The 55,592-nt window shown below is 63.2% G+C and carries 55 protein-coding genes (1 of these 55 cut by a window edge); 35 read left to right on the top strand and 20 right to left on the bottom strand.

Going from position 1 to position 55,592, the window contains the following annotated elements:
- Positions 1-61 precede the first annotated feature (61 nt).
- Entirely contained in the window at positions 62-382 is a 321-nt protein-coding gene (locus tag ACWGS9_RS13820) for a hypothetical protein (protein WP_454505776.1), read from the bottom strand.
- Positions 383-840: 458 nt separating this feature from the next.
- Here ACWGS9_RS13820 and ACWGS9_RS13815 point away from each other — a divergent pair, with 458 nt between their 5' ends.
- Entirely contained in the window at positions 841-1,086 is a 246-nt protein-coding gene (locus ACWGS9_RS13815) for a hypothetical protein (RefSeq protein ID WP_454505775.1), read from the top strand.
- A 23-nt stretch (positions 1,087-1,109) separates the two neighbouring features.
- Here ACWGS9_RS13815 and ACWGS9_RS13810 read toward each other — a convergent pair whose 3' ends face one another.
- The 5 genes from ACWGS9_RS13810 to ACWGS9_RS13790 form a co-directional block, all read right to left on the bottom strand.
- Entirely contained in the window at positions 1,110-1,352 is a 243-nt protein-coding gene (locus tag ACWGS9_RS13810; RefSeq protein ID WP_454505774.1) for a hypothetical protein, read from the bottom strand.
- Positions 1,353-1,586: 234 nt separating this feature from the next.
- The gene (locus ACWGS9_RS13805; RefSeq protein ID WP_454505773.1) at positions 1,587-2,081 is read right to left on the bottom strand and encodes a hypothetical protein; all 495 of its coding nucleotides are present in this window, start codon (positions 2,079-2,081) and stop codon (positions 1,587-1,589) included.
- A gap of 497 nt (positions 2,082-2,578) precedes the next feature.
- Positions 2,579-2,794, bottom strand: coding sequence for a hypothetical protein (locus ACWGS9_RS13800; protein ID WP_454505772.1), 216 nt, complete (start codon positions 2,792-2,794; stop codon positions 2,579-2,581).
- A gap of 347 nt (positions 2,795-3,141) precedes the next feature.
- The gene (locus ACWGS9_RS13795; protein WP_454505771.1) at positions 3,142-3,900 is read right to left on the bottom strand and encodes a hypothetical protein; all 759 of its coding nucleotides are present in this window, start codon (positions 3,898-3,900) and stop codon (positions 3,142-3,144) included.
- A gap of 92 nt (positions 3,901-3,992) precedes the next feature.
- The gene (locus tag ACWGS9_RS13790; RefSeq protein WP_454505770.1) at positions 3,993-5,333 is read right to left on the bottom strand and encodes a tyrosine-type recombinase/integrase; all 1,341 of its coding nucleotides are present in this window, start codon (positions 5,331-5,333) and stop codon (positions 3,993-3,995) included.
- Positions 5,334-5,680: 347 nt separating this feature from the next.
- On the opposite strand from ACWGS9_RS13790, the gene ACWGS9_RS13785 reads away from it, so the two are divergent.
- On the top strand, positions 5,681-6,037 hold the full coding sequence (locus tag ACWGS9_RS13785; RefSeq protein WP_454505769.1) for a hypothetical protein: 357 nt from the start codon (positions 5,681-5,683) through the stop codon (positions 6,035-6,037).
- Between the two features lie 116 nt (positions 6,038-6,153).
- On the opposite strand, the gene ACWGS9_RS13780 is transcribed toward ACWGS9_RS13785, so the two are convergent.
- Positions 6,154-6,441, bottom strand: a complete 288-nt coding sequence (locus tag ACWGS9_RS13780) for a lactonase family protein (RefSeq protein ID WP_454505768.1) — start codon at positions 6,439-6,441, stop codon at positions 6,154-6,156.
- Positions 6,442-6,663: 222 nt separating this feature from the next.
- On the opposite strand from ACWGS9_RS13780, the gene ACWGS9_RS13775 reads away from it, so the two are divergent.
- From ACWGS9_RS13775 to ACWGS9_RS13765, 3 genes are read left to right on the top strand one after another with little or no spacing between them, the layout of a single operon-like run.
- On the top strand, positions 6,664-7,215 hold the full coding sequence (locus ACWGS9_RS13775; RefSeq protein ID WP_454505767.1) for a MaoC family dehydratase: 552 nt from the start codon (positions 6,664-6,666) through the stop codon (positions 7,213-7,215).
- Positions 7,216-7,218: 3 nt separating this feature from the next.
- Positions 7,219-8,379 (top strand): CaiB/BaiF CoA transferase family protein, encoded by a 1,161-nt coding sequence (locus ACWGS9_RS13770; RefSeq protein ID WP_454505766.1) that lies wholly within the window; start codon positions 7,219-7,221, stop codon positions 8,377-8,379.
- Between the two features lie 20 nt (positions 8,380-8,399).
- A complete protein-coding gene (locus tag ACWGS9_RS13765) occupies positions 8,400-9,527 on the top strand; it encodes an extracellular solute-binding protein (protein ID WP_454505779.1) in 1,128 nt (375 codons plus the stop codon).
- A gap of 75 nt (positions 9,528-9,602) precedes the next feature.
- Here ACWGS9_RS13765 and ACWGS9_RS13760 read toward each other — a convergent pair whose 3' ends face one another.
- The gene (locus ACWGS9_RS13760) at positions 9,603-10,442 is read right to left on the bottom strand and encodes an amidohydrolase family protein (protein ID WP_454505765.1); all 840 of its coding nucleotides are present in this window, start codon (positions 10,440-10,442) and stop codon (positions 9,603-9,605) included.
- Positions 10,443-10,611: 169 nt separating this feature from the next.
- Positions 10,612-11,400, bottom strand: coding sequence for an IclR family transcriptional regulator (locus tag ACWGS9_RS13755; RefSeq protein WP_320234474.1), 789 nt, complete (start codon positions 11,398-11,400; stop codon positions 10,612-10,614).
- A 167-nt stretch (positions 11,401-11,567) separates the two neighbouring features.
- On the opposite strand from ACWGS9_RS13755, the gene ACWGS9_RS13750 reads away from it, so the two are divergent.
- The 20 genes from ACWGS9_RS13750 to ACWGS9_RS13655 all read left to right on the top strand — a co-directional run bounded on the left by ACWGS9_RS13750 (position 11,568) and on the right by ACWGS9_RS13655 (position 30,900).
- On the top strand, positions 11,568-12,884 hold the full coding sequence (locus tag ACWGS9_RS13750; RefSeq protein WP_454505764.1) for an ABC transporter substrate-binding protein: 1,317 nt from the start codon (positions 11,568-11,570) through the stop codon (positions 12,882-12,884).
- Positions 12,885-13,004: 120 nt separating this feature from the next.
- Complete coding sequence (locus ACWGS9_RS13745; protein ID WP_454505763.1) at positions 13,005-13,901, top strand: carbohydrate ABC transporter permease; 897 nt, start codon at positions 13,005-13,007, stop codon at positions 13,899-13,901.
- A 2-nt stretch (positions 13,902-13,903) separates the two neighbouring features.
- Positions 13,904-14,770, top strand: a complete 867-nt coding sequence (locus ACWGS9_RS13740) for a carbohydrate ABC transporter permease (RefSeq protein WP_454505762.1) — start codon at positions 13,904-13,906, stop codon at positions 14,768-14,770.
- A 4-nt stretch (positions 14,771-14,774) separates the two neighbouring features.
- Positions 14,775-15,872 (top strand): ABC transporter ATP-binding protein, encoded by a 1,098-nt coding sequence (locus ACWGS9_RS13735; protein ID WP_454505761.1) that lies wholly within the window; start codon positions 14,775-14,777, stop codon positions 15,870-15,872.
- 1 nt (position 15,873) lies between these two features.
- Entirely contained in the window at positions 15,874-16,986 is a 1,113-nt protein-coding gene (locus ACWGS9_RS13730; RefSeq protein WP_454505760.1) for a mandelate racemase/muconate lactonizing enzyme family protein, read from the top strand.
- A gap of 10 nt (positions 16,987-16,996) precedes the next feature.
- The gene (locus ACWGS9_RS13725) at positions 16,997-17,326 is read left to right on the top strand and encodes an L-rhamnose mutarotase (protein WP_320213030.1); all 330 of its coding nucleotides are present in this window, start codon (positions 16,997-16,999) and stop codon (positions 17,324-17,326) included.
- On the top strand, positions 17,319-18,392 hold the full coding sequence (locus tag ACWGS9_RS13720) for a Gfo/Idh/MocA family protein (protein WP_454505759.1): 1,074 nt from the start codon (positions 17,319-17,321) through the stop codon (positions 18,390-18,392). The genes ACWGS9_RS13725 and ACWGS9_RS13720 overlap by 8 nt, the downstream gene beginning before the upstream one ends.
- 8 nt (positions 18,393-18,400) lie before the next feature.
- Positions 18,401-18,847, top strand: a complete 447-nt coding sequence (locus ACWGS9_RS13715; protein ID WP_454505758.1) for a MaoC/PaaZ C-terminal domain-containing protein — start codon at positions 18,401-18,403, stop codon at positions 18,845-18,847.
- Between the two features lie 18 nt (positions 18,848-18,865).
- The gene (locus tag ACWGS9_RS13710) at positions 18,866-19,597 is read left to right on the top strand and encodes an SDR family oxidoreductase (RefSeq protein ID WP_454505757.1); all 732 of its coding nucleotides are present in this window, start codon (positions 18,866-18,868) and stop codon (positions 19,595-19,597) included.
- A gap of 54 nt (positions 19,598-19,651) precedes the next feature.
- Entirely contained in the window at positions 19,652-20,929 is a 1,278-nt protein-coding gene (locus ACWGS9_RS13705) for an L-fuconate dehydratase (protein WP_454505756.1), read from the top strand.
- A gap of 74 nt (positions 20,930-21,003) precedes the next feature.
- Positions 21,004-21,663 (top strand): DUF2161 domain-containing phosphodiesterase, encoded by a 660-nt coding sequence (locus ACWGS9_RS13700; RefSeq protein ID WP_454505755.1) that lies wholly within the window; start codon positions 21,004-21,006, stop codon positions 21,661-21,663.
- A gap of 230 nt (positions 21,664-21,893) precedes the next feature.
- Positions 21,894-22,625, top strand: a complete 732-nt coding sequence (locus tag ACWGS9_RS13695; RefSeq protein WP_454505754.1) for a FadR/GntR family transcriptional regulator — start codon at positions 21,894-21,896, stop codon at positions 22,623-22,625.
- Positions 22,622-23,824 (top strand): PLP-dependent transferase, encoded by a 1,203-nt coding sequence (locus ACWGS9_RS13690; protein WP_454505753.1) that lies wholly within the window; start codon positions 22,622-22,624, stop codon positions 23,822-23,824. Before ACWGS9_RS13695 ends, ACWGS9_RS13690 begins: the two co-directional genes overlap by 4 nt.
- A 25-nt stretch (positions 23,825-23,849) precedes the next feature.
- Positions 23,850-25,127, top strand: a complete 1,278-nt coding sequence (locus ACWGS9_RS13685) for an ABC transporter substrate-binding protein (protein WP_454505752.1) — start codon at positions 23,850-23,852, stop codon at positions 25,125-25,127.
- Positions 25,128-25,341: 214 nt separating this feature from the next.
- Entirely contained in the window at positions 25,342-26,265 is a 924-nt protein-coding gene (locus ACWGS9_RS13680) for a carbohydrate ABC transporter permease (RefSeq protein WP_454505751.1), read from the top strand.
- Positions 26,265-27,113: a carbohydrate ABC transporter permease gene (locus ACWGS9_RS13675; protein ID WP_454505750.1), complete on the top strand. Its 849-nt coding sequence runs from the start codon at positions 26,265-26,267 to the stop codon at positions 27,111-27,113. Before ACWGS9_RS13680 ends, ACWGS9_RS13675 begins: the two co-directional genes overlap by 1 nt.
- 3 nt (positions 27,114-27,116) lie before the next feature.
- The gene (locus ACWGS9_RS13670) at positions 27,117-28,184 is read left to right on the top strand and encodes an ABC transporter ATP-binding protein (RefSeq protein ID WP_454505749.1); all 1,068 of its coding nucleotides are present in this window, start codon (positions 27,117-27,119) and stop codon (positions 28,182-28,184) included.
- A gap of 70 nt (positions 28,185-28,254) precedes the next feature.
- The gene (locus tag ACWGS9_RS13665; protein WP_454505748.1) at positions 28,255-28,740 is read left to right on the top strand and encodes a hypothetical protein; all 486 of its coding nucleotides are present in this window, start codon (positions 28,255-28,257) and stop codon (positions 28,738-28,740) included.
- A gap of 117 nt (positions 28,741-28,857) precedes the next feature.
- Positions 28,858-30,297: an aldehyde dehydrogenase family protein gene (locus ACWGS9_RS13660; protein WP_454505747.1), complete on the top strand. Its 1,440-nt coding sequence runs from the start codon at positions 28,858-28,860 to the stop codon at positions 30,295-30,297.
- Positions 30,298-30,318: 21 nt separating this feature from the next.
- Positions 30,319-30,900, top strand: coding sequence for a DUF1349 domain-containing protein (locus ACWGS9_RS13655; protein ID WP_454505746.1), 582 nt, complete (start codon positions 30,319-30,321; stop codon positions 30,898-30,900).
- Positions 30,901-30,907: 7 nt separating this feature from the next.
- On the opposite strand, the gene ACWGS9_RS13650 is transcribed toward ACWGS9_RS13655, so the two are convergent.
- Positions 30,908-31,687 (bottom strand): helix-turn-helix transcriptional regulator, encoded by a 780-nt coding sequence (locus tag ACWGS9_RS13650; protein WP_454505745.1) that lies wholly within the window; start codon positions 31,685-31,687, stop codon positions 30,908-30,910.
- A gap of 110 nt (positions 31,688-31,797) precedes the next feature.
- Here ACWGS9_RS13650 and ACWGS9_RS13645 point away from each other — a divergent pair, with 110 nt between their 5' ends.
- The 8 genes from ACWGS9_RS13645 (at position 31,798) to ACWGS9_RS13610 (ending at position 42,547) form a co-directional block, all read left to right on the top strand.
- The gene (locus ACWGS9_RS13645) at positions 31,798-33,939 is read left to right on the top strand and encodes a hydantoinase/oxoprolinase family protein (RefSeq protein WP_454505744.1); all 2,142 of its coding nucleotides are present in this window, start codon (positions 31,798-31,800) and stop codon (positions 33,937-33,939) included.
- Positions 33,940-33,953: 14 nt separating this feature from the next.
- Positions 33,954-36,158, top strand: a complete 2,205-nt coding sequence (locus ACWGS9_RS13640) for a hydantoinase B/oxoprolinase family protein (RefSeq protein ID WP_454505743.1) — start codon at positions 33,954-33,956, stop codon at positions 36,156-36,158.
- Positions 36,155-36,661 (top strand): acetone carboxylase subunit gamma, encoded by a 507-nt coding sequence (locus ACWGS9_RS13635; RefSeq protein ID WP_454505742.1) that lies wholly within the window; start codon positions 36,155-36,157, stop codon positions 36,659-36,661. The genes ACWGS9_RS13640 and ACWGS9_RS13635 overlap by 4 nt, the downstream gene beginning before the upstream one ends.
- 8 nt (positions 36,662-36,669) lie before the next feature.
- Positions 36,670-37,440 carry a glucose 1-dehydrogenase gene (locus tag ACWGS9_RS13630; RefSeq protein ID WP_454505741.1) on the top strand — a complete coding sequence of 257 codons (771 nt, stop codon included), beginning with the start codon at positions 36,670-36,672 and terminating at the stop codon, positions 37,438-37,440.
- A gap of 18 nt (positions 37,441-37,458) precedes the next feature.
- Positions 37,459-38,286, top strand: coding sequence for an SDR family NAD(P)-dependent oxidoreductase (locus ACWGS9_RS13625; protein ID WP_454505740.1), 828 nt, complete (start codon positions 37,459-37,461; stop codon positions 38,284-38,286).
- Between the two features lie 80 nt (positions 38,287-38,366).
- The gene (locus ACWGS9_RS13620; RefSeq protein WP_454505739.1) at positions 38,367-39,305 is read left to right on the top strand and encodes an ABC transporter substrate-binding protein; all 939 of its coding nucleotides are present in this window, start codon (positions 38,367-38,369) and stop codon (positions 39,303-39,305) included.
- 93 nt (positions 39,306-39,398) lie between these two features.
- Positions 39,399-40,460, top strand: a complete 1,062-nt coding sequence (locus ACWGS9_RS13615; protein WP_454505738.1) for a quaternary amine ABC transporter ATP-binding protein — start codon at positions 39,399-39,401, stop codon at positions 40,458-40,460.
- Positions 40,457-42,547 (top strand): ABC transporter permease, encoded by a 2,091-nt coding sequence (locus tag ACWGS9_RS13610; RefSeq protein ID WP_454505737.1) that lies wholly within the window; start codon positions 40,457-40,459, stop codon positions 42,545-42,547. The genes ACWGS9_RS13615 and ACWGS9_RS13610 overlap by 4 nt, the downstream gene beginning before the upstream one ends.
- 166 nt (positions 42,548-42,713) lie before the next feature.
- Here the strand turns inward: ACWGS9_RS13610 and ACWGS9_RS13605 are convergent, their stop codons facing one another.
- From ACWGS9_RS13605 to ACWGS9_RS13590, 4 genes are all read right to left on the bottom strand, one after another.
- Complete coding sequence (locus ACWGS9_RS13605; RefSeq protein WP_454505736.1) at positions 42,714-43,997, bottom strand: O-antigen ligase family protein; 1,284 nt, start codon at positions 43,995-43,997, stop codon at positions 42,714-42,716.
- Between the two features lie 40 nt (positions 43,998-44,037).
- Entirely contained in the window at positions 44,038-45,129 is a 1,092-nt protein-coding gene (locus ACWGS9_RS13600) for an acyltransferase family protein (RefSeq protein ID WP_454505735.1), read from the bottom strand.
- A 113-nt stretch (positions 45,130-45,242) separates the two neighbouring features.
- Positions 45,243-46,421, bottom strand: a complete 1,179-nt coding sequence (locus tag ACWGS9_RS13595; RefSeq protein ID WP_454505734.1) for a polysaccharide biosynthesis/export family protein — start codon at positions 46,419-46,421, stop codon at positions 45,243-45,245.
- Between the two features lie 188 nt (positions 46,422-46,609).
- On the bottom strand, positions 46,610-47,287 hold the full coding sequence (locus ACWGS9_RS13590) for a sugar transferase (protein WP_454505733.1): 678 nt from the start codon (positions 47,285-47,287) through the stop codon (positions 46,610-46,612).
- Between the two features lie 607 nt (positions 47,288-47,894).
- On the opposite strand from ACWGS9_RS13590, the gene ACWGS9_RS13585 reads away from it, so the two are divergent.
- Positions 47,895-48,164: an exopolysaccharide production repressor exox gene (locus tag ACWGS9_RS13585; RefSeq protein ID WP_454505732.1), complete on the top strand. Its 270-nt coding sequence runs from the start codon at positions 47,895-47,897 to the stop codon at positions 48,162-48,164.
- Here the strand turns inward: ACWGS9_RS13585 and ACWGS9_RS13580 are convergent.
- From ACWGS9_RS13580 to ACWGS9_RS13555, 6 genes are all read right to left on the bottom strand, one after another.
- Complete coding sequence (locus ACWGS9_RS13580; protein ID WP_454505731.1) at positions 48,141-50,033, bottom strand: ABC transporter ATP-binding protein; 1,893 nt, start codon at positions 50,031-50,033, stop codon at positions 48,141-48,143. The two genes, ACWGS9_RS13585 and ACWGS9_RS13580, sit on opposite strands and share 24 nt — an antisense overlap.
- A gap of 8 nt (positions 50,034-50,041) precedes the next feature.
- Positions 50,042-51,022 carry a serine kinase gene (locus tag ACWGS9_RS13575; protein WP_454505730.1) on the bottom strand — a complete coding sequence of 327 codons (981 nt, stop codon included), beginning with the start codon at positions 51,020-51,022 and terminating at the stop codon, positions 50,042-50,044.
- On the bottom strand, positions 51,019-52,929 hold the full coding sequence (locus tag ACWGS9_RS13570; RefSeq protein WP_454505729.1) for a lasso peptide isopeptide bond-forming cyclase: 1,911 nt from the start codon (positions 52,927-52,929) through the stop codon (positions 51,019-51,021). Before ACWGS9_RS13570 ends, ACWGS9_RS13575 begins: the two co-directional genes overlap by 4 nt.
- Before the next feature lie 3 nt (positions 52,930-52,932).
- A complete protein-coding gene (locus ACWGS9_RS13565; protein ID WP_454505728.1) occupies positions 52,933-53,349 on the bottom strand; it encodes a lasso peptide biosynthesis B2 protein in 417 nt (138 codons plus the stop codon).
- Positions 53,333-53,632 carry a PqqD family protein gene (locus ACWGS9_RS13560; RefSeq protein ID WP_454505727.1) on the bottom strand — a complete coding sequence of 100 codons (300 nt, stop codon included), beginning with the start codon at positions 53,630-53,632 and terminating at the stop codon, positions 53,333-53,335. The genes ACWGS9_RS13565 and ACWGS9_RS13560 overlap by 17 nt, the downstream gene beginning before the upstream one ends.
- Positions 53,633-53,776: 144 nt before the next feature.
- A complete protein-coding gene (locus ACWGS9_RS13555) occupies positions 53,777-53,929 on the bottom strand; it encodes a lasso RiPP family leader peptide-containing protein (RefSeq protein WP_454505726.1) in 153 nt (50 codons plus the stop codon).
- A gap of 500 nt (positions 53,930-54,429) precedes the next feature.
- On the opposite strand from ACWGS9_RS13555, the gene ACWGS9_RS13550 reads away from it, so the two are divergent.
- On the top strand, positions 54,430-55,592 hold the 5' portion of the coding sequence (locus ACWGS9_RS13550) for a nucleotidyltransferase family protein (protein WP_454505725.1). The gene runs 94 nt beyond the window's last position; 1,163 of the gene's 1,257 nt are visible here — the first part of the coding sequence; its start codon is at positions 54,430-54,432; the stop codon falls past the right edge of the window.

The following is a 55,592-nucleotide window of genomic DNA, read 5'->3' as shown; positions in this document are numbered from 1 at the left end:
GCGTCACACCGACAGAGTGCTCACACTATTTCCAAAACTCAGGCTATGACCAACACTAATCTCATCCCGCTCTAGAGTCCCACGCGGCAGCGTCGGGAACGTCCCAGACTCCAGCCCCTTGGTGAATGGGGCCAACTCTTTCCTGGTGAGACTGAACAGCGCCCGCAATCCGATCCCGGATCAAACTAACCACGTCCGCAACATCCATCGCCATTTCCTGCGGCGCGAAATTCACGTGCGTGAGCGGCGTGTCATCAGTTTCCAGCTCACCAGAATGCGCGCGAAGGAAAATCTCCTCGTCGCGGCTCAGATCATCGACAGCAACAAACCCGGCAGCCAGAAGGCCGGCCCGCAGCTCTTGAAGAATTTGTTCGCGGGTCATTGTGCCCTCTGAATGCTCTGTCAGAGGATATTAACAGCAACGCTGGGCGTTAGCCTTCCACATTACCGGCAAAGTGATGTATTGTGCCGCATCGCAAAGGAAAATCCGGCCATGCTTCATGGAGGCAGCCGGTTATAACTGGCTCGGGTCATTCGATGGAGGAGGGATTGTGAATCCTTATGCTTTTTGGGGTGCGGGTATCGGAGCCGTCGCAGGCCAGTTTGTTATCTATTTGGTCCTGGTGTGGATTGGCGGCCGGCATGATGCCCATCCATTCAGGCAAATCATCGGCTTCAACTTTTGCATCCTTGTTGCGAGCGCTGCGACGGATGCCTCGACGACTTCACCTAGCCCTATGCTACAATGGCACCTCGCGTCGACTTTGATTGCCATCGTTGCGCTGTCGGTTGTTGAGATTAAGCGAAGCCGATCCCACGCACGACTTGCGGACAGATAACATGTTCAAGCGGTTGCGCTTTGACCTCATCGGGCTGGCCGACAGAGCAAAAAGCAATCCGGGAATATTGTTACTAATCGTTTTGTTGGCGATATCGATAGGTTCCCACTATCAAACAGGCAGAGAACTTGACCGACTTTGTGAATTGACTGGTTTGTACGACGGGTATCCCGCTCAGCCGACCCCTAATCGCGCAGAGATCGATTCGATCTGTGCGGATCGTATGAGCGGTGATGATCCGCAGTAGACAAACGAATTTCATTGGGGCGCCTAGGCGCCCCCGGCCTCGGATCGATCGGAAAATCCGGCACAAGCCTGGTAATCAGCCAAGGCCGTCGCATCCCCGGCCATGACAATATGGAGGCCGATAGGATCGACCCGCCACGGCGCCTTGGTGTGCAGTTGCTTGCCGATGCCGTAGCGCTTGCACCATCTGGCGATCGTATCTGGCGTCGTGCCAGCGATACCCGCCGCCAGTTGAAGGGTGAGAGGTTTTTCTGCTGTGCTGTTCATGCTGATAAAGCCCTGCTGCCATGATCACGCGAATAGGTAAAGCGCCGACATCGGATCCAGGCTCTCCCTCCCCTCCAAAGCCTTGCGGCGACGAAATTGCTTCGTCGATCGACAAGATGGCGGTCTGTGTTTCTGTCGTGTTTCGGTTTCTGTTTTTGTTTGGGTTTCTGTCTCTGTCTGAGTTTCTGTCTCAGTCTCTGTATATCGGAGTGCTCTGAAAGGGGTTTCATAGCCCTATGCCCTCCTGTTGCCGGCAAAGCCCGCCAGATAGCGTGAGTTCATCAGATGATCGCCCGCAGTGCGCACGTCCGCGAGAGGAGAGACATTCGTGGCTTTCGACTTCGCCTCCAGACTTTCGTTCAACTCGGACTCGACCGGGTCTTGGATGGCCGCACTGTCGAGCTCGGAAATGAGCCTGTTGACGCCCTGAAGGTGTTTGGGGTTGGCCGTTGGGTTATGCCGGAACCAGCGACGGATGAAGTACTCGAAAGCTTCGTCGTCGTAGGCGAGCATCTCGTCAGCGATCAGAGGGGCGCGGGCGGCCTGGACCCGTTCGACTGACCAGTTGAGATTTTCGGCGGCGTAGGCGTCGGGGAGCCTGAAGCACCCCGCGCTAGATTGATGCTCGCATGTGAGCAGGTACAAATAGAAGAGCCGGGAATCGTCCGACTGGCTTCGGAACCGTCGGGATTGCCAAACCTTGGGGCTTACCTTGGAGTACTCACGCATTGGTAGAGCCCTCCCGACGAATTGCGTTGGCCTGGCGGATCACCTCCACGGCCAGCAAGGCCGACAACGAGAACTTGCGTCGAAGATACGGGATGGTTGGACGCGGCCGCTCGTCGGATGGAACAGGCGACAGCCACCGGGCTGCATCGAGCACCAACTGACTGCGAACTTCCCCAGCGAGGGGAACCTGCGCCGCGGTCGGCGCAGGGAGGGTTTGATTTGAGGTAGCCATTACTGGTGGTCCCCCTCACACTTAAGGCGGAAATGCTCCTGCCGATGATGGCGCCGGCAAAGCCAATCGACATGCAGCGGCCGATCGTAATCCGTGTGGTGGGCTTCAGCGTCGGGTTCACCGCAGACCTTACACGGCATCTGCGTAATGAGGCCGGCTTTCAACGCGCTACGGAGAGCCCGTTGCGCCCATACCTTCTGCGGGTTTCCGTCTCGCCATTTTGCCTGGGGTAGAAATTTCGGTGAGTTCTCGGGAAGGGTCTCGCTCATTTCGACCTCCCGCCGAGGTGCGCCAGCTCGCAGACGAGACGAGCCATGGCGGGGGACAATCCATAACGTTTTGCGACGACGAGGGCGGCAAAACGCTGGACATCGATGGGGGCGTTGAGGTAGTTTTGAGCCGCTACAGCTTTTACATCTACCGAGGCGCCGATCCTGACGTTTGAGCCCGTCAGGGCCGGCGTTTCACTATGGAGATACATGTTCGTGTACCTCCATTACGACGCTACCGAAGTGGATTTGCGACGATTGCCTTCAATCCAGGCATCGAGGTCGTTAGGCGCGTAGACTACCGCGCGACCGAGCATAATGTACTCGGGCCCATTGCCAGTCAATCGCAGCTTTTCAAGAGTAGAAATGGAGAGTCCGACGTATCGCGCAGCACCATCTGTGCGGAGCATCATCTTGTGGGCGCTAGAGTCCGTATGCGACATTGATCTTGCCTCATCAACCGCCCGGAAAAGCCCGTGGCGTAGAGGCAACTTGCGGCAACGGAGGTGAGCAGTAACGGACGAACCCCTGCAATTCGTTGAGGGGGGTCTGTCTTTACTTAGGGTTGAACCCACTCGGGCCAATAGGCCGAGGTTGCAATCTTTGGCGTGGCCTTCAGTGCCCGGGTGCTGGCCTGTATCGCTCTTGTGAAATCAGTAGAGCGTGTCGAGCCGCCGGCATCCCCCCAGGCCGCTTGAACAAAGTCTATGAGAGCGGGCGTTGTAGCGGCCGGGGTAACGCCAGTCATAAAAGCCCATGCCTCGCTTAGGGTCTGGACAAACGCGTTCTTGGCCCGTTCGCCTTGATTCTTCCTGGTCCCCTTCAGACGGCGCCTGTTCGACTCGATTCGACGGGCAACCATTGCCAACCCCTTCTGCGCAAGAACGAGATGTTTCGCCAAGTCAGCTGCAAGAGCTTCGACATCCTCGCCTTTTTCGTGCGGGATGGTAACTATCTTCAAGGGCTTTTCCAGCCAGACGGCCTCGATAGCTTCTAGATTTCTGGTCGAGAGCCCTGAAAGATTCGCCATCAGCAAGTCTAACGAGGTGGAGGCTTTGCCGGCCAGCTTAGCCGTGCGCACCCAATCTGCCATGTTCGAATCTGACACGCCGGCATGATGGGCGTCGAAGGCTTTCATCAGCGCGACATGTAGGGTTCGGCGCCCGAGCGCCAGCAGCGCTGTTTCCGTTGCCTGGGCTTGAGCCCACGGGGCCAGTTTGCCTCCCCGGAGAAGCGAGACAACGATACCGTCAATCTCGAACGGTCCTGCCTTTGCCTCATAGGCCGGCAGATCCATCAAGGGGAATTTCAAATCCAACGCAGCACCTTCGCGATTGCACCAGGAGGGCCGCAGGGAAACCGGGAGGTGCGCCCCGGCTTGTCGGCTGGCCGGCCTATCCCTGCGAACTGTTAGCCTGTCTTGTCCTTCCTGATTGGAATGACTTCGGCGGGTTTCATTTCTTCGCCCATCGCTGCAGCGATAGTATTCCCTATGGCGTCGGACGCCTTGCGCAATGGATCGGCGTGCAGGTGTGCATACCGTTCGGTCGTGCGAGCCTGGGTGTGCCCCAACAGCTTGCCGACGATTGGCAGGCCGATGTTGGCGCCCACGCCAATAGATGCGTGGGTGTGCCGCAGATCGTGGATACGCACCCGGAAGGTAGGATTGTCCGCCTGAGCCGCGAGCCCGGCGCGCTTGCGAACCATCTGCCAAGGTCGCTTGAGATCGGCGCGTGGGCGGCTTTCGATCTTGCCGCCCTTGAGCGTTTTTGGCTTCCCGGGAATAACGTACCGATCAATGCGCGGCAGTTCGGCCAGCACCATCTGAGCTGGAGCATTCAGAATAATGGTTTTCTGGCCGGTCTTGCTGTCAGGGAGCAGAAGCAAGCCGCGCTCTAAGTCTACCATGCTCCATTCAAGGTGGAGGATTTCCCGCAGGCGGGCGCCGGTCAGGATAAACAGACGCAGTGCCGCGGCCGATGCCGGGTCTATCTTCACCCGTCGATTGGCAGCCTTGGGCGCGTGCTTGATTTTCTTCTCGGGATCCGGTTCCCACGCAATTCCGACCGTCTCAGCTTCGCGGATGGCATCACCGAGGCGCAAGAGTTCATCGGAGGTCAGGAAACGCTCCCGCTTTACCTCTCGGTATTTGGCGATGCCGGCGGCCGGGTTTTCCATTTTGGGCAATACCTTGCCCTTGAGCGCCCAGCCGTACATCGAGCTGACAACATCGCGGACCCGGTTCGCGGTGGTGGGCTTTGCCTTTAGGCTAAGCACGAGCGCAGCCAGATCGCTCGGTGTCAACGCCACCGCCTTTCGCGTGCCAAAGCGCGGCACGGCGTACGCATTGAGCATGTGGGCGTACTGCGCGTGCGTATTGGGCTTCTTGATCGCCTCGATATGAGCGAGGAAGGCCTCGGCCAGCTTCGCGAAGGTGAGGGCGCCTCGATCCTCTGCCCGGTCCCGGGAGGGGTCTTGCCCTTTGACGACCGAAGCGAGCAGGTCTTTCGCGACGTCACGGGCCTGGTCCGGCGTAATCTTGCCAACCTTGGCAATGGTCACTCGCTTGACCGGCGCCGAACGGCCGGAGCCAGCGCGATAGCGGACAATGTAGGACATACCGCCGGTGGCCCGAACGCGAAGGCCAAATCCGATCAACTCGCTGTCGAACAGATAGAAGTCAGTACCATCCGGCTTGGTGGCGTCCACCAGCCGTTTGGTGATTTTGACTGTCCTGCCGCCTTCCGACATACTGAGACACCATTTCGAGGGTCGGGGCACCACCGGGGCACCACAAAAACGGAAACGTCGCGATACTCTCGGAAACACCATAACTGATTTGCATTGAAATCACTAGGTTTTCGGAAACTTCCTGCAACGAACGGAAACAGAACGAAAGAAAGGCCCTGTGAATGGCATTCAAGAGGTCGTCGGTTCGATTCCGATTGGCTCCACCAAACAGTCTCTTGGCGACGCTTGGCTTTGCGGCATTCGCGCTTGTTGCCTGCCAATCTGCTCCGGACACGCAGCCTGTTGCTGACCCGCAACCTGTCCCGGCCGCCACTGCTGCTCCCGCACCTGCCTCGCCGAATTCGGCGGTGCTGGATCAGACGGCTGCGATCGTTCCGCCCGGCAAAGGCGTTCCGGCCAGATACGCCGCATTCTCCGGCATATGGTCAGGGCAGCTCAACGGCATGTATGACGGCAAGCTGGCGGTTCTGACCGTGTCTTCAGGCGGGCAGGTGACGGTCAGCTATGCCTGGGGCGATCTGGCCGACAACAAGCCGGGTGTCGCCGACGGCTCGGGCCGGATCGTCGGCAACACGTTGAAGCTCGGGCGCCTGCCGAACGGCGCGGACATTACCGCCACGATGCCGTCGCCAGGAACGCTCAATGTTACCTACGCGCTTGCGGGGCAGACCTATACCGGCTCGTTCGCCCGGGTCAGCCAGTGAGCATGCTTGGCTGCTAATGCATGTCACCCAGAAGTGTGCAGCGGTTCTGGGACAACGACATGCATCAAAACAAAGACTAAAGCGCGTCGCCTGAAGCCGGTTCAGCGCGACGCGCTTTAGGATCGGAGCGGGTCCTCGATAATCCGCACGCACATCGGCATTCCGATTTTGATGGCATGGCCGTTGTCGGTCAGCCGGCCGCTGGCTTCATCGCGAGCGAAGATCGAGATGCGGTCGGCGTTCGGATTGGCCGAAATCAAGTGCCGGCCGGAGGCGCTGAGCGCAAGGTTGCGCGGCGTCGCGCCGCCGCAAGGCGCGAAGTCGACCCGATCGAGCTTTCCGGACTGCTGATCGCGCGCCCTGGAAATAGGGTGCCTCGCGGTTGAGGCTGCCGACAAAGACAAGACAGGCGCGTTGCATCGATGTTCCTCCCATGCCCCGGCGGCTCCTCCGCTTGTGCCGGCTTTGCAAAAATTTCGCCGATCGTCGCTTGCAAGGCAATCCCATATGTGAAAATATTATTCACAAAAGAAAATTGACGGGAGGAAAGTGATCATGCATCTCGCCATCCGGCATCGCGCCCGGAACCGCTTTGCAGGCCGCGCCGGAACCTCCCGGAGCGAGGCATGAGCACATTCTCGCCGACTGTCGGTGTCGCCTCGACGTATCCGGCCGACATGCCTGAGGCGCATGCCGACATCCCCGTCTGGAATTCGGAAAACTGGTTCTACGAGGACTGGCAGCCCGGCCACAAAATCCGTTCGCTCCGCCGCACCGTCTCCGAGGGCGAAAGCCATATGTTCAATGCGCTGGTGCTGGATATCCACCCTTACGTGCAGGACCAGATGTTCGCCGAGAAGGAAGGCATCTTCGGCCGGCGGCTGGTGGCCGGCGCCTTCGTCTTTTCGGCCGGGCTCGGCCTGGTCGCCACCAACTGCCTCAATGCCTTTTCCTATGGCTATGACAAGCTGCGCTTCATCAAGCCGGTCTTCATCGGCGAGACCATCTATTCGATCCGCACCAACCTCGACAAAAAGCCTCGCTACCGGGACATGGGCCTGATCCGCGCCAGCTATGAAGTCTTCAAGGGTGAAGGAGAGCTGGCGCTCTACTGCGAGCACCTGCAGACGGTGAAATACAAGAACCCGGCCGACTTTGTCGGCAAGACAGAGAAGTGAACCGTGGCCGTTGATACCGAACTTCCGCTGGCCGGCCTCGTCGTCATCGACATGAGCCAGTTCCTGTCGGGACCCTACTGCTCGCTGCGCCTGCTCGACCTCGGCGCGCGCGTCATCAAGGTCGAGCGGCCCGATGGCGGCGACCTGTCGCGCCGGCTCTATCTCAGCGACACCGAGATCGGCGGCGATTCCACCATTTTCCACGCCATCAACCGCGGCAAGGAGAGCCTGGCCGTCGACCTCAAGAACGAGACCGATCTCGCCATGCTGCGCGGGCTGATCGCCAAAGCCGACGTGCTGATCCAGAATTTCAGGCCGGGCGTCATCGAACGGCTCGGCCTCGACTATGAGCATGTCAGGACGCTCAATCCCCGGCTCGTCTATGCCTCGATCAGCGGTTATGGCGAGGATGGCCCGTGGGTCAAGCGCCCGGGGCAGGACCTGCTGGCGCAGGCGCGCTCCGGGGTGATGTGGCTGAACGGCGACGAGGAGCAGGGGCCGGTGCCGTTCGGCCTGGCGATTGCCGACATGCTGGCGGGCGCGGCTAGCGCGCAAGGCATCCTCGCCAAGCTGGTGCGGCGCGGCATCACCGGCCAGGGCGGCCATGTCGAAACCAGCCTGCTTGAGGCGCTGATCGACTTCCAGTTCGAAGTGCTGACCACGCATCTCAACGACGGCCGCCGCCTGCCGAAGCGCTCGTCGTTCCGTAGCGCGCACGCCTATCTCTCGGCGCCTTACGGCGTCTATCGGGCCAGGGAGGGCTACCTGGCGATTGCCATGACGCCGATACCGAAGATTGCCGACCTGCTCGAATTGCCCGAGCTTGACCCGTTCCGCGACAAGCCGGCGATCTGGTTCACCGCCCGCGACGAGATCAAGGCGATCATCGCCAGACGCATTGCTGAAAAGACCATCGACGAATGGCTGGCCGTCCTCGAGCCCGCCGATGTCTGGTGCGCCAAGGTGCTGACCTGGCCGGAGCTGATGGAAAGCGACGGCTTCAAGACGCTCGACATGCTGCAGACCGTGACGCGCGAGGACAACGTCTCGATCCTCACCACGCGCACGCCGCTGCGCGTCGACGGCGCTCGCGCCAAGGTCGATCGGGCCGCCCCTCGCATCGGCGAGCACAGCGAAAAAATCCGCGCGGAGTTCGGCCTGTGAGCGGTGTTTCGTTGAAAGGCATGACCTGGAGCCATCCGCGCGGCTACGACCCGATGGTGGCGTGCTCGGCGCTTTGGAAAGAAAAAACCGGCGTCTCGATCGAATGGGAAAAGCGTTCGCTGCAGGATTTCGAGTCCTTCCCTGTCGAAGAACTCGCCCGCGCCTATGACCTGATCGTCATCGACCATCCGCATGTCGGCCAGATCACCGCCGAAAAATGCCTGGCGCCACTCGACGTGCCAGGCCGCGAAGCGGAACGCGAAGCGCTCGCGAGGGCAAGCGTCGGCCGCTCATATCCGAGCTACACCTGGCAGGGTCGGCAGTGGGCGTTTCCAATCGATGCCGCGACCCAGGTCGAGGCCTGGCGTCCCGATCTGATCGAAGCCGCGCCGACGATCTGGACCGAAGTGCTGGCGCTTGCCGAGCAGGGCCGCGTGCTCTTGCCGCTCCGGCCACCGCATTCGCTGATGTGCTTCTACACTTTGGCCGCCGATCTCGGCCGGCCCTGCGCGGTCGACGGTTCGGCCGACCTTGCCGATGGCGAGACCGGCGAGACCGCTTTCGAAATGCTGCGCGAGATCGCGGCACTTGCCGATCCCGCATGCCTGGCGATGGATCCGATCGCGGTGTTCGAAAGGATGGCACAATCCGGTTCGCGCATTGCCTGCGCACCGCTGGTCTACGGTTATGTTCCCTATGCAGTCGAAGGTTTCCGGCCGCACCGGCTTGCCTTTGCCGATATGCCGGTCGTCGGCGGCAACGGTCCGGTCGGCTCGGCGCTCGGTGGCACCGGCATTGCCGTCTCCGCCTTTTCCGCCGGACGCGAGGCGGCCATCGACTTCGCCTACTGGATCGCCAGCGGCGATGTGCAGCGCGGGCCCTACGCCGCCGCAGGCGGCCAGCCTGGCCATGCCGCGGCCTGGGAGGACGACGCCGTCAACGCCGCGACGGGCGACTTCTATCGCGCCACGCGCGCGACCCTCGAAGGCGCCTGGGTGAGGCCGCGCCATGACGGCTACATGGCGTTCCAGCAGTGGGCTTCGGACCGCATCAATGAAGGCCTTGCCGGCCGGCAGGACGCCCGGCGCGTCGTCGCCGATATCAATCGCTTTTTCCGGGAGAGCTTCGCGCCGGCCGTCGCCGGCTAGTTCTGGTGCACCAAGGGAAAATGACCAGCTGATACGCGCCGTAGCCTTCCGTCCGGAATTGCGTCAAACAAATAGTCAATCCAACCGCCACAGCCGGCGCGCATTGCCCGAAAGCAGGCGCGCTCGCTCCGACTCGCTGGTGCCCGCGACCAAAGCGTGCGTGGCGGCAACCCAGGTCGTCAGCCCGCCGCCCAGCGTGCAGACCGGCCAGTCGCTGCCCCAGATCACCCGATCCCAGCCGAAGCACCGGATCGTGTGCTCAACATAGGGCTTGAGCGTCTCGACGATCCAACTCGCCGGATCGGCATAGGCGACGACGCCGGAAATCTTGGCCGTGACGTTGGGTCGTTTGGCGATCGCTTCCATATGCTCGCGCCATGGATGCTCGGCATTGCCCTTGATGTCGGGCACGCCGCAATGATCGAGGACGAACTGGACATCGGGCGCGAGGTCGGCGAGCGCGATCGCCTTCGGAATCTGATGCGGCAGCACGACCAGGTCGAATGTCAGGCCGGTGTCGGCCAGCCGCTTGACGTTCTGGCGAAACAGCGCCCCTTCCGAAAGATCGTCGGGCACCACATGCAGCACGCGCCGGAAGCCTTTGACGAACGGCTCGGCCTTCACCGTCTCCAGATAAGCCTCGAAACCAGCCTCTTCGGGGCGGCAGGACGCGATTGCACCGCGAAGCAGGCTGCCCGCCCGGCCGGCGAGAGACTTCACATAAGCGGTTTCGGCGACGATATCCGCAGGGGCGACATCGACCTCCATATGCAGCACGCCATCGATGCCTGAGCGCCGTGCGTCGGCGGCATATTCGTCATAGGAGAAATCGCGGTTCAGTGCCGGCACGCCGGCCAGCCACGGATAGCGAAGCGCGCTCTGGTCGATGAGATGCAGATGCGTGTCGATGATCATGGCGGCGTATCCTCCGTGGCCCTGGAGAATGATCCCGAAAAGTTGCAGACTTTTCGGACAAGATCATGCTCCAAAAAACAAAGCCTTAGAGCGGGATGGCCGGCAGCTTTTGAACCCATCCCGCTCTAAGGCATTATCTCGCTGAAAAATCCATTATTCAAATAAGAAATTACGACGATTGCGCCACATCGGACCCTGCAAGCTGGGAGAGCCTTGCCGCTGCGTCCTGCAGATGCCGAATCGTCAGCGTGATGTCCGGCGCGGTGGGCGCGTTGACCAGGGTGATGTAGGGGATGGTGAGCGCCGCGATCGCTCTGCCGTCGGGTCCGAGCACCGGCGTCGAAAGGTTGTAGACGCCAGCGGTCTGCAACGATGCCATCATCTCGTAGCCGCGGTCGCGGACCTGGTCGAGGCGGGCGAAGAATTCCGGTGTCAGGTTGAGCTGTTCCGTGCTTTGCAGATGCTCGGCGATCATCATCTTGCGCTCTTCCGGTGAGCGGAAGGCGAGCAGCACATGACCGGAGCCGGTGTCGAACAGGCTGATATGCGAGCCGACGCGGATCGAGATACCCCAGTAACGCGGCGCTTCCTGCTGGGCGATAACCACGGCGGCGCCGCGGTCGAACACCACCAATTGGTTGGCCTGCCATGAGGTTTCGGCCAGTTCCCGCATGATCGGCGTTGCATAGGACACCAGCCGCCGCACCGGCGCATGCAATTGCGCGAGACCGAAAAGCTTGAGCGTCAGCGAATAGCGATCGCCGTCGATCTTGGTGACATAGCCGCGCCGCACCAGGCGGTCGAGCATGCGGTAGAACTCGTTCGGGCTGCGGTCGAGCCGCTTGGCGATCTCCGCCTGGGTCAGTCCGCCGTCCACGCTCGACAGAAGTTCGAGGATATCCAGACCTTTGTCGAGTGCCGGCGCGCGGTAGCGGTCCCCGTCTTCTTCCTCTGCCACCAACCCCTCCAGTGAATTCCGATCTGCATATATGCATGAACTTCATTCCGCTGGAAGCATAATCGACTTGACCCGGGAATGAAAATGCTATTTGCATATGAATGAAGCTTAGGCGATCGGCTGCGCATTCGGCGGGTCGTCGCTGCGAGCCCGTGGGAGGAGAGAACATGACGAGACTGCTTCTAGGCATTTCCGCCGGCCTGGCCGGCCTGCTGCTGAGCGGCACGGCGTTTTCGGCCGATCTGCCCGGCAAATTTCCCGGCGCGACGATCGACGCCAAGCTGATCGGCGGCCAGCAATATGAGAAGCTCTATGAGCGCATTCCCGAGTGGGAGAAGCTGACCGGCGCCAAAGTCAACATCCTGTCGAAGAAGAACCACTTCGATCTCGACAAGGAGATCAAGTCGGACATCGCCTCCAACTCGATCACCTGGTGCGTCGGCTCCAACCACACCTCGTTCGCGCCGCAATATCCGGGCATCTACACCGATCTGTCGAAGCTGCTGCCGAAGGAAGAGGTCGACGCCTTCGTCCCGGCCAACATCGCCGCCGGCACTCTGGGCGGCAAATTGGTCATGCTGCCGCGCGCGCAGTTCGACGTCTCGGCGCTCTACTATCAGAAGAGCCTCTATCAGGACGAAGCCAAGAAGAAGGCTTACAAGGACAAATACGGCGAGGAGCTCGCCCCGCCGGACACCTTCGACGAGATGGCCCAACAGGCGGGGTTCTTCGCCAGCCCGCCCGACTTCTACGGCACGCAATATGCCGGCAAGGAAGAGGCGATCAACGGCCGCTTCTACGAGATGGTGATCGCCGACGGCGGCGAATATCTCGACAAGGACGGCAAGCCGGCGTTCAACTCGGAGGCCGGCGTCAAGGCGCTCGACTGGTTCGTCAACCTCTACAAGGCCAAGGCCGTGCCGGCCGGCACCACCAACTACCTGTGGGACGATCTCGGCCAGGGCTTCGCCTCGGGTACTGTGGCCATCAACCTTGACTGGCCGGGCTGGGCCGGCTTCTTCAACGACCCGAAGTCTTCCAAGGTCGCCGGCAATGTCGGCGTCAAGGTTCAGCCCAAGGGCTCGTCCGGCAAGCGCTCCGGCTGGTCCGGCGCGCATGGCTTCTCGGTGACCGAGAATTGCGCCAACAAGGAAGCCGCCGCCTCGCTGGTCTGGTGGCTGACTAACGAGGACAGCCAGAAGCTCGAGGCCGCGGCCGGGCCGCTGCCCACCCGCACCAAGGTCTGGGAATGGGACATCGAGCAGGCGAAGTCCGATCCTTACAAGACCGAAGTGCTGCAGGCCTTCCAGGAAGCGGCCAAGAACGCCTTCCCGGTGCCGCAGACGCCGGAATGGATCGAGATTTCCAACGCCGTCTATCCTGAGCTGCAGGCCGCCATCCTCGGCGACAAGACGTCGAAGCAGGCGCTCGACGACGCTGCCGCCAAGGCAACGCAGATCCTCCAGGACGCTGGCAAGCTCTAGACAGCCGCGCCCGCAACCGCCTCCCCGTAAAACGGGGAGGCGGCCGCGCAGCCTCGCGAAAATATGCCATCCTCGGTCTCGACCGGGGTCGGGTCACTTCACTTCGCCGACAGGGTCCCGATGAAGGGCTTCAAGCCATCCGCGCCGATTCTCCTGCTGCTGCCGGCCTTCGTCGTGCTCGCGGCGGTGGTGCTCGTGCCGCTGCTTTTGTCGCTCTATTCCAGCTTCACGCCCTTCCGCCTGACCCGGCCCGAGACCTTCTTCGTGCTGATCGGCTTCCGGAACTATCTTTCGATCCTGAGCAATCTGGATTTCTGGTACGCCTTCGGCAGGACGGTGCTTTTGCTCACCGTGGCGCTCAACCTCGAAATGCTGCTTGGCCTCGGCCTGGCGATGCTGGTCGAGAAGGCGACGCGCGGCCAGCGCATCCTGCGCACGCTGATGATGTTCCCGATGATGTTCTCGCCGATCCTGGTCGGCTTCCAGTTCAAGTTCATGTTCAATGACAACATCGGCCTGGTGAACAACGCGCTGCAGTCGCTGGGCATCACCCAGGACGCCATCCCGTGGCTGATCGAAAGCCACCTCGCCTTCACCGCCATCACCATCGCCGAAGTCTGGTCGTCGACCTCGATCTTCGCCATCCTGATCCTGGCCGGGCTTCTCGCCATGCCCAAGGAGCCGATCGAGGCGGCGCGCGTCGACGGCTGCACGCCCTGGCAGACCTTCCGCTATGTCACCTGGCCGTTCGTCATGCCCTTCGCCTACATCGCCATGACGATCCGTTCGCTCGATGTCGCGCGCGCCTATGATATCGTCAAGATCATGACCGACGGCGGTCCGGCCGGCCGCACCGAGCTGTTGTGGACGCTGGTCGGGCGCACCGCCTACAGCGACGCGCGCATGGGGCTCGCCAACGCCATGGCCTATTTCTCGATCCTGCTGTCGATCGCCTTCACCGTCTATTTCTACAACAAGCTCGCCGCGGCGCGCGCGCAGATCGGCGCGGAGTGGTGACGATGGACGAGAACGCCTCCGCCCGCCTCACGCGCCGCGCGCTGACCGTCGCGCACCGCGTCGGCCTGTTCCTCGCCATGCTGCTGATCTGCCTGCCCGGCATCTGGATCGTGCTGTCGTCGCTGAGGCCGACGGTCGAGATCATGGCCAAGCCGGCGGTGTGGATCCCGCAGCAGCTCTCCTTTGACGCCTATGTCGCCATGTTCAGCGGCATCGGCAAAGGCGGCATTCCGGTGCTCGACTATTTCCGCAATTCGCTGATCATCTCGGTCACCTCGACGGTGATCGCGGTGGCCATCGGCATGGCCGGGGGCTACGCCTTCGCGCGCTACCGCTTCCGCGGCAAGTCGGGCATGTTCCTTGGATTGATGCTGACGCGCACCGTACCCGGCATCGCCATGTCGCTGCCGCTCTTCTTCGTCTATGCGCGGCTCGGCATCATCGACACGCATTTCGGTATGATCCTCGCCTATGTGGCGCTGAACATCCCCTTCACCATCTGGCTGATCGACGGCTTCTTCCGCCAGGTGCCGAAGGACCTCGCCGAAGCCGCGCAGATCGACGGCTGCACGCGCTGGCAGGCGTTCTGGCAGGTCGAATTCCCGCTGGCGCGTCCGGGCATCGCCTCGGCCGCCATCTTCGCCTTCCTCACCTGCTGGAACGAGTTCGCGCTGGCCTCGCAACTCACCCGTTCCGTCAATTCCAAGACGCTGCCCGTAGGGCTGCTCGACTACACGGCCGAGTTCACCATCGACTGGCGCGGCATGTGCGCGCTGGCCGTGGTGATGATCATCCCGGCGCTGACCCTCACCTACATCGTCCAGAAACATCTCGTCGGCGGCCTTACCTCCGGCGCGGTGAAAGGTTGATTTCATGGCAACGGTTTCACTGAAAAAGCTCGCCAAGCGCTACGGCAACATGGAGATCGTGCACGGCATCGATCTCGAGATCGCCGACCGCGAGTTCATTGCGCTGGTCGGTCCGTCCGGCTGCGGCAAGTCGACGACCTTGCGCATGATCGCGGGGCTCGAGGATATCAGCGGCGGCACGATCGACATCGGCGGCCGCATGGTCAACGACCTGCCGCCGCGCTCGCGCAACATTTCGATGGTGTTCCAGTCCTACGCGCTCTATCCGCACATGACGGTGCGCGAGAATCTAGGCTTCTCGCTCAAGATCGCCGGCGCTGCCAAGGACGACATGGACCGGCGCGTCGCCGAGGCCTCCGCAATCCTCGGCCTCGACGAACTGCTTGAGCGGCGCCCTTCGCAGCTTTCCGGCGGCCAGCGCCAGCGCGTCGCCATGGGCCGCGCCATCGTGCGCGATCCGGATGTCTTCCTGTTTGACGAGCCGCTCTCCAACCTCGACGCTAAGCTGCGCACGCAGATGCGCACCGAGATCAAGAAGCTGCATGCCAAGGTGAAGTCGACCGTCATCTATGTCACCCATGACCAGGTCGAGGCGATGACGCTTGCCGATCGCATCGTCATCATGCGCGCTGGCTACATTGAACAGGTCGGCACGCCGGACGAAGTGTTCAGCCGGCCTGCGACCCACTTCGTCGCCGGCTTCATCGGCTCGCCGCCGATGAACCTGCACGAGGCGACGGTGAGCGACGGCAAGCTTGTGTTCAACGGCGGCGACAGCCTGCCTCTGCCCGCCCAGTTCAAGTCGAAGACAGCGGCCGGCGACAAGGTCGTGTTCGGCATCCGTCCCGATGATTTCTATCCGACCGGCCACGGCCTGAGCTCCGGCGGCGAAACCGAAGTCCACCGCGTCGAGCTGCCGGTCAGCATCACCGAGCCGCTGGGCAACGAGACGCTGGTCTTCGCCGAGTTCAACGGCACCGACTGGGTGTCGCGCATGCTCAATCCCAAGCCGCTGAAAGCCGGTGACAGGATCGGCATGAGCTTTGATCTGAGCCGCGCGCATCTGTTCTCCGCCGAAACCGGCAAGTCGCTGAGGAACTGACATGGCAAGAATCGAGAAAATCGAGCTGCGCATGGTCGACCTCATGCCGAAGGTGAAGCGCACGGACGCCATCCAGAGCTTCGTCAGCCAGGAAACGCCGATCGTCACCATCACCGATTCCGACGGCGCGTCGGGCACCGGCTACAGCTATACGATCGGCACCGGCGGCTCTTCGGTGATGCGGCTTCTCGCCGACCATCTCGCGCCGCGCCTGATCGGCCGCGACGCCGACCAGATCGAGGCGATCTGGCACGAGCTCGAATTCGCCACCCACGCCACCACCATCGGCGCCATCACGGCGATCGCGCTGGCCGCGATCGACACAGCACTTTGGGATCTGCGCGCCAGGAAGCAGAACCTGCCGCTCTGGAAGCTCGCCGGCGGCGCCAAGGACCGCTGCCCGCTCTACACGACCGAAGGCGGCTGGTTGCATATCGAGACCCAGGCGCTGGTCGACGACGCGCTGGCTGCGAAGGCAAAAGGGTTCACCGGCTCGAAGGTCAAGATTGGCAGGCCGCATGGCTCGGAGGATGTCGCGCGGCTGTCGGCGGTGCGCAAGGCGGTCGGCGACGGCTACGAGATCATGACCGACTGCAATCAGGGCTTTTCCGTCGATGAAGCGATCCGCCGCGCCGAGCGGCTGCGCGAGCTCGATCTCGCCTGGATCGAGGAACCGCTGCCGGCCGACGACATCGACGGCCATGTGCGGCTGTCGAATTCGACTGCCACGCCGATCGCGGTCGGCGAGTCGCTCTATTCGATCAGGCATTTCCGCGAATACATGCAAAAGGGCGGCTGCAGCATCGTGCAGGTCGATGTCGGCCGCATCGGCGGCATCACCCCTTGGCTGAAAGTGGCCCACGCGGCGGAGGCCTTCGACATGCCGGTCTGTCCGCATTTCCTCATGGAACTGCATGTCAGCCTCACCTGCGCTATCCAGAACGGCAAATATGTCGAATATATTCCGCAGCTCGACGAGTTGACGGGTGACAAGATGCGCATCGAGGATGGCCATGCCCTGGCGCCCAGCGAGCCCGGCATCGGCATCGACTGGGACTGGGATGCGGTGAAGGCGAGGAGCGTCGCCGAATTCACCACGGCGATCGCGAAATAGGGAGGCGGATATGCAGCGCATGGGAATGGTGCTCGGGCTGAAACCCGAGAAGGTCGAGGAATATGTTCGCCTCCATGCCGCCGTCTGGCCGGACGTTCTCGCCATGATCTCGGCCTGCAACATCAAGAACTACTCGATCTACCTGAAGCGGCCGGAGAACTTGCTTTTCTCCTATTTCGAATATCACGGCACCGATTACGCCGCCGACATGGCCAAGATGGCCGCCGACCCGAAGACCCAGGAATGGTGGGCGGTCTGCATGCCCTGCCAGGAGCCGTTGCCGACCCGCAAGGAAGGCGAGTGGTGGGCGACGATGGACGAGGTCTTCCATCATGACTGATGCCTTCGATCCGGCATCGCTGGCGCAGTCCTGGCCGAAGCCGTCGAAGCCGCGCCCGATCGTCACCTTCGGCGCCGGTTCGATCGTCGGCGACGCGCATTTTCCCGCCTACAAGAAGGCAGGATTTCCGATTTCCGGCCTCTACGATCCGGACCAGGCGAAGGCGCAGGCACTGGCCGAAAAATGGGGCGTGACGGCGTTCCGTTCGGTCGACGAGGCGGCAGCGGTGAAGGATGCGATCTTCGATCTCGCCACGCCGCCCGGACGGCACGCCGAGGTGCTGAAGGTGCTTCCGGATGGCGCGGTGGCGTTGATTCAGAAGCCGATGGGCAACTATCTCGGCGAGGCAACCGAGATACTCGAAATCTGCCGCGCCAAGAACCTCAAGGCGGCGGTCAATTTCCAGCTCCGTTTTGCGCCGATGATGCTGGCGCTGAAGGACGCCATCGCCAAGGGTTGGCTGGGCCAGGTTGTCGATTTCGACGCGCTTCTGGCGCTCGACACGCCATGGCAGCTCTGGGAGTTCCTGCTCAAGGCGCCGCGCGTCGAGATCGCCATGCATTCGATCCACTATCTCGACCTGATCCGCCAGCTTCTCGGCAATCCGCTGGGCGTGCATGCCAAGACGCTCGGCCATCCCAATCACAAGGTTGCGCAGACGCGCACCAGCGCTATCCTCGACTACGGCGATACGGTGCGTTGCGCGCTCTCGATCAACCACGACCACAAATTCGGTCGCCGCCACCAGGCCTGCGAGTTCCGTATCTGCGGCACCGAGGGTGCGGCCTACGTCAAGCTCGGCCTCAATCTCGACTATCCGCGCGGCGAACCGGACGTGTTGGAGATCCATCCCAAGGGTGGGTCGGACTGGGTCAGCGTCCCGCTCGCCGGTGAATGGTTCCCGGATGCCTTCGTCGGCCGCATGGCCAATGTCCAGCGCTTCGCTTCCGGCGAAGACGCCGAGCTGGTCAGCTCGGTCGAAGACGCCTGGAACACCATGGCGCTCGTGGAGGCCGCCTATAAATCGAGTGCCGTGCCGGCGACGCAGCTGGCCCAGAAGCCGTAAGGCAGGACATGGAACAGACCACCTATTTCGAAGACTACGAGATCGGTTCGTCGCGCATCACCAGCGGCCGCACCGTCACGGAGACAGACTTCGTCGTGCATGCCGGCCACACCGGCGATTTCTTCCCGCATCACATGGACGCCGAGTTCATGAAGACGACGCCTTTCGGCCAGCGCATCGCGCATGGCACGCTGGTCTTCTCGGTCGGCGTAGGGTTGACTGCGAGCGTCATCAACCCGGTCGCCTTCTCTTACGGCTACGACCGGCTGCGCTTCATCAAGCCGGTCTTCATCGGCGACACGATCCGCACCCGCACCACCATCGCGGCCAAGGAGGATGACCCGAAGCGGCCCGGATCGGGGCGCGTCATCGAGCGCGTCGAGGTTTTGAACCAGCGCGATGAGGTCGTGCTGGCCGCGGATCACATCTACATCGTCGAGCGGCGGCCCGGCTGAAAAACGGAGACAAACAATATGGCGGATATCACAGGTAAGGTCGTGGTCGTCACGGCGGCCGCGCAAGGCATCGGTCGGGCCAGCGTGCTGGCTTTCGCCAAAGCCGGCGCCATCGTCCACGCCACCGACATCAACGAGGCGGTTTTGGCAGAACTCGCCAAGGCGTCTGGCATCAGGACGCGCAAGCTCGATGTGCTGAACGACGACGCGGTGAAATCCGCTTTCGCCGAGATCGGCCGCGTCGACGTGCTGTTTAACTGCGCCGGCTTTGTCCATGCCGGCTCGATCCTGGAGATGAAGGACGAGGATCTCGACTTCGCCTTCAACCTCAATGTGCGCGCCATGATCCGCACCATCCGCGCCGTGCTGCCCGGCATGCTGGAGCGCGGCGACGGCTCGATCATCAACATGTCTTCGGTCGCCGGCGCCCCGAAAGGCGTGCCGAACCGTTTTGCTTACGGCGTCACCAAGGCCGCCGTTATCGGCCTGACCAAGTCCATCGCGGCCGATTACGTTGCCAAGGGCATTCGCTGCAACGCCGTCTGTCCCGGCACCGTCGAGAGTCCGTCGCTGCAGGGCCGCATGCAGGCGCAGGGCGACTACGAGGTGGCGCGCGCCGCCTTCATCGCCCGCCAGCCGATGGGCAGGATCGGCACGCCGGAGGAGATCGCCGACCTCGCCGTCTATCTGGCCGGCGCCTCTTACACGACCGGGCAGGCCTATAACATCGACGGCGGCTGGTCGATCTGAGGCCGTTTAGGCAGCCAGGTTGAGCGCGGGCGGCAATCCAGTTACGAGGCAAGAATGACCAGGATTACGGACCTCAGAACCTTTGACCTGCGCTTCCCGACGTCGCAAAGCCTCGACGGCTCGGACGCGATGAATCCCGACCCGGATTACTCGGCCGCCTATGTCATCCTCGACACCGATGTCCCGTCGCTGAAGGGTCACGGCCTCACCTTCACCATCGGCCGTGGCAACGAGATCTGCTGCGCGGCGATCGAAGCGCTGCGCCACCTCGTCGTCGGGCTAGATCTCGACTGGGTCAAGCAGGATCCTGGTCGCTTCTGGCATCACATAACCGGCGACAGCCAGTTGCGCTGGATCGGCCCCGACAAGGGCGCCATGCATCTTGCGGTGGGCGCGCTGGTCAACGCGGTCTGGGATCTTTGGGCCAAGGAAGCCGGCAAGCCGGTCTGGCGTCTGGTCGCCGAGATGAGCCCGCAAGACATCATGCGCATCATCGACTTCCGCTACCTCACCGACGCCATCACCCCGGCCGAGGCGCTCGAGATCTTGAAACGGGCCGAGGCCGGCAAGGCCGAACGTATCGCCACGCTCGAGCGCGAAGGCTATGCCTGCTACACCACTTCCGCCGGCTGGCTCGGCTATCCCGACGACAAGCTGCGGCGCCTTTGCCAGGATGCCGTCGACGATGGGTTCGACCACATCAAGCTGAAGGTCGGCCGGGACCGCGCCGACGACATCCGCCGCCTGCGGATCGCCCGCGAGGTGATCGGCCAGGACCGTTACCTGATGATCGACGCCAACCAGGTCTGGGAGGTCGACCAGGCGATCGACTGGCTCAAGGACCTTGCCTTCGCCAAGCCGTTCTTCATCGAGGAACCGACCAGTCCCGACGACGTTGCCGGCCATGCGAAAATCCGCAAGGCGGTGGCGCCGATCAAGGTCGCGACCGGCGAGATGTGTCAGAACCGCATCATGTTCAAGCAGTTCATCGCCAGCGGCGCGATCGATGTCGTGCAGATCGATTCCTGCCGCATGGGCGGGCTGAACGAGGTTCTGGCGGTTCTTCTGATCGCCGCCAAGTTCGGCCTGCCGGTCTGGCCGCATGCCGGCGGCGTCGGTCTCTGCGAATATGTCCAGCACCTGTCGATGATCGATTATGTCGCGGTGTCAGGCACGAAGGACGGTCGGGTGATCGAATATGTCGACCACCTGCACGAGCACTTCCTCGAGCCCTGCGTGATCCGCGACGCAGCCTACATGCCGCCCCAGGCGCCCGGCTTCTCGATCGAGATGAAGGCGAAGTCGATCGAGGATTACCTGCATCGCGCCTGAAACCCGGCGCTGGCGGCGGCAATCGTGCCGCAGCTCGCTGTGCCGCATAGCCGCGAATCGGCTATGCCTCCGCCATGCAGGAAACATCCCTCTACGAACCGGTGAAGCGGTTCCTCGAGAGTATGGATTTCGCCGTCAAGGGCGAGATCGGCGGCTGCGACGTGGTCGGCGTGCGCGCGGGCGAACCGCCGGTTGTCGTCATCTGCGAGCTGAAGCTGCAGTTCAATCTCGAGCTCATCCTCCAGGCCGTCGACCGCGCGGCTGTCTGCGACGAGGTCTGGCTGGCCGCCTATATGTCCGCGCGTGGCAAAGGTCGCGAGCGCGACCGCCGCTTCCGCGCGCTGTGCCGCCGTCTCGGTTTTGGCCTGTTGGGTGTTGGCAAGAAGGGCGAGGTGGAGCTGCTGCTCAGTCCCGCCGCCTTGCCGCCACGCCGCGACCCGCGGCGGCGCTCGCGCCTGGTCGAGGAACATCATCGCCGCAAGGGCGATCCGTCGATCGGCGGCAGCACGCGCAGGAAGCCGATCATGACCGCCTACCGGCAGGAGGCTCTGGCTTGCGCCGCTGCCTTGGCCGACGGCCCGAAGCGGCCGCGCGACCTCAAGGCCCTTTCGCCGCGCGCGGCCAGCATCCTTCTGCACAACTACTATGGCTGGTTCGCCAGGGCCGAGCGCGGCATCTACGCGCTGACCGAAGCCGGCCTTGCGGCGATCCAGCCGCTTCCTGCTGTGCTGTAAGTCATCACCCTGGCATAAACTCGCCGGCTTACCACTCGGCGAATGAGCTATCCTTGTGGCGTCGACCGGGTTGCGCCAGCGATGCCCGTCCTTGGCGTCCTTGGCGTCCTTGGCGCCGGCAGCGCGCCTGAAACGACAGCCGTTCGGCCCGGGCTCATTTCGACTGTTGACACGTCGTGCCGCCTGTGCAGAATTGGTTGGACCATTGAACCACTTTAGGCTCAGCCGGCGTGACCGACTTCCTGCCCCCCATCCAGACGACGGCCCGCGATGACGCGGTGCTGAAGGCGTTGGCGGGGTTCGTGCGGCAGGAGGCGCTAGGCCCCGGCGAGAAGCTGCCGACCGAGCGCATCCTCGCCGAACGCCTCAAGGTCAGCCGCAACACGGTTCGCGAAGCATTGACCCGTTGGGAAGGTCTGGGCCTCGTCGAGCGGCGCCAGGGCTCAGGCACCTATCTCAAGGCGGCGGTCTCTCCCGATATGCTGCACATGCCGCTGACATTGGCAGGCGGCAATGATTTCGTCGGCCTGATGCGCACGCTGGAGATCCGCCGCGCGCTCGAGGCCGAGGCCGCGGCGCTTTGCGCTATCCGCGCCGGCAAGGCCGAGATCGCCGAGATCGAGCGCAAGCTCGACATCATGGAAGAGGCCTTCCGGACCCGCGCAGGCATGTCCTCGGAGGAGGACTGGGAGTTCCACCAGGCGGTCTACCGCGCTTCGGGCAATCCGCTGTTCGAGCAGATCATCGCCGCCATGCATGAGCTGTTCCACCGCTTCTGGGAGCATCCGCTCGGCGTGCGCGACTTCGGCCATGCCAGCTTCCCCTATCACCGCACCATCTTTGACTGCATCGCCGCGCATGATCCTGAGGGCGCTCGCGCCGAGGCGCTGAAACTCATCGCCACCGTCGAGGACGATCTGAAGCGCGGCGCCGCCAACCTCAAACTTTCGGACCGCAAATGAACGAGCAGCCCAACACCTTCGACCCGGCCTCCCTGGCCAGCGACTATCTCGGCGAGGCGGCGACGCTTCTGGCGCATGACGATCCGTTCCCCGGCGGCGCGGTGGTGCCGCCGATCTACCAGACGTCGCTGTTCACCTTCGCCAGTTACGCCGACATGGCCGACACCTTTGCCGGCAGGAGGAAGCAGCCGATCTACTCGCGCGGCGACAACCCGACGGTGATGGAGTTCGAGGCGCGCGTGGCGGCGCTCGAAGGCGCCGAGGCCGCACGCGGCTTCTCAAGCGGCATGGCGGCGATCAGCGCCACGCTGCTCGCCTTTGTCGGCGCCGGCGAGCGCATCGTCGCCGTGCGCAACTGCTACGGCGACGCCTACCGGCTGTTCGAGCGGCTCTTCCCGCGCCTCAATATCAAGGTCGACTATGTCGACGGCTCCGATCCCGACGCGGTTGCCGCGGCACTCCCCGGCGCCAGGCTGCTCTACCTCGAAAGCCCGACCTCGATGATGTTCGAGCTGCAGGATATCGCGCACCTGACGCGGCTGGCAAAAGAGCAGGGCATCGTCACCACCATCGACAATTCCTGGGCCTCGCCGGTGTTCCAGAAGCCGATCACACACGGCGTCGACCTTGTGCTGCACTCGGCTTCCAAATATCTGGGCGGCCACAGCGACACCGTCGCCGGAGTGGTGGCTGGTTCGGCCGCCCACATCAAGCACATCAACGAGCAGACCTATTCCCAGCTTGGCGCCAAGCTCTCGCCCTTCGAAGGCTGGTTGCTGCTGCGCGGCCTTCGCACGCTGCCGCTGCGCCTGCCGCATCATATGAAGAGCGGGCTCACGATCGCGGAGCGGCTGAAGGCGCATGGCAAGGTCGAGCGGGTCAACCACCCCGTCTATTCCAACCATCCCGGCAAGAAGACGCTTGCCGGCTATGCCGGACTGTTTTCCTTCGAGGTCACCGAGGATGTCGACATTCCGGCCTTCGTCGATGCGCTGAAGCTGTTCCGCATCGGCGTCAGCTGGGGCGGCCATGAAAGCCTGGTCGTGCCGGCAAAAGCCTCGCTCGAGCAGACGCCGGGCATCAATTCGATGGCGCGCTTCGGCGTCAGCCCCCGAACCATCCGCTTCAATGTCGGATTGGAAAATGTCGAGGATCTCTGGGCCGACATTGCCCAGGCCTTCGACAAGTCAAAAAAATAGCTGATCGAAAATGGGAGTCCCGATCATGAAAAGACTGACCTTCATGCTTGCCGCCGTCGCCGGCCTGGCGATTACCGCCAGCGGCGCGCTGGCCGACACCACCATCAAGCTGGTCGAAGTCATCACCAGCCCGCCGCGCACCGAATTCCTGAAGAAGCAGATCGGCGAATTCGAGAAGGCCAATCCCGGCATCAAGGTGGAGGTGGTCTCGCTGCCCTGGGGCCAGGCCTTCGAAAAATTCCTCACCATGGTGCAGGCCGGCGACACGCCCGATGTCGTCGAGATGCCGGAACGCTGGATGGGCCTTTACGCCAACAACGCCCAGCTCGAGGATCTCGGCCCCTTCATGGCCAAATGGGATGACGCCAAGACGCTGGGCGACCGCGCCAAGCAGTTCGGCTCGACCGTCAACAACACGCAGTTCATGATCCCTTATGGCTACTATGTGAACGCGCTGTTCTGGAACAAGAAGCTGTTCAAGGAAGCTGGCCTCGATCGTCCGCCGGCAACCCTCGACGAGTTCGTCGACTTCTCCAAGAAGATCTCGGCCATTCCCGGCAAATACGGCTACTGCCTGCGCGGCGGCCCCGGCGCCTTCAACGGCATGCACATGTTCATGAACATCGCCGCCGGCAAGGGTGGCTACTTCAACGAAGACGGCACCTCGACCATCAATGACGAAGGTTCGGTCAAGGGCCTGCAGATGCTGGCCGACATGTACAAGAACGGCCTGGCGCCTAAGGATGCGGTCAGCTGGGGCTTCAATGAAACCGTCACCGGCTTCTATTCCGGCACCTGCGCAATGCTCAACCAGGATCCGGACGCGCTGCTCGGCATCGCCGACAAGATGAGCGCCGACGACTTTGCCGTCGCGCCGCTGCCGGTAGGCCCCAGCGGCAAATCCTATCCGACGCTGGGCTATGCCGGTTGGGCGATGTTCGCCAACTCGCAGCACAAGGACGAGGCCTGGAAGCTGATGGCGACGCTGCTGTCGCCCAAGGACAATCTGGAATGGGCCAAGGAAGTCGGTGTCGTGCCGATCCACAACGGCGCCGATCAGGATGCGCATTTCAAGACCGAGCAGTTCAAGGGCTGGTTCACCGAGCTCAGCGACAGCTCCAAATATGAAATGGTGACGCCGCCGACGCATCTGGAGAACCTCGGCAATTTCGTCGACCAGGTGGCGATCAAGAACTTCCAGGAAGTGCTGCTCGGCCAGAAGCCGGCCAAGCAGGTGGCGGACGAATGGGCAGCGTTCCTGACGAAGGAGCAGCAGGCCTGGTTGGCGAAAAATAAGAAGTGACGCCTCTTTCCCTTCTCCCCGTTTCACGGGGAGAAGGTGGCCCGAAGGGCCGGATGAGGGGCAGCGCCAGCATTTCGAGGTTCGCGTAGCCCCTCATTTGCCTGCCGTCCTGCGCAGCAGCTGCGGAGGGTGGACCGGCATCTTCTCCCCGTGAACGGGGAGAAGGACGCTCCCGCCGTCCCCGGCGCCCACTCACCACCATAGAGCCAGACCTATGACCTATGCAGTGTCCGAAATCCGATCAGCCGCCCGGCCGCGCAAGCAGCGGCTGAGCAAGGCCGCGATCGAGCCGTGGCTCTATCTTTCCCCGGCTATCGTCCTGCTGGTCGTGGTGCTTTTGGTGCCGCTGATCATCGGCATCAGCTATTCATTCCGCAAATTCTCGGCCTTCAGATCGGAATATGTCGGCCTCGGCCAGTACCAGGCGATGCTCTCCGATCAGGTGCTCGGCCAGGCGCTGATCAACACGCTGTGGTGGACGGTCGCCAGCCTGTTCTTCCAGTTCTTCCTTGGCCTCGGCCTGGCGCTGCTGCTCGACAAGCCGTTCTACGGCCGCAAGGTCGTGCAGGCGGTTGTCTTCCTGCCCTGGGCGGTGCCGTCCTTTCTCTCGGGCCTCACCTGGGCCTGGCTGTTCAACCCGATCATCGGGCCGCTGCCGCACTGGCTTTTCGCGCTTGGCCTCAAGGCCGAACCTACCAATGTTCTGTCCGACCCGGCCACCGCTATGTGGGGACCGATCGTCGCCAACATCTGGTTCGGCATCCCGTTCTTCGCCATCACGCTGCTTGCGGCGCTGAAGTCGATCCCGTCCGAGTTGCATGAGGCGGCGGCCATCGACGGCGCTTCGCCCTGGCAGCGCTTCACCAAGGTGACGCTGCCTTTCCTGGCGCCGACCATCGTCATCACCGTCATGCTGCGCACCATCTGGATCGCCACCTTCGCCGATCTGATCTTCGTCATGACCGAGGGCGGGCCGGCCGGCTCGACCAGCACGGTGCCGGTCTACATCTATGTCAGCGCCTTCAAGTCGCTCGACAAAGGCTATGCCTCGGCCGTCGCGGTGCTGCTTCTGGTGCTGCTTATTGCCTACGCCATCGGGCTGATCGCCATCCGCCGCACGCTTGTGAGGCATGTCTGATGATCGCCGGTCGCTCCACCTCCTCACGCCTTCTCGGCGGCATCGGGCTCTACGCTGCAATCGCCGCCTACATGATCTTCGCGCTGTTCCCGATCTTCTGGACGCTGAAGATCTCGGTGACGCCCGAGCGCCTGCTCTATTCCGAAGGCATCACCTTCTGGCCGTCGCAGACGACTTTTCAGAATTTCGCCACCGTGCTCGAGGCCTCCGACTTCCCGCGCTATTTCCTCAACAGCGTCATCGTCTCGGTGTCGACGGCGGCGTTTGTCACCGTCATCGCCACGCTCGCCGGCTACGCCATGTCGCGCTTCACCTTCCGCGGCAAGGCGACTTTAGCCATCCTGCTGCTGCTGACACAGACCTTCCCGCTGGTCATGGTCATTCCGCCGATCTACCGCATTATGGGCGATATCGGCCTGACCAACAGCCTGATCGGCCTGATTATCATCTATACCGCCTTCAACACCGCCTTCGCCACCTTCCTCATGCAATCCTTCTTCGACGGCATTCCGAAGGACTTGGAGGAGGCGGCGATGATCGACGGCTGCACGCGCGCTCAAGCCATGCGCAGGGTGATCGTGCCGCTGACCTTGCCCGGCATGGGGGCGACGCTCGGCTTCGTCTTCACCGCCGCCTGGAGCGAATTGCTGTTCGCGCTGATGCTGATCTCCAGCGACGAGCAGAAGACCTTCGCCGTCGGCCTGCTCACCTTCATCGGCAAGTTCGCCGTCGACTGGGGGCAGATGATGGCGGCCTCGATCCTGGCGCTGATCCCGGTCTGCGCCTTCTTCGCCTTCCTGCAACGTTATCTCGTCACCGGCCTCACCGCCGGCGCGGTCAAAGGATAAAAGATGGCTTCCGTCACGCTGCAAAACGTCGAGAAGGATTATGGCGCGCTGCGCATCCTGCATGGCGTCGATCTCGAGATCGCCGATGGCGAGTTCGTCGTGCTGGTCGGCCCGTCCGGCTGCGGCAAGTCCACGCTGCTGCGCATGATCGCCGGCCTCGAAGAGGTCACCGGCGGTGAGATCCATATCGGCGAGCGCCTCGTCAACGACGTCGCGCCCAAGGACCGCGACATCGCCATGGTGTTCCAGTCCTACGCGCTCTACCCGCATATGGATGTCTCCTCGAACATGGGCTTCAGCCTGATGCTGAAGAAGGCCGAGAAGGCGACGATCGAGGGAAGGGTGGGCGCGGCCGCCAAGCGCCTCGGCCTCGACAGCTATCTCGGCCGCCTGCCGCGCCAGCTTTCCGGCGGCCAGCGCCAGCGCGTGGCCATGGGCCGCGCCATCGTGCGCGACCCGAAAGTGTTCCTGTTCGACGAGCCGCTCTCCAATCTCGACGCCAAATTGCGCGTCCATATGCGCGCCGAGATCAAGGCGCTGCACCAGCAGCTCAAGACCACCTCGGTCTATGTCACGCACGACCAGGTCGAGGCGATGACCATGGCCGACCGCATCGTCGTCATGCATGACGGCTATGTCCAGCAGGTCGGCCACCCGCTGGAGCTCTACGACCGGCCGGCCAATACTTTCGTTGCAGGTTTCATCGGCTCGCCGGGGATGAACTTTCTGCCGGCGAAAGTCGCCAAGGGCGGCAAGGCGGACGCTGTGCTCGCCGATGGTCAGAAGCTGAGATTGCCGGATGGTCTGCCGCTGGAGGATGGCGACGACCTGACCGTCGGCTTGCGGCCGGAGCATATCAGGCTGGTCGGCGATGGCGCGCTGAAGGCCGAAGTCGAGGTGGTCGAACCGCTCGGCCTGTCGACGCAGTTCTACATCAGGCTGGCCAACCAGCAGATCTGCGTTTTCGTCATGGGTCGCGCCGATGTGAAGCCGGGCGACACGATCCGCCTCGATGCCGATCCGGCGGCACTGCACCTTTTCGATCCCAAGAGCGGTGACCGCATCGGGTAACGCTACCGGTGCGGGGCCAGTGCCCCTGAGCTAAAATGGTTCCTGTTGATTCGTCTCGACAGGAAAAGGCATGAGCAAGGCCCTCGGCACATTCGCACTGGTCACGGTTTTGAGCGCCTTGCTGATGGCGCTGTCATTGGCCGTGGCGAGGCACGGCTATCCCTATGGCGCCTTCGGCGTGAAGCGTCTTGACGGCATCGCCGACGCCGGCTCCTTCCTTGCCGTCGCCGCCATCTATTTCTTCGGCGCGATGCTGATGATGATCCTGCCCATCCGCGCTGCCGGCATCGTGCTGACCCATGCCGCCGACGCGATCTTCTGCGCGACGATCGTTCTGTTTTCGACGATCGTCGGCTCACTGCTTGCCAGATGGGCCTTCGGCCAGCATGAGGTGCTTTGGGCGCTTTTCAACTGGCGTTTCCTGTTCGTCGCGGCGATCGTGGCGGCACACCTCACCATGAACGAGCTTCGCCGCAACGTCCTGCTCAGAAGCCTGTTCTTCGTCATCTTCGGCGCGGTCACGCTCGCCTGCCTGTTCTGGTCGTTCTCGACCTGACGCGGGCTGGCTCTAGGTTTAAGATCGCGGTAGACCTCCTGCCGGACTATGACTATATCATTTGTCTGACAATTGAGCCGGCCGATGGCTGCCGCGACCAAAATTCAAGGAAACAAGATGACCGCGCTGCGCAAGAACCTGATCGACGGCGAGTGGCTTGGCGAGGCCGGCTCGCGCAACATCAACCCGTCCAACACCAACGATGTCGTCGGCGAATACGCTTCCGCTGGGCCGGAAGAAGCAAAGCAGGCCATCGCGGCCGCCAAGGCGGCCTTTCCTGCTTGGTCGCGCTCCGGGCCGCTGGCCCGCCATGCGGTGCTGAAGAAAACCTCCGACGAGATCATGGCGCGCAAGGACGAGATCGGCCGCTCGCTGGCCCGCGAGGAGGGCAAGACGCTGGCCGAGGGCGTCGGCGAGACGATCCGCGCGGCGCAGCTCTTCGATTTCTTCGCCGGCGAGACGCTGCGTCTGTCGGGCGAGATGGTGCCGAGCGTTCGGCCGGGCGTCGGCGTCGAGATGACCCGCGAGGGCGTCGGCGTCGTCGGCCTCATCACGCCGTGGAATTTCCCGATCGCCATTCCCGCCTGGAAGATCGCCCCGGCGCTCGCCTACGGCAACACAATCGTCTTCAAGCCGGCCGAACTGGTGCCCGAAAGCGCCTGGACCATCGTCGATATCCTGCACCGCGCCGGCCTGCCCAAGGGCGTGCTCAACCTCGTCATGGGCAAGGGCTCGGTGGTCGGCCAGGCGATGCTCGACAGCCCCGACATCAACGCCATCTCGTTTACCGGTTCGGTCGGCACGGGCAAGCGCGTCGCCGCTGCCAGCGTCGAGCACATGCGCAAGTTCCAGCTCGAAATGGGCGGCAAGAACCCGCTCGTCGTGCTCGATGACGCGGATCTGGCCGTCGCCGTCGATTGCGCGGTCAACGGCGCCTATTTCTCGACCGGACAGCGCTGCACAGCGTCCTCGCGCCTGATCGTTGCCGATGGCATCCACGACCGTTTCGTCGACGCCATGAAGGAGCGCCTGGACGAGCTCGTCATCGGCGATGCGCTCGATGCCAAGACGCAGATCGGCCCGGTCGTCGACCAGACCCAGCTCAAGCAGGACGAGGACTACATCGCCATCGGCCGCCAGGAAGGCGCCGAGCTCGCCTTCGGCGGCGAGCGGCTGGAACGCGAGACGCCCGGCTTCTATCTCAGGCCCGCACTGTTCCTCGGCTCGACCAATGCCATGCGCATCTCGCGCGAGGAGATTTTTGGCCCCGTCGCCAACGTCATCCGCGTCGAGGACTATGACGAGGCCCTGGCCGTCGCCAACGACACGCCGTTCGGCCTGACCTCCGGCATCTGCACCACCAGCTTGAAGCATGCGACCCATTTCAAGCGCAATTCCGAAGCCGGCATGGTCATGGTCAACCTGCCGACGGCGGGCGTCGACTTCCACGTGCCGTTCGGCGGCCGCAAGGGCTCGAGCTACGGTCCGCGCGAGCAGGGGCGCTACGCGATGGAGTTCTACACCACGGTGAAGACCGCCTATACATTTGCCGGCTAATCTAATCCGAGAGCGGGATCGATGACGTCTGGCCTTGCCGATATGACATGGCTCAACCCGCCGCCGCACCATGCTTTCGGCGACGGGACGCTCACCGTCCGGACGGCCAAGGAAACGGATTTCTGGCGTGAGACCTTCTATGGCTTCTGGCGCGACAACGGCCATTTCCTCTACCGTGCCGTCGAGGGTGACTTCAGCGCCGAGGTCACCGTCAAGGGCGACTACAAGGTGCTCTACGATCAGGCGGGGCTGATGCTGCGCCTCAGTGAAACGCACTGGATCAAGGCCGGCATCGAATACACCGACGGGCTGGCCTACTGTTCCGTCGTCGTCACCAACGACACATCCGACTGGTCGCTGGTCGCCATTGCCGCCGGCAAGGATGGCGTCAGGATCCGCCTGACCCGTCACGCCGAGGCGATCCGCATTCAGTATCTGGACGCCTCGGACGGCCACTGGAGGCCGGTGCGGTTGGCCTACTTCCCGATCTCGAAATCGGTCGATGTCGGCATGATGTGCTGCTCGCCGCAGCGCGAGGGTTTTGAGGTGGCATTTTCCGGCTTCACAATTGGGCCTGCGATTTCGCGGGATCTGCACGACTGACGCGAGGCTAGCTGTCCATCCGATGCTGGAAGAACTGCAGGAACAATTCGCGCTCGGTGGTGATGTCGAGCTTCTCATAGATGCGCCGGCGGTGGTTCTTCACCGTGCCGACGGTGATGCCGAGCCGCGCGGCAATGTTGGCGGTCGGATGTCCGGCGAGGATAAGCTGCACCAACTCGCGCTCGCGCAGCGATAGTTCCGGCCACAGGCTTTCCGGAACGCTCGGCTTCTGCTGCGGCGAGGCGCCAGGGCCGCCCGGCGCCGAGGTGCGCGAAAAGTCGGCGCCGCGCGCCTTGATGTCGAGCGCATGCAGCGCCTCGAACACCGGCAGCCGCTCGGTGAGCAGCGCGATCTCGCTGTCCCTGAACGACATGGTCGAGCGATCGAGGAAGATGCCGAGGCACCAGTCGCCGCCGTCGGCGAGCAGGATGCCGACCTCGTCGCAGATCTCCGACTGCGCGAGGAAACCGGCAATGTACTGGCCACGCTTGGCCTCCTCGTCGGCCAGCCCTTTGAGCGGCATGATGCCGAGCCGGCGCTCCCGCCGCCACGAGGCATAGAAGGGATCGAAGACGTAGTAACTGTCGAGATAGCGCCGCACCATCTCGTCGGAGAACCGCCGGTGCTTGACGAATTCCGGCGTCCTGGTCGCCGAATAACGCGTCACCGTCACCAGGTCATGCGCGATGTCGGCGCCGATCAGGTCGATCAGGCAGTCGACATGCCGGTCGGTGCCGGTGGCGGCGATCGCCTTGGCCAGCGGCGCCCAGATATTGCCCATGCGCATGCCCTTTTCTCGGCGAACCGCGCCGCGCGGTCATTGTGTCTTTAGGCATATGGCGCGATCCGGCTTCGGGAATCTAGCCTGTGGTCGTTCTCGATAAGGGAAGGCGACCCGTGGACCAGATCACCACCAATCCAATCGTCATCGGCATCGATGCCGGCGGCACCATGACCGACACAATCCTTGTCGATCAGGACGGCCACTTCAAGATCGGCAAGTCGGCGACCACGCCGAAGAACGAGGCGGAGGGCTTCCTCGCCTCCGCCGAGGACGCGGCGGACGCCTGGGGCATCTCGCTCCAGGACCTGTTCTCGGGCGCCAACGTGGTGCTCTATTCCGGCACCGGCATGCTCAACACGCTGCTGTCGCGCACCGGCCGCAAGCTCGGGCTGATCACCACCAAGGGCCTCGAGGACATGATCCTGATGGGCCGCGGCCTGCAGGCCTGGGCGGACTATTCCTATGCCGACCGTCTGCACGCGGTCACCCACCATCATCCCGATCCGCTGGTGCCGCGCCGCCGCACCCATGGCGTCACCGAGCGCATCGATCAGTTCGGCGACGTCATCCTGCCGCTCTACGAGCACGAGGTGCATGCCGCCGCCAGGAAGCTGATCGCCGACAAGGTCGAGGCGATCTGCATCATGACCGTCTTCTCGCACGTCAATCCGGCGCATGAGAAGCGCATCGCCCAGATATGCCGCGAGGAGATCGCTGCCGCCGGCGCCGACATCCTCGTCTACACCAGCCACGAGGTGCGCCCGGTCATCCGAGAACAGTCGCGGCTGAACTCGGTGCTGATCGAAGCCTACGCCACCTCGCGCGGCCGCAAGCAGCTCAAGGGCATCGAGGACGTCTCGAAGAAATACGGCTTCAAATACGGCGTCCAGACGCTGCTCTCCTTCGGCGGCCTTACCTCCATCAACCATCCGCGCCTGCATGAAACGATGATCTCCGGCCCGATCGGCGGCATCCTGGGTGCCGCCTATGTCGGCAAGCTGATCGGCAACGACTCGCTGATCTGCTCGGATATGGGCGGCACCTCCTTCGACATGGGCGTCATCACCCGCGGCCAGACGCGGATCGAGAACGAGCCGCTGATGGACCGCTTCAAGCTCAACGTGCCGACGCTGCATCTCGACACGATCGGCGCTGGCGCCGGCATGATCCTGAAGGTCGATCCATTGACCAGGAAGGTCTCGCTCGGGCCGGAAAGCGCCGGCTCCGATCCCGGCCCGATCTGCTTCGCCAAGGGCGGTACCGAGCCGACCATCGCCGATTGCGACGCCATCCTCGGCCGGTTGAACCCGCATTACTTCCTCGGCGGCAAGGTCGTCCTGCAGGTGGACAAGGCAAGGAAAGCCTTCGAGGAGAAATGCTCGCGCCTGCTCGGCGTCGGTGTCGAGGAAGCCGCCGAAGGTATGATCGACATGCTGGAGGCCGACGCCAACAACGCGCTGCGCCGCGTCATCTCCGGCCAGGGCATTCATCCGTCGGAATTCACGCTTTTGTCCTATGGCGGCTCGGGGCCGCTGCATCTCGCCGGCTGCTCCAGGGGCATCGGCTTCAAGGACATCATCACCTTCCAGTTCGCCGCCGCTTTCTCCGCCTTCGGCTGCACCACCGCCGATTTCATGCGCCGGCATTCGGTGTCGACGCAGATCGACATCGGCGCGCGGGCAAGCGATGACGAACTGGTCGCCTTCGGCAAGAAGGTCACCACTGTCTGGGACGATCTCACCAAGGCCGCGGTCGACGAAATGGTGGCCGACGGTCACGCACTCAGCAAGATCAAGACCGTGCCGTTCCTGATGATGCGCTATACGGGCCAACTCGAGGACGTCGAGGTGATGGCGCCGCTGTCGGCGCTTCATTCGGCCGACGACATGCGCAAGGTCGTCGACGAGTTCGAGGCGGTCTACGCCAAGGTCAATCACCGCGTCTCGCGCTATGGCGAAGCCGGCTTCTCGATCACCGAGCTCGGGCTGATCGCCACCGCCGACAAGGTCAAGCCGGTGCTGCTCAAGCGCCCGCTCGGCAAGTCGGACCCGGCGTCGGCCCACAAGGGCGTGCGCGAGGCCTATATCGGCGGCCGCTGGCACAAGGCCAATCTCTACGAGATGGACCTGCTGCAGCCGGGTCACGAGGTCGTCGGCCCGGCTATCATCGAACACCCGGCGACGACGCTCGTCGTTCACCCGCAGGATCGCGTCCATGTCGATGAATGGACGCTGCTGCACTACACCCACGCTTGAGAAGGGCGAACGCCATGCTGGACAAACCCGCCTCCGCGCTGCGCATCCGCGAACGGCTGATGGAATCCGAACGGCTGATGGAAGAGACCGGCTGCTATGACGGCATCACCGAGCTCGAATTGCGCAAACGGGATCCGCTGAAATTCGAGACGCTGCACACCAAGCTGCGCGCTTATTGCGTGTCGGCCCGCGAGATGGCGCGCCGCATCTCGGCCTCGCCCGGCGTGCGCGAAGTCGGCGAGATGGTCGTCGCCATCTACACGCCGGAAGGCGATGCGATCGCGCTCTCCAACGGCATCATGGTGCATGTGCATACGATGAGCCGCTTCATCAAATGGATGATCCGCAACGGCTACGAGGAAAACCCGCGGATCCGCGACGGCGACATCTTCGCCAACAACGACGCCTTCATCGGCACCGTGCAGGTGCCGGACGTCATGGACGTCATGCCGATCTTCCACTCCGGCAAGCTGGTCGGCTGGGCGGGCGCTGTCTGCCACGAGCTCGAGGCCGGCGGCATCACGCCCGGCGGCGACGTGGCGCTCGCCCAGGAGCGGTTCACCGAAGGCCTGTTCGTCTGTGCCGAAAAGGTCGGCGAGAATGACGAGCTCAGGCGCGACTACGTCATCCGCTGCGAGCGCAATCTCAGAATGCCGATCTACTGGGTGCTGGACGAGAAGGCCAAGGTCGCCTCCTGCATCGACATGCGCGAAAGCGTCAAGGCGCTGATCGACGAGATCGGCCTCGATTACTGGATGCAGGTGTCGAAGGAGTTCATCGAGGAGGGCCGCCGCGCCCAACTCGCCCGCACGCGCCAGCTCACGGTGCCCGGCATCTATCGCGGCCACACCTTCTATGGCCACGTGACAGCCGGCAAGCCAGGTTACCAGCCGCTCGGCGATCCCGACTGGCTCTACAACATCCCGATCGAGATGGAGATCACCTGCGACGGCAAGATCATCATGGACTTCGAGGGCGCCCAGCCCTGGGGCTACCATTCGATGAACTGCACGCCCGCCGGCATGGATGGCGGCATGTTCGTGACGCTGACCCAGCACATGAATTTCGAGGGCCTAGTCAATGACGGCGCCTGGATGGCGACCGAGCTGAAGCTGCCGCACGGCACCTGGACCAATCCCGACAACGAGATGGTGGCGACCGCCACCTCCTGGGCGCTGCTCTTGCCGGCCTATGGCGTCTTCCAGCGGCTCTTGTCACGCTCCTTCATCGCGCGTGGTTTCGTCGAGGAGGCCTTTGTCGGCCAGGTCAACAGCCCGATGATCGAGATGGGCGGCACCAGCCAGTACGGCACGCCTTTCGGCATGGCGCATTTCGAATGCGCCGCCGCCGGCTCAGGCGCTCTGGCGATCAAGGATGGTTTGGACACCGCCTATGTCGGCTGGAACCCTGAATCCGACATGGGCAATATCGAGATCTGGGAACAGAACATGCCGATGCTCTATATCGGCCGCTCCATCGTTCCCAATTCCGGCGGCGCCGGCAAATATCGCGGCGGCTGCTCCTTCCTGTCGACCTGGCTGGTCAGCAAGACCGATCATCTTAGGTTGGTGACGTCGGAGCATTCATCCCGCGTGTTCGACAATGGCGGGCTGTGCGGCGGCTATCCGGCGCCGACCTGCCAGAAGCACCGCGCGGTGCGCGACTCAAACATCTTCGCGCTGGCCGAGAAAGGCGCGCCGCTGGCGCACCACACCGGCACCAACCCGTATCGTTCGGAGCTGGAAGTGCGGCTCGAAGGCGAGCATGTGACGATGGAAGGGCCCTATATTACCGCGCCGCATAAGACGGGCGACGTCTTCACCCATTCCTACAATGGCGGCGGCGGTTACGGCGATGTGCTGGAGCGTGATCCCGTCAAGACCGCCTGGGATGTCGAGAACGGCTTTCTCACCAGGGAGGCGGCCGAGGGTATCTTCGGCATCATGCTGGATGAGGACGCGGAGGGCTATCCCGTCGCCAATCTGGAGGCCACCAAGCGCCATCGCGCCGAGATGCGGGCAAAGCGCCTGGCGCGCGCCAAACCGGTTTCCGAATGGATGGCCAAGGAGCTCGAGCGGGTGAAGGCGGTCGACTTCGCTCCGGAGGTGAAGAAGATGTATGCCAGCGCGATCAAGCTATCGTCGCGCTTTGCCAAGGATTTCAGCGAGTTCTGGGACGTCGACGCCAGATCGATCTTCATGCCGGGAGCAAAGCCATGACCTCATACAGCAAGGAAGTCATCGCCGATCTGGTCGCCGGCGCGCTGCCTTGGCCGCAGACACGCCGCATCATGAGCGCCTACAAGGACGACGACCGTTTCTTCAAATATGTCGCTGTGCTGCAGGACCGTGTCGGCTGGAAGGATCCGATCCTGCTGCCGGTCGGCGACCATCTCTTCATCTGCCAGAGCGGCGAGGAGCGGGTGACGAAATGCGAATGCGGCCATTCCTTCGGTGACTATCGCAAGAACTGGAAGCTCAAGGCCGCGATCATCGTGCGCGACACAGAGGAAGCCCTGCGCGAGATCTACCCCAACAGCGACCTGCCGGATCCGGAGTGGATGGAGATCCGCGAGTTCATCTGCCCGCAATGCGGTACGTTGCATGAGGTCGAGGCGGCTGCGCCCGGCTATCCGATCGTGCATGATTTCGAGCCGGACCTCGAAGGCTTTTACCGCGACTGGCTGGGCAAGCCGCTGGAGCCACTGAACAAGGGAGGTTGATGGCAGGAATGGGCCGCGTCGCAGGCAAGGTCGCTTTGATCACCGGGGCCGGGCTCGGCCTCGGGCGGGCGGCTTCGCTGCTGCTGGCATCTGAAGGCGCGAAGCTGGTCGTCAGTGACATTGACGAAAGCCTCGCCGGCAACACCGCGGCCGAAATCGCCAAGGCCGGCGGCGAGGCGCTGGCGCTGCGCCATGACGTGTCGAAGCCTGAGGACTGGCTCTCGGTCATGGCGACGATCGAGCAGCGTTTCGGCCGGCTCGACGTTCTGGTCAACAATGCCGGCATCGCCATCGCCAAGACCATCGAGGACACAACGCTGGCCGAATGGCGGCGCACCATGGCGATCAATCTGGATGGCGTCTTCCTCGGCTGCCAGGAAGGCATCAAATTGATGAAGAAATCCGGCGGCGGATCGATCATCAATCTGTCCTCCATAGACGGCATCATCGGCGAGGCCGAGCTCGCCGCCTACTGCGCCTCCAAGGGTGGCGTGCGCACTTTGACCAAGGCGGTCGCGGTGCATTGCGCCGAGCAGCGCTACGGCATCCGCTGCAATTCCATCCATCCCGGCTACATCTGGACGCCGCAGACCGAGAACTATCTGCGCGATCTGGGAAAACTTGAGCAGGAGAAGGCCAAAGCGCTTTCCCGCCATCCGATCGGCTTCCTCGGCGAGCCCAGCGATATCGCCTACATGGTTCTCTATCTCGCCTCGGATGAATCGAAATTCGTCACCGGCTCCGAAATGGTCGTCGACGGAGGCTATCTTGCAGTGTGAACACGGAGCGCGTTTGCGATGACCAATCTCACCGGCCGCAGCGCCATCGTCACCGGCGGCTTTTCAGGCATGGGTTTCGCCATCGCAACGGCGCTCGCCAAAGCCGGCGCCAATGTCGCCGTCGGCTCCTATGTCGCGCCGCCGCAGGCGGGCAGGGTGGACGCCGCCTACTATCCCGGCGCGGACGAGATTGAACGCGTGCGGTCGGCGCTCGCCGCGCACGGCACCAAGGTGCATGCCGCCCATCTCGACGTGCGCGACAGTGCGCTCACCGATCTCTTCTTTGCTAAAGCCCAGGCGGCTGTCGGCCCGGCCGACATCCTCGTCAACGCCGCCGGCACGACGGCCGAACAGCCGGTCTGCGGCCATTCCGACGCGCTCTGGGACAAGATCGTCGACACCAATCTCACCGGCGCCTTCCGTGCCACGCGCGCCGTGCTGCCCGGCATGATCGAGCGCGGCTGGGGCCGCATCGTCAATATCGGCTCGACGGCTGCTTCGGTCGGCTGGAAAGACAACCCCGCTTATTGCGCCTCCAAGGCCGGCCTGCTCGGCCTGACGCGCTGCGTGGCGCTCGAAGGTGCCGCGCATGGCGTCACCTGCGTGATGATAAGTCCGACCTGGGTCGAGACCGAGCTGATGCGCCGCAACGTCGCGCAGGTCGTCGAGCGCGAAGGCAAGGGCCGCAGCGCCGAAGAGGTGATGGACGAATTCAGGAAAGGCAATCCCCAGGGACGCATGATGCAGCCGGGGGAGATCGCCGCGCTCGCGATCTTCCTTTGCTCGGACCTTGCCAAGGGGATCACCATGGAAAATATCCAGATCACCGGCGGAGCCTTGTGGTAGCGTCCGCACGGGGGATGGATCCCGGCCTTCAGGGAGGAGGCCAATAGAAGAAGGGTCATCAACCAGACAGGGGAACTGACATGAAAACGATAAATGTCTTGCAAGGAGCCGGCCTTGGCCTCGCGCTGATGCTTGCCGCAACAACGGCAGGGCAAAGCGCCGATCTCGGCGCCAAGGACGACCCGATCAAGCTGGCGATGCTGGAATGGACGGGCGCGCATGTTTCCACCCACATCGCCGGGCAGCTTATGCAGAAGCTCGGCTACAAGGTCGAATACGTCACCGCCGGCAATTTCCCGCAGTTTTCGGGGTTGGCCGATGGCTCGCTCAGCGCCTCGGTCGAGATCTGGCTGAACAATGTCGGCGACATCTATCCGAAGGTGCTCGCCGCCAAGCAGATCGAGGACGTCGGCAAGCTCGACCTGAAGACGCAGGAAGGCTGGATCTATCCGAAGTTCATGGAGAAGGTCTGTCCCGGCCTGCCCGACTGGAGTGCGCTGAACAAGCCCGAATGCGCCCAGGCGCTGGCAACACCTGAGACTGCGCCCAACGGCCGCTTCCTCGATTACCCGTCCGACTGGGGCTCGCGCGCGGCCACCATCCTTGCCGACAACAACATGCCTTACACCGCCGTGCCGTCGGGTTCCGAAGGCGCGCTGGTTGCCGAGCTCGAAGCCGCCGAAGCTGCCAAGACGCCGCTGATCATGATGTTCTGGGGTCCGCATTACGCGCTGGCCGAGAACGATGTCGGCTGGGTCGCCATGCCGCCCTGCAAGCAGCAGACCAACGAGCACTGCATCACGCCGCCCGATGTCGACAAGATCGTCTGGTCCGGCTTCGGCGCCAAATGGCCGGCGGCCTACGCCTTCCTCAAGGCCTTCAAGATGGACGCGACCGAGCAGCAGAAATTGATGCTGGCGGTCGACAAGCAGGGCAAGGACCTCGACGCCGTCGTCAAGGAATGGATCGACAAGAACGAGGCGGTGTGGAAACCTTGGCTCGACGCCGCCAAGGGATAGTTCGCCGATGTGCCTGGCCAAGGCTGAGGGCAACAAAGGCCCGGCTTCCCGAATATGCGGAGCCGGGCCAGCAATCGGTACGGGTCGATAGGGATGAACACCGCCGCGCGTCCGATAAAGCTTGCCTGCCGAAATGTCTGGAAGGTCTATGGCCGGCGGCCGGGCTATTACTTCGACTCGCGCGGCTATGTGATCGATCCCGATGCTCTGGCCGAGCGCCTGCGCGCGGAGGCGCATCTGCCGGCCGTGGTCGATGCCAGCTTCGAGGTGGCGACCGGCGAGATATTCGTCATCATGGGGCTGTCCGGCTCCGGCAAGTCGACCTTGGTGCGCTGCCTGTCGCGCCTGGTTGAGCCGAGCGCCGGGGAAATCCTGCTCGACGGCAGGAACCTGCTCGCCGCCAGCGGCAAGGAGCTCATCGAACTGCGCCGCCACGCCATGGGCATGGTGTTCCAGAATTTCGGCCTGCTGCCGCATCTGAGCGTGCTGGGCAACGTCGCCTTCCCGCTCAAGATCCAGGGCAAGCCGGCGAAGGAGCGCGAGGCCCGGGCCCGCGAGATGATCGCGCTTGTCGGGCTTGAAGGCCGCGAGGCGTCCTTGCCGCACCAGCTATCCGGCGGCCAGCAGCAGCGCGTCGGCATTGCCCGCTCGCTCGCGGTAGGGCCGGAGCTCTGGTTCCTCGACGAGCCGTTCTCGGCGCTCGATCCACTGATCCGCAAGCAGATGCAGGACGAATTCCTGCGCCTGCAGCGCATGCTGAAGAAGACCATCATCTTCATCACCCACGATATCGCCGAGGCCTTCCGCCTGGCCGACCGGCTGGCGATCATGCGGGCGGGCAAGATCGTGCAGATCGGCCGCCCGGCCGACATCGTGCTCAACCCGGCGGACGACTATGTCGCGCAGTTTACCGAGGATATGCCGCTGCTGCGCGTCATCACGGCCGGCGACATCGCCACGCCCGCCAATGGGGCGGCGCTGCCCGAACGGAGCGTCACAGCCGACACCGGTCTCGAAGCGCTTATCCCGCAACTCGCCTCCGGCGTGGGCGCTTTCACCGTTTCCGCCGCGGGCGACGGTCCGCCGGCGGTACTCAGCGCCAGCGCCGTGCTTGCAGTGCTGGAGCGCGAGCAGGCGAGGCGCAAGAGCACATGACGGCGCCGGCCGCGATCGCGGGATCCCCGCAAAGATTCGCCATCGCGCCGGCCCTTGTTCCCTGGTGCGGCCTGGCCGTGCTGGCGGTGCTTTGCCTGCTTCTGAAAACCGAACTTCCCTGGCTGGTCAATTTCCCCAAGGAATGGACGCTGCCGCTGGCCGCTTACATCAACGCCGTAACCGACGTTGTCGTCGCCGTCATTCAGCCAGGATTCCGGGCGCTCTCCGCCTTGCTCGATGCGCCGATGCGCGGCGCGCGGCTGGTGCTCGCCTGGCTGCCCTGGCCGGCGGTGATGCTGGCTGTCGCCGCCCTTGCGCTGAAGTCGAGGGGCGGGCGGCTGGCAATCTTCGCGCTCGCCACGCTCGCCTATGTACTGCTTGCCGGCTACTGGCCGCAGAGCATGAACACGCTTGCGCTGGTGCTGCTGGCGGTGCCGATCTCGACCGTGCTTGGCTTCGCTCTTGGTGTCCTTGGTCATGCCCGTCCGCGCCTGCGCCCAATGCTGCTTGGCGCGCTCGACCTGATGCAGACGGTGCCGGCTTTCGCCTATCTGATCCCGCTGCTGCTTCTGTTCGGCTTCGGTCCGGTGGTCGGGCTGATCGCCTCGGCGATCTACGCGACGCCGCCGATGGTGCGCAACACCATGCTCGGCCTCGACCGCGTGCCGGCGGCGATCAGCGAGGCCGGACTGATGAGCGGCTGCACGCGCCGCCAGCAATTCTGGCAGGTCGAAGTACCGACGGCGCTGCCGCAGCTTCTCGTCGGCTTCAACCAGACGACGATGGCGGCACTGTCGATGGTCATCGTCGCCGCCATCATCGGCGGCTTCGAGGATATCGGCTGGGAGGTCCTGTCCTCGATGCGCAAGGCCGAGTTTGGTCAGAGCATCCTCTCCGGCCTGGTGATTGCGCTGCTCGCCATCCTGATCGACCGCCTCACCATCGGCTTCGCCAAGGCGCCGCAGACCGGGCCGACGCGCGCCATGCGATGGATGACGCCACGCCGGCTGGCCCTCTCGCTGGCGGTCGCGCTGGCTCTCGCCGTGATCATCCGGCTTGCCGCGCCCGATGCGAGGCTTCTGCCGGAAACCGGATTGCGCATGCAGATGGGCGCGGTCAACCAGTGGCTGCTGGGGCTCGTTCGCGACTATGCCTGGTTTTTCAATGGCGTGCGCAACACGGTGCTCTATTGTCTGCTTTTGCCGATGCGCGTCGGCATTTCGGGCTCGGCGACGCCGGCAATGTGGGGCTTTGTGCTTCCACCTTCGGCGCTGGTCGTCTATGCCGCCCTGGTGCTGGCCTTGACCGTGCTGGCGATGCGCCGCTTCGGCTGGCGGGCGGCGGTCGCCGTGCTGGCCGCCGGCCTTGTTCTCTACACCGGCTTCCTCGATCTGCCCTGGCCTGTCTTCATCCTTGCCGTCGCCTTGCTCGCCGGTCAGGTGGGTGGCCCGCGGCTCGGTCTCTTCGCACTGGCCGGCTTCGGGCTGATCCTGGTCAACGGACTATGGCCGCAACTGGTGCAGTCGCTCTACCTCTGCACGCTGGCGGTTCTGCTTTGCCTTTTGGTCGGCGGCTCGCTCGGCACTTGGGCGGCGCATAGCGACCGCGTCTCGCACATTCTCAAGCCGATCTGCGACGCGCTGCAGACCATGCCGCAATTCGTCTTCCTCATCCCGGCGCTGATGTTCTTCAAGGTCGGCGAGTTCACGGCGCTGATCGCCATCATGCTCTACGCCATCGTGCCGCCGATCCGCTATGTCGAGCATGGCTTGCGGCATGTGCGCGCCGATGTCGTCGAGGCGGTCGAGCAGATGGGCGCGACGCCGTTGCAGACGCTGCTGCAGGCCAAGCTGCCACTTGCCTTGCCGGTCGTCATGCTCGGTCTCAACCAGACCATCATGGCGGCGCTCTCGATGCTGGCCATCGCCGCCCTTGTCGGCACGCGCGATCTTGGCCAGGCAGTCTATGTCGCGCTCGGCAAGGCCGATGCCGGCATGGGCCTGATCGCCGGCCTGTCGATTGCCTTCCTCGCGATCCTCGCCGACCGGCTCATCCAGGCCGCCGTCGCGCGCTCCACGTCTGCCTAATGCGTGTCGCCCAGAAGTGTGCAGCGGTTCTGGGACAACGACATGCATCAAAACAAAGACTTAAAGCGCGTCGCCTGAATCCGGTTCAGCGCGACGCGCTTTAGGGCAATTCCCAGAAAGACCGTTACGCACTTTTCCTCGAATTGCTCTGGATCTTCCGCGCTGATCAGACCGGGGCCGGCATACGGCCATTGGCGGGCCTCGCGTCCTCGGCGGGAATGGCCACCCTACGGCGCCGGAAAGCCGGCAATGGGCTCAGCTTGAACAGGCCGTAATAGACGATGAAGGATGCCATGAAGTAGGGGCCGAGCATCTCGACCTCGAAGAAGGAGCGGATCAGCATCAGTCCGATCGCGCCGGCAAGCACCACCGAATCGGCGTTCCAGTTGCCGAACACCACTTTCGAGACGTGGCCGTAGAAGGCGCGCAGGATGATCAGCGCCAGCAAGGTGACGCCGATGAAGCCGATTTCGACCAGCGTCTCGACATAGGTATTGTGGAAGTGGAAGCCGGAGCGGGTAGAGATATAGAATTCCGCCCACAGCCGCTCCGGATCGGCAAAACCCTGCACCCAATAGGCGGCATAGCCATAGCCGAGCAGCGGATGCTGCTGTGCCGCCTCCCAGCCCTGCTCCCACAGATAGGTGCGGCCGGTAAGTGTCGAATCCTTGCCGAAAAGCCCGAGCACGAGGTCCAGCAGGCCGAGGTTCAGCGCTGCGACCACACCCGTCACCAGCGCACCGGCGCCGACTATGAACAGCACGCGGCGATAACGCCGCGACAGCACCTTGGTCATGGTGAGCAGCGTCACGATGCCGATCACCGCCGGCAGCGAGGCCACTGACGTCGCCGAATGGGCGATTGCCAACATGTAGACCGACAACAGCAAGATCGGCGCGGTCCAGATGATGGCCAGCCAGTTGCGCCGGTAGAAGACCAGGAACGCAAGGCAGAAGAAGATGCCAAGCGAAGAAAAGAAACCGACCTGGTTCTTGGAACCGAAGGCGCCGACGAAATTGACAGTGCCGTCGATGATGTCGAGCGCGTAATTGCCGACTTTCAGTGAATAGAGCAGGACGAAGAAGATACCGATCAGCGAGCCGACCACCAGCGTGCGTACGCTGATGGTGCGCGCCGCGACATAGGCGCAGACGATGTGCGAGGAATATTGCACCCCCGCGCGCGCGCTGATGCCCGCCGCCTGCGACCAGAACACCGAGAAGCAGACATAGGCCGCAAGCAGTATGGGCAGCCAGGCGCTGGAGAGTTTCCAGGTGAAGCGCCGATAATCGACGAACAGCAGCGGCAGCCAGACGGCGTAGTAGGCGAGGATCAGGATCTGGCCGAAATTGGGCGAGTAGGCGAAGGCGAGCATGGAAACCGCGACGGCGAAGATGCCGTAGGTTTCGTTGCGATCGGGATCGATCAGAATGGATTTCGGAATCTTCATACCGGATTTTGTCCGTTGAGCCCTTCTTCGGTGAGCCGGTCTAAGCCACGGCGCGCGCGCGCTGCATCTGCCGCTGCAGGAAGCGCCGCACCGGCTCGTCATAGATGCGCGTGGCGATGTCGGCGATCACGACGACCGAGGCCGCCATCACGATGCCGAACCAGGGATGATGCGCGAAGGGATCGATCGAGACGGCCTTGCCGGCCCCGGCGATGATCATCAGCATCGGCGTGTGGATGATGTAGATCGGATAGGAAATCCGCCCGAGCCAGCCATAGAAGCCTGAAAGAAGCGGCGCGGTCGGCGCCACCGCGCCGGTCATCACCATGATCGGGAAGACGATGACGATTGCGGCAAGGTCGTAGGCAACGCGTGCGCCGCCGGCCGGTGCAATGGCGAAGACGGCAAGCGTGAGCAGGATCGCGCCTTCGACCCAGAAGCCGCGCCGCAGGAAGCCTAGCTTGCCTTGGGTACGCGCCATCGAGCGGCAGAGCAGCACGCCGAGGAAGAACGAGAAGGTCACGCGCGGCAGCCCGCTGATGATGGTGTTGCCGGTCATGCCGAAATCCAGCGTGCCGGCGAAAACCGAGGCGACGACGAGCAATGCGAGGCTGACGGCGACGATCCCCGTCAGCACCCGGCGCGACAGCAGGAAGAAGACCGCGACATAGGCGATGTTGACGATGAGCTCGAAGAACAGCGACCACGAAGCGGGATTGAGCGGGAAGATCGTATGATAGGCATCGCTGACCAGCGGGATGAAGAGCATGCCGGTCGTCAGCTGCATGCCGATCTCGGACAGCGGCATGTACTCCGCCGGCATCAGCCTGTTCTTGACCAGCAGATAGAAGAAGCCGAGCAGCGTGCCGGCGAGATAGAGCGGATAGAGCCGGATCAGGCGGATGGCGACGAATGTGCCGAAGCCCATGCCGTTCTCGATCTTGCGGTCATAGGCATGCGCGATGACGAAGCCGCTGAGCAGGAAAAAGAGATCGACCGCGAGATAGCTCGACGGCAGCACCTTGCCGTCGGCGAGGAACGGCGAGAAGTGATAGAGCATGACGCTGATTGCCGCCACGCCGCGAATGGCGTCGAGATTCAGGTACACGTGACGCGGAGCTGCGGGCTGCATGTTATGCCTTCAAGCGGTGCAAACAGATCGCTCGCCCGCGCCGCGGACGAGCCTGACTTGTTCCTCCCGCCTCCGTTCCTCGGTTCGCTCGCGGCAAGCCGGAGCCGGCGACGCTACTGGCTGGTCGTCGGCGCCAGCTTCACCTTGATCACGTCGCCCGGCAGCACCGGCGTGTCTTCCTTGGCTTCGACCTCGCTCGTCTTGCCGTCGGCAATCCGCACCAGCGAATAGAGCAGGGCTGGCTCTCCATTGCCGGTGAAGGCGGCAGCCGTTGCCGGATCCGATGCCTGCGCGATGAGGCCCTTCTGCATGCCGACCCTCAAGGCTGCCTCATTCAGGTTCGCTTCAGTTTGCTGCCGATCGGCGGTGAGGCTCGAACCCAGTGTGTTACGGGCATCGATGGCGTCCTGGTCCGCCTTGCTGATCGACTGCTTGGCGGTGAGGATGGCCGTCTCATAATCCAGGATCTTGCCCTGCAGGTCGGTGACCGTCTGCTGCGAGGAAAGCAATCGCGCATTGGCAATCAGGCCCTTTTGCGCCAGCGGACCGATGCTGGCGGCCTGCTGCTCCGCCAGATCGACCTGCTTCTGCTGGTTCGTGATCTTCTTTTGCAGCGATTCGATTTCCGACTGCAGAACGCCCTTCAAATTGTCGAGCGCATCGAGCTTCAGCTTCAGCGACTTCTGGTTGGAAACCAGGATCGCCGTTTCGTCGGCGACGATGGTCGGCAATCTCGAATCGCCCTGAATTTCCTGAGGCACCTCGAAAGTCGGTTTCCCGGCGAGGTCGGCGTCGATGCGGGCTCGCTTGACCATCAGCCGCAAGCGCTGGTCGTCATAGATGTCAAAGCTGCCCTTGGCGGTGATCAGATCCTTTTCGATCTGCGGACCATAGTCGGCATTGCGCCGGATGCCGCCGGCGATGCTGATTGCCTTGAGCACGGTCAGATCGGGCACGAAGGCAAACTGGCCGGGGTTTTGGACTTCGCCCGAAATGTAGAACGGCCGGAACTGCGCCATCTCGACCGAGGCTTCCGGCTTGTCGGGCAGCGCCAGCTTACGCTGCAGGGCGAGCCCGATCGCCGAGGCAACTTCCGCCGTCGTCTTGCCGGCAGCCTGCATGTTGCCGACGAACGGCACCGACAGCGTCCCTGCAGGGCCGACCGAATACACGCCATTGATGGCCGACCAGTCGCGGAACGTGCCGTCGACGGTCTGCCATTCGGCGACGCGGATGTTGAGCTTGTCCTGCGGGCCAAGCTGATAATCGCCGGCGGCGGCGAGCTGCGGCATGGCCAGCGATCCCGCAACAAGCAACGCGCCCGCGAAGCGGGCGGTGGTCCTGGGTATGAGACTGCAGGCGTAAGACAGTCCGAACAGGTCTTTTTTCAAATGAACGTTTCCGATCCGCTTTGGCCCCATCCGCCCGATGAGATCACTGCCGGACGCCCGCCCCGAATCTGGCGCGGCAGGTCCGTCGGTCAATAGCTGCCGCGCGACATCCACACGGCGGGAACTGTCTTGAAGATAATGCGAATGTCCTCGAACAACGACCAGTTCTCGACATAATGGCGGTCGAAGGCGACGCGCGTGTCGTAGGATACGTCGTTGCGGCCGCTCACCTGCCACAAGCCGGTGAGACCCGGCCGCGACTTCAGGTAATAGACCGCGGCGCTGCCGTAGATCTCCAATTCGTCGCGCACGACGGGGCGTGGGCCGACAAGGCTCATGTCGCCCTGCAGGATGTTGAGGATCTGCGGCAGTTCGTCGAGGCTGAGCTTGCGAAGCACCTGGCCGACGCGGGTCACGCGCGGATCGTTTTTCAGCTTGCGCGTAGCGATCCACTCAGCGTTGGCTTCCGGATTGGCCGATAGGTACGCATTCAGCACACGCTCGCCATCCGGCACCATGGTGCGAAATTTGAGGCAGGAGAAAATCCTGCCTCCGCGGCCGATTCGCTTGTGGCCATAAAATATCGGACCGTTGTCCGAAAGCTTGACCAGCAGGGCGACCATCAGGAAAAGCGGGCTGAGCAGAACCAGTCCAGCCACGGAACCGACGATATCGAAACTGCGTTTGAGCAAACCGCCGATGGGGGGTGGAAAATCAATGCCGACCTGCGCAAAACCCGCATTAGCCGACTTGGCGACGTCCCTCATGCAAAAGCTCCATACGTTGAACGGATGGTTTACGGCAAGATATCAAAAAAATGCTGCAGCGCAACACACAATTTCCCATCGCGATGAAATGTTCACGTCATGAATTGACCAAATAATAAACCTGCCCTGCACAAATTTTCACCTTTGTGGCATGTTTATGACAAGGTGAACGAAAGCCATGAAAATGTAGTCCGCATTTTGGACCATTTTTGGGCAATGCATTCTTTGTTGCAGAAGAAACGCGGTTGCATGTTGCGGTAAGCACTCGCTATGGTAAGTTATTCAGGTAAAATACTAATCAAAGTCGTGGGTTTTACTTAGGCTGCAGACGCACGCATTGAATGGCTATCAGGGCCAGAGTGTGCGGCGCACCATGCCAGAGTCGATTTCGTAAAACCGTTGGAAACCATAGCTGTCCGGCCTTGCTTCGGTAGGCGCGTCTTAATAGAGTCGCAAATTGTTCCTGTCATAGTCTGCATGGGTAAGGAAGGCTGGAAGCAACCGGCCGGATTGGGCAGCCAGAAAAGCTCTTTGGCGCAACGGGGAGTTACGCGGGTGGGTAAGTCGCAGCTTTTGCATGCTCGTATCGGTTGAGGGGCCGGCGAACATGTCTCTGCCAAAATTCATCGTCGGGATGATGTTCGCTCTCGCGATCGTCATCGGCTGGTCGTATTTCGACGGCGCATCGCCGGGCACCATCCTCCTGCGTGCCATCATCTGCGCCGTCATTATCCAGGCTGGCTATTTCCTTCTGGTCTTTGCCATGATTGGCAGAGCCACGCCGACTTCGGCCGACAAAGTCCGCGAAGCCGATCGCGGCGCAATCCTGAACAAGGTCGCCGAAGGCGAGAAGCTAAGCGCCAGACGCCTCCACTGATCGTTCGACCGGCGCAGGGACCGGTCCTGTCGCGACCGATGGCGCGGTTTCGCGCTCGGCCTGCTCGCCCGACAGCATCCTGGCAAGACGGCTGCCGGCTTTTGCCTTGAGCCGCCGATATTGTCCGACCTCGACGATGCGTCCGTTCTCGATGGCCACGACCCAGTCGGCGAAGGCGATCATCGATGGTCGGTGCGCTATGGTCAAAATCGTCATCTGACCGCGCAGGGCCTCGATCGATTGGGCAATCAGCGACTGATTCTGCCAGTCGAGCGCGCTTGTCGCTTCATCGAGGATAAGCAGCGAGGGCTTGCGCAGCAGCGCCCGCGCCAGTGCGATGCGCTGCCGCTCGCCGCCGGAAAGCCGGACGCCGCGGTCGCCCACCACCGTCTCGAGCCGTAATGCCAGCTGCTCGACGAAATCGGCCGCATGGGCGTTGCGCAGCGCCGTCCAGAGCGCATCGTCGCTGGCCTCGGGCGCGGCAAGGCGCAAATTGGCGGCGATCGTGTCGTGCAGCAGGAACACATCCTGCGGCACATAGGCGACCTGATCGCGCCAGGCTCTGCGATTTTGTGCCGTGATCTCCACGCCGTCGGCCAGGACCCGGCCTCCGGTGGGCTCGAGCAGGCCGAGCAGCATGTCGGCGATCGTGCTCTTGCCGGAACCGGAAGGGCCGATCAGCGCCGTCACTTTGCCGGCTGGCAGGCCGAAGGTGATATCGCTGACCACAGGTTTTCCGTCGCCCTCGCCATAGGCGAAAGACACATCGCGGACGTTGAGGCCGGTATCGAGCGACAGTTTTGCGCCTTGTTCGGCAACGCTCGGCGCCGGCTCGCGCTCGGCGTCGAAGCGGGCCTGGAGGCTTTGCATCGAAGCGTAGGCCGGCAGGTTGATCAGCACCTGTTGGGTCTGAAGCTGCATGTCCATGAAGCGCGGCGCGACCCGCATGAAGACCAGGAGCAGCACGACGATCTCGGCCAGCGACAGGTGGAAGCGGACCAGCGCGATATAGATGAACAGGCTGAGCCCGATCACGCTCGCCACCTGGAACAGAGCGGTGCCGAGCGAGGAGTTGCGGACATAGGCGATGTTATCGGCCTTCATCCTGTCCAGCGTCGCGCCGAGCTCGGCAAAATAGCTTGCCTCGACATTCAGGCTTTTCGCGACCTTGATGCCGCCGAGGAACTCGGAGACCGTGCGGTACTGGTCCTGGCGATTGCCGGTCAGCGTGCGGCCATAGGCGCTGGCGCGCGCCCTGAACGGCTGCAGCGCAATCAGCAGCACCAGGCCGATGAGGATGGCAAAGGACGTCATCACCGGCGAGATGGACAGCGAGACCACGAGATAGCCGACCAGAAGCAGTGTGGCCTGGGTGAGCATCAGCAGCGAAAAGGCGGCCACCTGCACGCGGTCGACGTCGCCGTTCAGCGCATGGTCGAGATCGGAGCCGCGGATGCGGGTGAAAACCCCCCAGCGCGCCTTGCCGACGCTCTCGAACAGGTTCATGCGCACGCGGTTGACGAAATCATAGAGCAGCCGCGCCATGTAGACCGACTTGAAGCGATTGAACATCGCTTGCAGCGCCACCAGCGCGATAAGCAGGCAGAGCACCGTTGCGAGCGACAGCGTTCCGCCGGGCACCAGCCGATGCAAGGCCTCCGGCACCGGCACCGCGTAATCCTGGTCGGCCTTGCCGATCAGGCGCAACAGCGGAACGAGCAGCAGGATCGAGACGCCTTCGGTCAGGCTGCCCAGGACCAGGAAGGTCAGCGCCGTCGCCGTGCGCCTCCCGCCGACATGCGCCATCATGGCGCCGAAGCCGGTGATATCCCGCAACGGCGACAGGCGAAGCTTGGAGGACCTGCCCATGCCCGGGTTCACCTTGTCCCGGACGCCAGGTCGGCTTCGATCGCTGCGACCGCTTCATCGATACGGCCGAGCCCGGCGGGCACTTCGAGGCGGCTGACACCGATCCGCCCCGCGATCCGGGCGCACTGGCGCAGATGCGCGGCGGCAAAATCGCCGGGCAGCGCCTGTCGGCCGAACCGCGATATATAGGAGAATTTGATGATCGCCGGCAGCGCAATGGCACCGGCCAGCGGCGAGATCGCCGCCCGCCCGCCGCGCTCGAGCACATGGATGCGCGATACCGGCACCGCCTCGGCGGCAAATCCGTCGCGCAGCCGGTGCTGTGCCTTGTCGATTTGCGGATGCACCTGCGGGCGCACGTCCGCCTGTTCGAGGCGAATGGCGCCGGCCGCATCGGCGGCGAGCTTGAGCTGCGGAAATCCGGGCAGGACCATCGGCCGGTCCGGGTCGGACAAATCCAGCGCCACGACATCATCGGAAAGCAGCCGATGGCCGGCGCGGATCATCGCGCCCGCCGTCGTCGATTTGCCGGCGCCCTTGTTGCCCAGGAAGATCACGCTCTCGCCGCCGACGGCAATGGCGCTGGCATGCAGCACGAGCAGCCCGCGCTGGTGCAAAGCGAGCGCCATCACCGGCCCGAGCAGCGGAAAGGCAAGCAGCGGATCGTCGACCCCCGGCGCCGGATCGACGTCGATCCGCTTGGCGCCGCTGATCATGAAGGTGCCGACCGCCTGCCATGCAAGATACTGGCGCATCGGTTCGAAGCGGAACGCCGTGGCGCCCTGCGACGCGTCGTCGGGAAAGTCGACCGGCCCGACCGCGATCTCCAGGTCCGGTGCCGCCGGCGCCGTCGGTTCCAGTTCCGGCAAGGCCACTTCGGAACCGATCACCAGCCCGTAGGCCTTGTAGAAATGGCGGACGCGTCCGCTTGGCGTCATCGTTTCGGCGACGGGCTCGGGCCGCGCGAGGGAAGCAACCGGAAGATTCATGCAGGGCTTCCTTGGACTTGCCGCAGCCACAGCGACAGCGAAACCGAGCGCCAGACATGTTGGACGTCGGGCAGCGTCGCCTGCTCGGGCTGGCGCAGCATGCGGTCATAGACCGAGTTCACCTCAGGCAGGTTGACATAGGGCGCGATCCGTTCGCTGTCCGATATCAGCAGGCTGTCCAGAAGCTCGCGGTGGTTGCCGAGCATGCCTTTGACCAGGTTGGCGGTGAAATCGATCTTGTCGCGCCGCCATTGCACGGCCGGCGGCAGAACGCCTTGCATGGCCCGGCGCAGCACATGGCGGCCGAAGCCGTCCTTGAGCTTTTCCTCGCCGGGCAGCGCCAGGCAGAATTCGACGAGCGGCTTGTCCCAGAACGGATAGCGGGGCTCGACGCCGAAATTGGCGGCGGCCTTGTCGAGCACTTCGAAGGCGTGCGGCACCAGCCCGGTGGACAGAAGCCAGCGATGCGTCAGGGCTTCGCTGGCGCTGACGGCGGCGGGCATGTAACCGCTGCGATGAAAGCGCTCGGCAAGATCGGTGCGCCTGGCAAGCTCCGGATTGACCAGGCCCGCCCAGGCGCGCTGCGCCTGCGCCGGCCTGTGCCGCATTTTGCCGGCAAGGCGCTTGGCCATTGCCCTCATCCTGGCGATCCGCCAGGCCGGTCCATAGATGGTCAGGAACTTGAAATAGAGGGAGAGCATGCCCTCGCCATAGGTGTTGGCGGCGCTGTGCAACTCGCGCCACAGCTCAAGCCACCGGCCGGCATTGGCGAGTTCGTGGAGGTGCCCATGGCCCTGCGAGACGACCTCGTCGCCGCCATGTCCGTCGAGAAGCACTTTGACGCCCTTTGCGCCCGCCATGCGGTAAAGATCACGGGTCAAAGACAGGCCAGGCGCCAGGAACGTGCCTTCCTGCTCCTGCAGGATGCGCTCGAATTCGGCGAAGGGCGCGTAGTTGCCGACGGCTATCAGCGTGGCGTCGAGCGGATTGTCGTCGAGCACCGCATCGATGAACGGCTTCTCGTCCATCGACGAACCCTTGTCGAACACCAGCGAGAAGGTCTTGAGCTTCGGGTCGCGCTTCGCCGCTGCCCTCAGACCCGCGAGGCAGGCGATCGAGGATGAATCGAGCCCGCCGCTCAACATGGCGCCGACGGCGGACGTGCCGCGCATCCGGTTCTCCACCGATTGCGCGAAGAGATGCCTGAATTCTTCGGCCGCGTCCGTGCGCGGCGGCCGCTGTGACGGCTCGATCTGCCAGTAGCGGCGAAGTATTACCTGGCGGTCCACGACCATCATGCTGTGCCGCGCCGGCAGGCGGAAGATCTCGGCGTAGGGCGTGGCTTGCGGATCGTCCGGCAAGCCGGCGAGGAAACCCGAAATCTGGTGCTCGCTGAGGCGCCTGCCGACGCCGTCCAGCGCCAGGATCGGTCCGATCTCCGAGGCAAAGGCAAAACGCCTGTCGGTCGAATGGTAATAGAAGGGTTTGACGCCGAAATGGTCGCGCGCGCAAAACAGGGCCCGGCGCTCGCCATCCCATATCGCGAAGGCGAAATCGCCCTGCAGGTAGGTCGGGCAGGCCTCGCCCCATTTGAGGTAGGCGCGCATGATGAGTACCGCGTCGGCGATCGACCGGTCGCGCTGGCCTAGCCGCGCCAGAAGCTCGTCGCGGTTGTCCAGCCGGCAGTCGGCGGTAATGGCGAGCTTGCCGCCGGCCATCGTCAGCGGGCCGGGGCCGTCCTCGCCGGTCGTGTCGAGCCAGGCGTGACCGAGCACCACGCCGCCGTCCTTCCACCATGAGCTGCCGTCCCGGGCCCGGTGGCGCATGCGCGAAAGCATCTGCTGGATATCGCCGGCCGCGGTGGGCCGGCCGTTGTCGTTAAGCACGATTCCGGCGATGCCGCTCATCGGTCACGACCCATGGTCGACCAGATGGGCAAATCCGTTGATCGAGCCGCCAAGCACGATGTGGTTGCCGCTCATCAACCAGGCATGCGCCTTGAGCTCGCTGCCCGTTCCCCGTTCGATACCGATGCTGATTTTCGAGGCGCTGCCCTGGCGGGCGAGCAGATATTGTCCGGCCAGCGCCTGGGTGAGGCAGCTGGCGCCCGGCACGAGCCGCGCCGCGGCCGCAACGCCCCAGGCGACACGCCGCAGGTCGGCGATGCTGGCGTCGCGTCTGGCGTCCAGCCTAGTGACCAGGCTGCGGACACGGTTGTACGAGGAAAGCGTCAGCGCGAGCCGCACGGCGCTCACCACCGTCAGGCAGCGCGCCAGAAACAGCATCTCCCGGCCGCTCAGCGAGCGGAGCCTAGACCAGTTCCTCACTGTGGAGCCTCGCAAGCCCTGCTTCGGTCAGCCCCTTCAGCAAGCCCTCGACATCGGCCCTGCAGCGCTCGGCATCGACATTGTAGCGCGCAAGCACGGCGCTGCGGATATCGAGGATCGATCGCGGCTCCTGAATCTGCTCCCAGATGAAGGCGCCGACGCTGTTCAGGCTGTAATAGACATTGGATTTGAGGTGGAGCAGCGCCAGTCCGGCGCCGAATTCGCAAGCCACCGCCTCGCTGGTCGCGACCACGCGGTCATGGTCCGAAGGGTTCCAGTGCATCCTAAAACCTCGTTGCTGGCCCGCGCCCTTCGCCGTGGATCGGTTGCCTGCGACCTTGGGCGGGAAGCCGGGGGACATCGCCCCCCGGCTCACCTGTTGGGAGACATCCGGAGCCCCAACTTAGACATCCGGATGGCCTTAAGCTTAAGAGAAAGTCAGATCGCCGACCGGCGTGTGCGCGGGAAAGCTCACGTCGAGCGCCGTCGTGCCAGCACCGCCCTGCGTGATGGATTCGATCGAACCGTGAACCGTCAGGCTGGGGGTCTCGTACTCATGCTTTTCAACATTCTGTTCCATTTTACTCTCCAATTAAGGACTGGAAGCGGCTGCAGAATACCGCCAGCATATCGCTATGCTGCAATGCGATTGCTGCACGGCAACATCTATGAGTCAAGCGTGATTTACCAAGCATTAATCAATTCTTGGTTGCACTCGCCTTCGTTGGTGACCAAGCCATAAACACCGTTATCGTAACTCTCAACGGCCCTGGAATTCAACCGCCGGTCTTTGCCGTTTAAATAAGCATTTGATTTGTTTATGATATTTTTTTGAGCGAGAAACCGTTTCGCAGATGCGAAGAAATTGCTGCAGAAAACCGTCACTTTTTCGGCCAACCGGCGCATCTCTGAGGTATCTTCAAAAGTGATTGCGCGCGTCAGGCGATTTTAAACGCAGGGGTTGCAGGGATGAGATGATCCCGGCTGGCTTTCGGCGATCGCGTTAATTTTCCCGATGCTTTTCTTAGCAGGTGCGGTATAAGCCCCTCGGGCGGCATTTCGCGGAGAACGACATCGGGCATGGCGATGCAGGATGGCTCGTATCAAAGGCTGCGTGCCGCCGGCCGTGCCGATGAGGTCGCCTATGTGCAGGCCTGCCTGAGGCTGTTTTTCGCGCCGGGTGCCAGCACGATCGCCAGTCGGGCCGATATGCCCGCGCCAGCAATCTCGGCGGCCCCCGCAATTTCATCGGCCCCTGCAATTTCAGCGGTCTCTGCAATTTCAGCGGCCAATGTCGCCGACATCGCCAGGCTGAACAAGGTAGCCGTCTTCCTGCTCAAGGCTCTCGCGCATGCGCCCGCCGGCGCGGCGCCTCCCGAGTTGCTTGGCTGGCTCGACGGCTACCGTCGGCGCACCATGTCGATGAATGTCGCCTGCCTTGGCGATTCGATGGCCATCGACCGCGTCCTGCGCGACAGACAGGTCGATTTCGTCTTCCTCAAGGGGCCGCTCCAGCAGCATCTGCTCTATGGCGACCACTTCATGAAGCCTTCCGGCGATGTCGACATACTGGTTTCGCCGGCAAGCTTCGCCGCGGCCCGCGAGGCGTTGCGGACCATCGGCTACGAGGTTGCCGGCAAGTCGCGCTCGGTCTGGTGGGTGCGCTTTCTCGGCGAGCAGCACATGGTTCGCGAAGATGGCGCGAGGGCGTCGACGGTCGACCTCCACCACCGGCTGCAGCAGCCGGGTTCGCCGAGCCCCCGCGGCACCGACGGCTTCCTGCGCCACAAGCGCCAAGTCGAGGTGGCCGGCGCCGCCATGCCGATCACCTCGGCGGCCGACACCCTACTTTTGTCCTCGATCAGCGTCGCCAAGGCCTTCTTCAATCGCGAGCCTTGCGCCGGCTATGTATGCGACGTCAGGGCCAGCGCCAGCCACCTGAGCGAGGCTGAGCAGCAGACGGTGCTCACCCACGCCGCCGAGCAGGGCCTGTCGGACACGCTGCTTTTGGGACTGCGCGCCGCCGATGTGCTGCTTGGCGCCGCCGGCACGCTGCTTTCGGAGCGCGCCACCCGCATTCTGGCGCGCATCGACAATGCCGATCTCTTCCACATGGTCATCGCGCCTTGGCTTGCGTCGCTGCGCTGGCCGCAGCGCCGCCATGTGCTGTGGGAACTCTGCGGTCGCGAGCCCTTTCGTTACCTGGCCGAAGCCGGTTGGGCGGCCTCCGCCGACCTCAGCCG

The organism is Mesorhizobium sp. Arg314 (assembly GCF_053714275.1).
The sequence above is the reverse complement of the archived record's forward strand: the minus strand, read 5'-3'. Positions and strand labels throughout refer to the sequence as shown.

What these genes read in the sequence shown, in the direction of transcription:
- ACWGS9_RS13820 (WP_454505776.1), bottom strand. Translation starts at nt 382, where the DNA reads ATGACCCGCGAACAAATTCTTCAAGAGCTGCGGGCCGGCCTTCTGGCT.
- ACWGS9_RS13815 (WP_454505775.1), top strand. Translation starts at nt 841, where the DNA reads ATGTTCAAGCGGTTGCGCTTTGACCTCATCGGGCTGGCCGACAGAGCA.
- ACWGS9_RS13810 (WP_454505774.1), bottom strand. Translation starts at nt 1,352, where the DNA reads ATGAACAGCACAGCAGAAAAACCTCTCACCCTTCAACTGGCGGCGGGT.
- ACWGS9_RS13805 (WP_454505773.1), bottom strand. Translation starts at nt 2,081, where the DNA reads ATGCGTGAGTACTCCAAGGTAAGCCCCAAGGTTTGGCAATCCCGACGG.
- ACWGS9_RS13800 (WP_454505772.1), bottom strand. Translation starts at nt 2,794, where the DNA reads ATGTATCTCCATAGTGAAACGCCGGCCCTGACGGGCTCAAACGTCAGG.
- ACWGS9_RS13790 (WP_454505770.1), bottom strand. Translation starts at nt 5,333, where the DNA reads ATGTCGGAAGGCGGCAGGACAGTCAAAATCACCAAACGGCTGGTGGAC.
- ACWGS9_RS13775 (WP_454505767.1), top strand. Translation starts at nt 6,664, where the DNA reads ATGAGCACATTCTCGCCGACTGTCGGTGTCGCCTCGACGTATCCGGCC.
- ACWGS9_RS13765 (WP_454505779.1), top strand. Translation starts at nt 8,400, where the DNA reads ATGACCTGGAGCCATCCGCGCGGCTACGACCCGATGGTGGCGTGCTCG.
- ACWGS9_RS13760 (WP_454505765.1), bottom strand. Translation starts at nt 10,442, where the DNA reads ATGATCATCGACACGCATCTGCATCTCATCGACCAGAGCGCGCTTCGC.
- ACWGS9_RS13750 (WP_454505764.1), top strand. Translation starts at nt 11,568, where the DNA reads ATGACGAGACTGCTTCTAGGCATTTCCGCCGGCCTGGCCGGCCTGCTG.
- ACWGS9_RS13745 (WP_454505763.1), top strand. Translation starts at nt 13,005, where the DNA reads ATGAAGGGCTTCAAGCCATCCGCGCCGATTCTCCTGCTGCTGCCGGCC.
- ACWGS9_RS13740 (WP_454505762.1), top strand. Translation starts at nt 13,904, where the DNA reads ATGGACGAGAACGCCTCCGCCCGCCTCACGCGCCGCGCGCTGACCGTC.
- ACWGS9_RS13735 (WP_454505761.1), top strand. Translation starts at nt 14,775, where the DNA reads ATGGCAACGGTTTCACTGAAAAAGCTCGCCAAGCGCTACGGCAACATG.
- ACWGS9_RS13730 (WP_454505760.1), top strand. Translation starts at nt 15,874, where the DNA reads ATGGCAAGAATCGAGAAAATCGAGCTGCGCATGGTCGACCTCATGCCG.
- ACWGS9_RS13725 (WP_320213030.1), top strand. Translation starts at nt 16,997, where the DNA reads ATGCAGCGCATGGGAATGGTGCTCGGGCTGAAACCCGAGAAGGTCGAG.
- ACWGS9_RS13720 (WP_454505759.1), top strand. Translation starts at nt 17,319, where the DNA reads ATGACTGATGCCTTCGATCCGGCATCGCTGGCGCAGTCCTGGCCGAAG.
- ACWGS9_RS13715 (WP_454505758.1), top strand. Translation starts at nt 18,401, where the DNA reads ATGGAACAGACCACCTATTTCGAAGACTACGAGATCGGTTCGTCGCGC.
- ACWGS9_RS13710 (WP_454505757.1), top strand. Translation starts at nt 18,866, where the DNA reads ATGGCGGATATCACAGGTAAGGTCGTGGTCGTCACGGCGGCCGCGCAA.
- ACWGS9_RS13705 (WP_454505756.1), top strand. Translation starts at nt 19,652, where the DNA reads ATGACCAGGATTACGGACCTCAGAACCTTTGACCTGCGCTTCCCGACG.
- ACWGS9_RS13700 (WP_454505755.1), top strand. Translation starts at nt 21,004, where the DNA reads ATGCAGGAAACATCCCTCTACGAACCGGTGAAGCGGTTCCTCGAGAGT.
- ACWGS9_RS13690 (WP_454505753.1), top strand. Translation starts at nt 22,622, where the DNA reads ATGAACGAGCAGCCCAACACCTTCGACCCGGCCTCCCTGGCCAGCGAC.
- ACWGS9_RS13685 (WP_454505752.1), top strand. Translation starts at nt 23,850, where the DNA reads ATGAAAAGACTGACCTTCATGCTTGCCGCCGTCGCCGGCCTGGCGATT.
- ACWGS9_RS13680 (WP_454505751.1), top strand. Translation starts at nt 25,342, where the DNA reads ATGACCTATGCAGTGTCCGAAATCCGATCAGCCGCCCGGCCGCGCAAG.
- ACWGS9_RS13675 (WP_454505750.1), top strand. Translation starts at nt 26,265, where the DNA reads ATGATCGCCGGTCGCTCCACCTCCTCACGCCTTCTCGGCGGCATCGGG.
- ACWGS9_RS13670 (WP_454505749.1), top strand. Translation starts at nt 27,117, where the DNA reads ATGGCTTCCGTCACGCTGCAAAACGTCGAGAAGGATTATGGCGCGCTG.
- ACWGS9_RS13665 (WP_454505748.1), top strand. Translation starts at nt 28,255, where the DNA reads ATGAGCAAGGCCCTCGGCACATTCGCACTGGTCACGGTTTTGAGCGCC.
- ACWGS9_RS13660 (WP_454505747.1), top strand. Translation starts at nt 28,858, where the DNA reads ATGACCGCGCTGCGCAAGAACCTGATCGACGGCGAGTGGCTTGGCGAG.
- ACWGS9_RS13655 (WP_454505746.1), top strand. Translation starts at nt 30,319, where the DNA reads ATGACGTCTGGCCTTGCCGATATGACATGGCTCAACCCGCCGCCGCAC.
- ACWGS9_RS13650 (WP_454505745.1), bottom strand. Translation starts at nt 31,687, where the DNA reads ATGCGCATGGGCAATATCTGGGCGCCGCTGGCCAAGGCGATCGCCGCC.
- ACWGS9_RS13640 (WP_454505743.1), top strand. Translation starts at nt 33,954, where the DNA reads ATGCTGGACAAACCCGCCTCCGCGCTGCGCATCCGCGAACGGCTGATG.
- ACWGS9_RS13635 (WP_454505742.1), top strand. Translation starts at nt 36,155, where the DNA reads ATGACCTCATACAGCAAGGAAGTCATCGCCGATCTGGTCGCCGGCGCG.
- ACWGS9_RS13630 (WP_454505741.1), top strand. Translation starts at nt 36,670, where the DNA reads ATGGGCCGCGTCGCAGGCAAGGTCGCTTTGATCACCGGGGCCGGGCTC.
- ACWGS9_RS13625 (WP_454505740.1), top strand. Translation starts at nt 37,459, where the DNA reads ATGACCAATCTCACCGGCCGCAGCGCCATCGTCACCGGCGGCTTTTCA.
- ACWGS9_RS13620 (WP_454505739.1), top strand. Translation starts at nt 38,367, where the DNA reads ATGAAAACGATAAATGTCTTGCAAGGAGCCGGCCTTGGCCTCGCGCTG.
- ACWGS9_RS13615 (WP_454505738.1), top strand. Translation starts at nt 39,399, where the DNA reads ATGAACACCGCCGCGCGTCCGATAAAGCTTGCCTGCCGAAATGTCTGG.
- ACWGS9_RS13610 (WP_454505737.1), top strand. Translation starts at nt 40,457, where the DNA reads ATGACGGCGCCGGCCGCGATCGCGGGATCCCCGCAAAGATTCGCCATC.
- ACWGS9_RS13605 (WP_454505736.1), bottom strand. Translation starts at nt 43,997, where the DNA reads ATGAAGATTCCGAAATCCATTCTGATCGATCCCGATCGCAACGAAACC.
- ACWGS9_RS13600 (WP_454505735.1), bottom strand. Translation starts at nt 45,129, where the DNA reads ATGCAGCCCGCAGCTCCGCGTCACGTGTACCTGAATCTCGACGCCATT.
- ACWGS9_RS13595 (WP_454505734.1), bottom strand. Translation starts at nt 46,421, where the DNA reads ATGCCGCAGCTCGCCGCCGCCGGCGATTATCAGCTTGGCCCGCAGGAC.
- ACWGS9_RS13590 (WP_454505733.1), bottom strand. Translation starts at nt 47,287, where the DNA reads ATGAGGGACGTCGCCAAGTCGGCTAATGCGGGTTTTGCGCAGGTCGGC.
- ACWGS9_RS13585 (WP_454505732.1), top strand. Translation starts at nt 47,895, where the DNA reads ATGTCTCTGCCAAAATTCATCGTCGGGATGATGTTCGCTCTCGCGATC.
- ACWGS9_RS13580 (WP_454505731.1), bottom strand. Translation starts at nt 50,033, where the DNA reads ATGGGCAGGTCCTCCAAGCTTCGCCTGTCGCCGTTGCGGGATATCACC.
- ACWGS9_RS13575 (WP_454505730.1), bottom strand. Translation starts at nt 51,022, where the DNA reads ATGAATCTTCCGGTTGCTTCCCTCGCGCGGCCCGAGCCCGTCGCCGAA.
- ACWGS9_RS13570 (WP_454505729.1), bottom strand. Translation starts at nt 52,929, where the DNA reads ATGAGCGGCATCGCCGGAATCGTGCTTAACGACAACGGCCGGCCCACC.
- ACWGS9_RS13560 (WP_454505727.1), bottom strand. Translation starts at nt 53,632, where the DNA reads ATGCACTGGAACCCTTCGGACCATGACCGCGTGGTCGCGACCAGCGAG.
- ACWGS9_RS13555 (WP_454505726.1), bottom strand. Translation starts at nt 53,929, where the DNA reads ATGGAACAGAATGTTGAAAAGCATGAGTACGAGACCCCCAGCCTGACG.